The sequence below is a fragment of the Anaerotignum lactatifermentans genome (genome assembly GCF_016902535.1).
Lineage (GTDB): Bacteria > Bacillota > Clostridia > Lachnospirales > Anaerotignaceae > Anaerotignum > Anaerotignum lactatifermentans_A.
On record NZ_JACSNY010000010.1, the window covers coordinates 1 to 57671 of the forward strand.

Here is a 57671-nt window from a genome sequence, read left to right on the forward strand (position 1 = left end):
AGCAGAGAAAACGCCACAAAGCTGGCGCTGCTGGCGGAGGTTATGAAGGAGGGAACGAAAGCCTTGCCCTCGAACCTCCATTTGAACCGACGGGCGGAGGAACTGTATGATGCTGTGTGGGATGTGTCTGTGGTGAAAAAAGGCGGAGAAGCCCTGCTGTCTGTTACGCTGGATGTGCTGAAGCATATTGACGGACGGGAGGCGCTGGATTTTATTCGGGGATTGATTCGGGAACCGCTGTTTTTGCAGGAGGATTTCCCGGAAGAAGTTTTGGAACGGTGCCGCCAGAGGCTGGAACGCCGTCTGCGAGCCCTGAAAGACGATCCTGCCGCCTATGCCAGAAACCGCTGTCTGGAGGAAACGATGAAGGGAGAAGGCGTGGGGGTCTGTGCCGATGGGTATCTGGAGGATCTGCCGGGTCTGCGGCTGGAGGACCTGCGGGAATTTTATCGGGAGCTGCTTTGGCATAGCCGGGTTTATCTGCTGTTCTGCGGAGAGAAGGAGGGCAGGCGGCTGTTAAAGGAATGGAAAAAAGGTCTCGATCTGCGGGGCAAGGGTGACTGGCGGGAAGGAAATTCTTCCGTGGAGGCACGGCCCCAGTGCCGCCGGGAAAAGACGACGGCAAAACAGGCCAGACTGGTCATGGCATTTGTTTCGGAAATCACGCCTAACAGAGGGCTTTACAGCGCTTTGCAGGTCTGGAACGAGGTCTTCGGCGGCAGCGGCAGCTCTCTGCTGTTTCAAAAAATTCGGGAAGAAATGGGACTATGCTATGAGATACGCTCCTTTCTTTACCCCATGACAGGACTGCTGTTTGTAGAAGTGGGGGCAAATGGAGAAGATATCCCTAAAATTACAAAGGAAGTTTGCAGAATATGGGATACGGTGGCGGATTATGGATTAAAAGAAGAGGAAATTGAAAGTGCAGTGGAGAGATTACGGCGAAAATACGCCTCCGCTCAATATGATGCCGGGAAATGGCTGGATCTGACCATAGAGCAGGTGCTGACAGGCAGGGAACGGTGTCTGTTCCAGATCATAAGCGATCTGACGGCGGTGGAGACGGTGGACATCAAACGGGTGCTGTCCCGGACACATCTGCGAAACTGCTTTCTCTTAAGCGATCAGGAGGTGGATTGCCATGAGATATACCGATAAAGTGGTGGGGGAAACCATTCTGCGGGACAGGACGGCGGCGGGTATGGACTGCTACTATTACCCCAAGAAGGGCTGCCGGGAGAAATTTGCCGCTGTGACGGTGGATTTTGGCGCGCAGATGCTTTCTTTCCTGCCGGAAGGGGAGACAAAAGCGGAACATTTTCTGCCGGGAACGGCCCATTTTCTGGAGCACAAGCTGTTCCAGCAGCCTTGGGGTGACGCCTTTTCCCGTCTCCAGCAGAATGGAGCGGAGGCCAACGCTTTTACGGATGGACGGAAAACCGTTTATTATTTTTCCTGCCGGGAACGGTTCTACGAAAATCTGGAGATTTTGCTGGATTTTGTGTCTACGCCCTATTTCCCTGAGGAGGACGTAAAGAAGGAACGTGCCGTCATAAAAAGCGAAATCGCCATGTATGACGACCTGCCGCAGTGGGCGGGATACTATCAAATGCTGGAGATGATGTATGAGCACCATCCGGTAAAATATCCTATTGCCGGAAAAGCCCAGTCTGTGGATCAAATCGACAGCTCCATGCTGTATCGGGCTTATGAGGTGGCTTATACGCCCAGCCGCCTTTCTCTGGTTTGTGCCGGAGGAATTCACCCAAAACAGATTCAGGAAATGGCGGAGGGAATGAAAGGCGGCGGATGCCGGGGCAGTTTCGTCTTTGCGCGGGAGCCGGAGGTGATCTGTGAGCGGTATCGGGAACGGCATATGGACCAGACCGTTCCTTATGTCCATGTGGGATGGAAATGGAAGCCATGGAGTTTTTTGCCGGAGGATCGTCTGGTGATGGAGCTGCTGTTGGACGCCTGGGCGGGGCCGGGCAGTGAATTCTGGCGGAAGGCCGATGCCGGAGGAAAGATGGATATGCCGCCGGGCCGTCTGTGCGAATGGGGAGAAGGCTATGGCTTCTGTGCTTTTTCCGGCGCCTGTCTCCAGCCGGAGGAACTGGCGGAAGGTCTGATGGCGGCATGGAAAAATCTGGCCCACGGCGGACTTTCCGAGGATATGTTCCAGCGCTTGAAAAAGAAGCAGATCGGGCGGATGATCCGCCTCTTTTCCACGGCGGAATCGGCGGCGCTGGCCCAGGTGGACTGGCTGCCCTGGAAGGTGGATCTGGGGCAGGCGCTGCGCATGGCGAAGGGACTGCGTCGGGAACAGGCGGAAAAAATGTTGCAAAATACCATCAGTGAGGATAAAATGGTTCTATCAGTCATTCGATAGAAAGAAGGGATGGTTATGCCCGAAATCTGGTTCCCCAATCTGGGCATCGAGATCGGTCATCTGGACCGGACGGCCTTCAGTATTGCGGGCCATAATATTTACTGGTATGGTATTTTTATTGGCACTGGCGTGATTCTGGGTGTCCTGCTGGCTATGCATGAGGCTAAACGGACAGGACAGAATTCGGATACCTATATTGATTTCATGCTTTACGCGCTGATTATTTCCGTCATTGGCGCAAGGCTGTATTATGTGATCTTTTCCTGGGATTTTTACAGTCAGCACCCGGAAAAGATATTTGCCATACGGGAAGGCGGACTGGCCATTTACGGCGGCATTATCGGCGGCGTACTGACGGGGATTTTCTACTGCCGCTGGAAGAAGCAGAAATTCTGGCTCATGGCGGATACCATTGCGCCCAGTCTTTTGCTGGGGCAGATTCTTGGCCGCTGGGGGAATTTCTTCAACAGAGAAGCCTTTGGAGGATTTACGGATGGCCTGTTTGCCATGCGTTATCAGTTGAGTCAGGTGCGGGCCTCTGATTTGACGGAGGAGCTTCTGTCCCATCTGGTGAATGTGAATGGGGTAGACTATATTCAGGTGCATCCCACCTTTTTGTATGAGTCCCTCTGGAATGTGGGGGTATTTGTGATTTTGATGGTACTGATCCGGCGGAAAAAGTTCGACGGTCAGATTTTCGCCCTGTATCTGTTTGGCTACGGTCTGGGGCGTGTCTGGATCGAGGGCCTGCGGACGGACCAGCTTCTGATTGGCGCGGTGCCTGTGTCTCAGGCGCTGTCGGCGGTATTGATCTTGCTCTCTGTGGGCCTGTTTTTCTGGCTTCGGAGCCGGGCGGCCAAGCAGACGCAGGAAGAAGAAATGAAGTAACGGGGAGTTCCCCCAAAAGGACAGGAGGGTTTCCGGGTCTTAAGGAAAGGGCGGAGACACTCCTGTTTTGCTGGAACAAGGAAATGAAAACGGAAAGAAAAGAGGAACGGCAATGGTATTATTGACGGCGGAAAATATACGAAAAAGCTATGGCACCAGAGTGATCTTTGATGATATCTCCTTTAGCATCCATGAGGGGGATAAAGTGGGCGTTGTCGGTGTCAACGGCACAGGCAAGTCTACCCTTTTGAAGATTGTGGCGGGAGAGGCTCAGGCCGACAGCGGCCAGATTGTGACCATGAACGGCATGCGCATGGGATACCTGCCCCAGTCGCCGGTATTCCAGCCGGGAACCACAGTTTTGGAGCAGGTCTTTTCCGGGGACCATCCGGTGATGGAACTGGTTCGTTCCTATGAGGAGACCATGAAGGCGCTGGAGGAACATCCTCAGGAAGAAAAACTGATGCAGAAGGCGGCGGCGCTTTCGGAAAAAATGGACAAGGCAGAGGCCTGGTCTTTGGAAAGCGAGGCCAAAAACATACTGACCAGACTGGGGATCACGGAGTTTTCCAGAAAGGTAGAGACTTTATCCGGCGGCCAGCGCAAGCGGGTGGCATTGGCGGCGGCGCTGATTACACCGGTGGATCTGCTGATTCTGGACGAGCCTACCAACCATATCGACAATGAAACCGTAGAATGGCTGGAAAAGCATCTGGCGAAATATACCAAGGCCCTTTTGATGGTGACCCATGACCGGTATTTTCTGGATCGGGTGGCCAATCGGATGCTGGAACTGGAAAAAGGGAAAATCTATCCTTATCAGGCCAATTATACCAAGTTTTTGGAAATGAAGGCCCAGCGGGAGGAACAGCTTTTGGCGGAGGAGCGCAAACGGCAGAACTTCCTGCGGACGGAGCTGGAATGGGTCCGCAGAGGAGCGCAGGCCAGAAGCACCAAGCAGAAAGCCAGACTCCAGCGCTTTGAGGAAATTTCTTCTCAGCGGGGGCCGGAGGAAAAGCAGAGTGTGGAACTGTCCTCTCCCGGCAGCCGTCTGGGGAAAAAGACCATTGAGCTGGAGCATATCTGCAAGAGCTTTGGCGGAACGGAATATATTCATGATTTCAGCTATATCATCCTGCGGGGAGACCGGGTGGGCATCACCGGGGAGAACGGCTGCGGCAAGACAACCCTGCTCAAGATTATGACAGGGAAACTGGAGCCGGACAGCGGCAGTGTGACCGTGGGGGAAACCGTAAAGATTGGTGTGTTCGCCCAGGAAAATGAGGAAATGGACGAGTCCCAGCGGGTGCTGGACTACATACGGGATGTGGCGGAGTATGTGCCTACTGCCGACGGCCGGATTTCCGCTTCCCAGATGCTGGAGCGGTTCCTGTTCCCTGTATCCATGCAGCGGGGGCCTATTTCCATGCTTTCCGGCGGGGAGAAACGGCGGCTCTATCTGGCGAAGGTGCTCATGGGCGCCCCCAATATTCTTTTTCTGGACGAGCCTACCAATGATCTGGATATAGAGACCTTGATGATTCTGGAGGAATATCTAGAGCATTTCCAGGGGGCCGTGGTGGCGGTTTCCCATGACCGGTATTTTCTGGACAAAGTGGCGGGCCGGATTTTCGCCTTTCTGGGCAACGGGAAAATTCGCCAGTACGAAGGCGGGTATACGGATTACAGAGAGGCGTGGCTGCGGGAAAGCGGCGGTGAGTCTGCGGAACCGGCGCCTGTGCGCAGGGAGCCTCAGCCGGAGAAGAAGGAGGAACGCCGTCTGACAAAGATGTCCTATAAGGACCAGCGGGAGTATGACGCCATTGGCGGTGAGATCGCCGCTTTAGAAGAGGCTTCGGCGGCACTGGAACAGGAAATGGCACAATGTACTACGGATTATGTAAAGCTTCAGGAAATGACAGAGGAAAAAGAACGTATCGACGCCCAGCTGGAAGAAAAAATGGAGCGCTGGCTGGAGCTGAGCGAGCTGGAAGAGGAAATCCGCAGAAATAAGGAAGAAAGCCGGTAGTATTGTCAAGGATACCTGATTTCTGTTATAATAGTCAGAAGGATGTTTGACAGGGCAGAGCAGATGCCTGAATGATCCTGTGGAAAAAATGTTTTTTTGATTTTAGGAGTGTGATTTTTGTGGATGGTGGCAGTCCCATATTGATTGGTCTGTTGATTTTTCTGATTTGCTGTTCCGGCTTTTTTTCCGCGTCGGAAACGGCGCTGACCTCATTGAGCAAGATTCGTCTGCGGAACATGGTAGAAACGAAAATTAAGAACGCAGAGAAAATACAAAAGCTTTTGGATAACCCCAACAAGCTGCTCAGTACCATACTGGTGGGCAATAACCTGGTGAACAACGGCGCGTCCGCACTGACTACGGCATTGGCTATCCAGATTTTCCATGGAGACGCCGGCAGCGGCGCCGGTGTGGCAACGGCAGTCATTACCATTATTATTTTGATTTTCGGGGAGATTACCCCCAAGACCATCGCCGCCCAGAAGGCGGAAAAGGTGGCTTTGCTGGTAGTAAATATCATTGTCTTTTTTAATATGATTTTTACCCCTGTGGTGGCGATTCTGAATGTGGTGACAGGCACTTTTGCCAAGATTCTGGGGTGTGACCCTCGGGAAAAGGCCCCGCTGATTACAGAGGCGGAATTAAAGACCATTCTGAACGTGAGCCATGAGGAAGGCGTTCTGGAAAAGGAAGAACGCACCATGATCGACAATGTGTTTAACTTCGGGGACTTTAAGGCCAAGGATGTTATGACCCCCAGAATGGATATTGTAGCCGTCAGCGCGGAAGCTACTTATGATGAGTATGTGGAGGTATTCCGTCAGGAGGGTTTCTCCCGTGTGCCGGTTTATGAGGAAGATCTGGATAATATCGTGGGTCTGCTTTATGTGAAGGATGTATTTCTGGTGGAGAAGGAGGACTTTTCTCCGGCAAAATATATGCGTGACCCTTATTTTACCTATGAGAGCAAACCTGTGGCGGAGCTGTTCGCGGAAATGCGTTCCAATCGCCTGGGCATTGCCGTGGTGCTGGATGAATATGGCGGCACCGCCGGTCTGGTGACCATGGAGGACGTAGTAGAGGAAATTGTCGGCGAGATCTCCGACGAGTTTGATGATGAAGAAGAAGAAATTGAAGTAGTCAAGGAAGACGAATTCGTTGTAGACGGCAGTACCCGTCTGGAAGACCTGAACGAAATGGTAGGCTGTCATCTGGAATCGGAGGATGTGGATACCATTGCCGGATATATTCTGGTGATTCTGGGGAACTTCCCCCAGGGCGGCGAAGTGGTGGAAACAGACGGTCTGCGGATCGTAGTGGAGAGTATGGAAAAGAACCGGATCGAAAAGCTGCGGATCTACAAAATGCTGCCGGAGGAAGAACCGGAAGAAGAATAAAAAATGAAGATGCAAAAAAAGCGCCGGTCCCCGTATTGGGGGGCCGGCGCTTTTGTGAGTGTGCGTTTTATTTGCCAATCTGTGTCAGTAGATCTTCGATTGCTGTCATATAGTAGTCAGAGGTCTGTACCTTCTGGATGGTGTCACCGATGATAAAGCCGGTATCGTCTACAAAAATAGTAGTGGGCAGACCCTCCAGATTTTCCAGAATCCAGGAAGCCATGTTCTGGTCCGGGGAGATGCCTTTAAAAGTCACGCCGCTTTCTTCGTACGCTTTTGCGATGACTTCTTCCGCCGCGTCATCGGGGGTGTCGATGATAACCTGGATCATGTTGACGTTGGGGTGCTCTTCCTGAAGTCTGTTATAGAGTTCCTGCAGCTGATCCAGCTCATTGATGTCGGGGTAGGCGTAGGATGCCCAGAAATTTACCATGGTAATATCGTAATCATAGAACATGGTACTGGTTACGGCATTCCCCTCCAGATCTGTGGAGATAAAGTTGAAATAGCCTTCGTCCATGGCTGCGACTTCCTCCTGAGAAGGAAGAGAGCTTTCTGCGGCAGTAGGCACAAAGGTCTGGACGGTTTCCTTGAAGGCGGGGATGCCTTCTTCCATCTCTGTATAAACCAGACCGGCGTCAGGAGACAGCTGTGCGACACCATCGGTGGGCTCCCACAGCAGGAAGAAATGGTATTCCTCCTGAGAGGGGAGTTCTTCACAGGAATGGAACAGCTCTTTTTCCGCCGCAACTTCTTCCGATTCCAGATTTTCTTCTTTTACAACAATGAACTCAAACAGGGGCACCATCAGTTCCTCTACGGGGATATCGGATTCCAGGTCATTCATTTCATCCATATTTTCGTCGGGGATATACTGATAGAGCACCTTGGCATAGATGGGCGCGTCAGCGCTCACATAGGAAGTAGGGAACAGATTTACATTATCCCCTTCCGCCCATTCTTCGGGAATGGTGAAGGAAAGCCCGGCTTCTTCCAATGTAACATTTGTTTCCGCTTTCTGGCCGCAGCCGCTGAGCAGAGAAAGTATCAGCGTCAGGCACAGAAGCAGGGATAGCATTTTCTTCATGTGGTAACCTCCGTTTTTGGGGGACGGTGCCCCCTTATTTTTTCGTTCTCTATTATAGTCAAATTCCAGCCGGAGGGCAACCTTTTCCGGGACAGAATCTGGCCGGAAAGGAGGAAAGAATGTATTTTAATGAAACTTTAATCATGGGACAATAAGGATTTAAGACGGCCCTCCTATAATTTTTCTGGGAAAAAGGCTAAGAGACTGTTATAATGGAACAAAGCCTTTGAAAGCAGGAAAAGGAGGGCGTTTATGGAACGGAAAAAGGTTCTTTTGATTGAAGATGAGGTAAAACTGGCCCGGTTCGTGGAACTGGAGCTGCGTTATGAGGGATATGAGGTGACGGTATGTCATGAGGGCAGAGAAGGCCTGCAGAAGGCCATGGAGGATTCCTATGATATGATTCTGCTGGATCTGATGCTGCCGGGACTTTCCGGTATCGAAATCTGCCGGAGGGTACGAAAGTTTTCTCAGGTGCCGATCATTATGCTGACGGCTAAGGATGAGACCATGGATAAGGTGGCGGGGCTGGACAGCGGCGCCGACGATTATCTGACGAAGCCCTTTGCCATTGAAGAGCTGCTGGCCAGAATGCGTGTGGCCTTCAAACATGCCAGAGCCGAGGACAGCAAAAAAGTGGTTCTGGAGGCCAACGGTCTGGTGATTGATACGGAAAAACGGATGGTTACCGTTGACGGCACCGTGGTGGACCTGACGAAAAAGGAATATGAGCTTCTGGTTTATCTGGTGCAGAACAAGAACATCGTTTTGTCCAGAGAGCAGATCCTCAACGAAGTATGGGGCTACAGCTATATTGGGGAGACCAACGTAGTGGATGTGTATATCCGCTATCTGCGCTCCAAAATAGACGAAGCCTTCCAGCGGAAATACATCCATACCATTCGGGGAGTCGGTTATTATGTCAAAGACGAATAAAAAGACGCTGCGCGGCCGGTTTCAGAACCTGGCCATCACAAAGCGGATTACCATATTGTACGGCGGCATTTTTTCGCTGTCTTTAATGATGATAAGCCTGTTCTTTTTTGTCAATATCACGATTCTGGAACAAAATAACGTAAGAGAGCAGCTGGAAAGCACTATCCGGAATATCGAGGAATATCTGGATCAAGGCGGGACACTGACCAATGAGGTTCTGGAGCAGCTGCTGGACAACAAATATGTGGAAGTCAGCGTATTTTGCATTGACGAGAACAAAGGCTACAACAGCCATGTAGGAGAGATCCCTTCTTTTATCCAGAATCCTGTCGGTATTCTGGAACAGGCGACACAGCCTCCCAACGTAATTGATGCTTTATTAGGCAAAAATGACAGCGGAGAGGGTACTGAGATTTCCGGCGAAAGAAAGGTGCAGGAGGAAAAGGAAGGATCAAAGGATTTTCGCATCCGTTCTATCCGGGAAACAGGAAAGGATTTTCAGGAATTTGTTCTGGATGGCATCAATGGGCAGCAGTTTATGCTCATCAATGCGACCTACAAAGCCGGGGAAGAGGTTTACCGAATTCAGGTATTCAAACAGCTGAATGGGAATGGATATTTTATCCGGAATTTCCTGTTTAAAATGGTGCTGGCCGATCTTCTGGGGATTTTCTGTGCTTTTTTGGCGGGACGGTATGTCAGCCGCCGGGTGCTGAAGCCTGTGGAGCAGATTCGTACTACGGCGGAGCGTATCAGTATTGAGGATTTGAGCCAGAGGATCGATCTGGAAGGCCCAGATGACGAGATGCGGGAGCTTTCCCAGACCTTTAACTCCATGATTGACCGTCTGGAAGTGGCCTTCCAAAAGCAGAATCAGTTTGTTTCTGATGCCTCCCATGAACTGCGTACGCCCATTTCTGTCATTCAGGGCTACGCCAACCTGATTAACCGCTGGGGCAAGAGCAATCCGGAGGTTTTGCAGGAATCCATTGATTCCATCCTGAGCGAGACGGAGCATATGAAGGAACTGATCCAGAATCTGCTGTTTCTGGCAAAAAGCGACCAGAACCGGATGAATACCAAGAAAGAACCCATGTTCCTGAATGATGTGGCGAAGGAAACGGCCAGAGAAATGGAACTTCTGGACAGCAGACGGGAGATCACCTACGAAGAGGAAGGTCTGGCAGAGGTTTATGGCGATGTGGATCTTCTGAAGCAGATGCTTTGGATTTATGCGGAAAATGCCCTGAAATACACGGCGGAGGACGGCAAAATACAGATTCGTGTCTGGAAGGATAAGAAATACGGCTATGTTTCTGTAAAAGACAACGGCGTTGGCATCGCCAAGGAAGAACAGGACAAGATCTTTGACCGGTTCTACCGGGCCGATAAATCCAGAAACAAAGAGATTTCCGGCACAGGACTGGGGCTGGCCATCGCTTTGTGGATTGCCCATAGTCATGACGCCCAGATACAGGTGGAAAGCAGCCCGGGAGAAGGGTCCGCCTTTATTACGAAATTCCGGTTGTATGAAAAACCGGCAGAGCCGAAAAATGGCAAAAAAGAAGAAAAGAAAAAAACGATGAAGCAGGAGGAAGTTCTTGTGGAGGAACAGCATCCTGCGGAAGAGAAATAAAGAAAAGTCCGACATCTTGTGTAAGAAAGATGCCGGATTTTTTTGTGAAGGCATATCCCAACTTTGTTGGCCATATATTGGGTAACAGGAGGGATGAGCAATGACGCAGCGCAGGAAAAGAACGTACCCGCCATACCGGCGGAAGGGAGCAAAACGGAGAACGGAGGCCAGCCGGATGGAAAAGGGACGGGATTTGTTTTTGTTCCGGCTGTATATCGTGATGGTGGTCGGCGGGGCAGTGACACTGCTGTCCTTTTTTCATACGGAGACATCAGAGCAGTTTATCCAACAGGTGAAGGAGACCATCTCCTATCAGATTCCGGCGGAGGAGATTTGGGAAAAGAAGGAGGCGCTGGCGGTATTTTTGGAGGAACGCCAGCTGACGTTGCCCGTCTTGTCGCCCAAAGAGGAGAAAATCTTTGTGCCGGAGGAAGAAGGAACGCCCTAGTCCTGTGCTGGCCGTAAGCTGGATGCCAAAAATGGAGGAATGGATATTGCCGTTGGAGGGGACTGTGACCTCTTCCTGCGGGGAACGGACCAGTCCTATGGTGGGAGAGACGGAGTTCCATGACGGGCTGGATATTGCCGTGGCCGAAGGGACGCCAGTGGCGGCGGTGAAAAGTGGAGAGGTGACCGGCGTAAGGGAATCGGAGACGCTGGGGCTGGCGGTGACCTATCTGACCACAGACGGCTTTGAGATTACTTATGCTCATTTGCAGAAGGCGCTTGTTTCCCCGGGGGAGAGCGTAAAGCAGGGGCAGACCGTGGCGCTGTCCGGCAGCAGCGGCTGGTCCACAGGCCCTCATCTTCATTACCGGGTGAAAAAGGACGGTGTGATTTTGGACCCGATGGTGTTTGTGGATTTGCCTGTGACGGCGGAGGTGGAGGCGGAATATGCGGCAAGAGGAGAAAAAATGCCGTGATTTTTCGTGCAAAAGACCGGATTTTCCTGTATGATGGTATAGGAACGAAGAAGCAAGGGAGGAAAACCGGTGAAACGGGTACTGATGGATATTTCCGGGGAACTTTCCCGTATCGTGCTGATGGAGCAGGGAGAGCCCGCGGAAGTATATTATGAAAGCAAGGCGGAGGCAAGTCTGGTGGGGAATATTTATGCCGGAAGAGTGGAAAATGTAATCCCCACTTTGCAGGCGGCTTTTGTGGATATTGGGGTGGAAAAAAACGCCTATTTGTATTATGGAAAAAAGAGAGCCGCCTCTGACGAGGAAAAAACAAACCGGCCCAAGGCGGGGGAAACAGTGCTGGTGCAGGTGGAAAAGGACGCTGTCGGAGAAAAGGGCGCTGTTTTGACAAGGGAGATTTCCTTTGCCGGGAAGTTTCTGGTGCTGCTGCCGGGAGAGGCGGGGGAGATCGGCATTTCCCGCAAGATTGCCAAAGAGGAGGAACGGCAGAGGATCCGGGGGATTTTGGAACAGATCCTGCCCAAAGAGCATGGCGTGATTGTGCGGACCAACGGAGCGGGACGGGTCGAGCCCGCCTTTCAGGCGGAACTGGGTCAGCTGCTGGAAAAATGGAATTGTCTGAAGCAGGCGGAATATCGGAAACCGCCGGCGCTTTTATGGCGGGAAAATCTGCCGGCGCTGAAGGCGGCCAGAGACTTTTATGCCGCCGATGTGGATTCCTTTGTGGTCAATGACAAAGAGACTTATGAAAAACTGTTGGAAACAGGGGATTTCAATGGGGAAGGCCAACCGAAGCTGGAACTCTATCAGGATAAGATCCCGCTGTTTTCCGCCTTTTATGTGGAAAGCAAGCTGGAAAAGGCACTACAGCAGAGGGTATGGCTGAAAAGCGGCGGTTTCCTGGTCATTGAGGAAACAGAGGCCTGCGTGGTTATGGATGTGAATACAGGCAAGATCAACGGCAAGGGCGATCTGGAAAAGACCATCCGCAAAACCAATCTGGAGGCAGCGGAGGAAGCGGCCAGACAGATGCGTCTGAGGAACTTGTCCGGCATCATCATCATTGATTTTGTGGACATGGTCCATGAGGAGGATCGCCGGCTGGTGACAAAGACTCTGGAGATGGCTGTAGCCAAAGACCGGATCAAAACGGTGGTGGTAGGCTTGACCCAGCTGGGCCTGATGCAGGTGACCAGAAAGAAAACAAGACCCTCTCTGCTGCGTCAGATCAGTACAAAGTGCCGCAGCTGCGAAGGCAGCGGCAGAGTGTTTTCGCCGGAATGGATTGTGGCGAAAATGCGGCGGGAAACGAGGACGATACTTGCCGGCGGAATGTGTCCCGGGCTTTTGGTCCATGGCGACCGGCGGCTGCTGGCGGCTTACGCGGGAAAGGACGGCTGCTTTCTGCGGCAGATGGAAGAGGAGTATCTGGCGTCTGTCACTCTTTGTGAGCAGGAAGGGGCGGCGTATGGTTGGTACGACCTGGAGCGGCAGGAAAAAAGAATCGGCAAAGAATCTTGATTTTTCATGCAATAATGGCAACAAACCCCCGTCTTTGGCGGGGGTTTTTCGTTTTATTTGTATAGAATACACGGCAGGATGCAAGAATTGTTTCTTGACAGGTATGTAAAAAAGCTATAAAATAAAAAAGGTGTATTATGCACTGCTTATGGCGAAGTGAAACAAAAACGTACTTTGAAAACAAAATATAGAGGAGGTGTTTTTCATAGAACCGATAAGTATTATCTGTGCTGTGGTAGGCCTTCTTCTTGGGGTGATTGCAGGTGTTTTTTACAGAAAACGGATTGCGGAAGCAAAGGTTGGCGTGGCGGAAGAGCGTGCCAATAAGATCGTGGAAGAAGCAGTAAAAGATGCGGAGGCAAGAAAAAAAGAAATTCTCCTGGAAGCGAAGGAAGACAGCATCAGAACAAAAAATGAACTGGAAAAAGAAGTTCGTGACAGAAGAAACGAACTGCAAAGAAATGAAAGACGTATGTTCCAGAAGGAAGAAGCGCTGGACAGAAAGACCGAAGCGCTGGAGCGCAAGGAAGAACAGATGTCCAAAAAGCTGGACGAACTGGAAAAACAGAAGGAAGAAGCCAAGGAGCTGCGGGAAAAGCAGCTGCAGGAACTGGAACGCATTTCCGGTCTGACAACGGAAGAAGCGAAGAACTATATCCTGGCTATGGTGGAAACCGACGTCAAACACGAAGCAACGCTGATGATCAAGGAAATCGAAAGTAAGGCCAAAATGGAGGCGGACAAACGTTCCAGAGAGATCGTTGCCAACGCCATCCAGAGATGCGCTGTGGATCATGTGGCGGAAACGACCGTTTCTGTGGTACAGCTGCCCAATGATGAAATGAAGGGCCGTATCATTGGCCGTGAGGGCAGAAATATCCGCGCGCTGGAAACATTGACCGGCATCGACCTGATTATTGACGATACACCGGAGGCAGTGATCCTGTCCGGTTTTGATCCTGTCCGCAGAGAAATTGCCAGAATCGCGCTGGAAAAACTCATTGTGGACGGCCGTGTCCATCCTTCCCGTATTGAGGAAATGGTGGAAAAGGCCAAAAAAGAAGTGGAGACCATCATCAGAGACGAGGGCGAAGCGGCTACCTTCGACACCGGCGTCAATGGGCTTCATCCCGAGCTGGTAAGACTGCTGGGGAAACTGAAATACAGAACAAGCTATGGTCAGAACGTACTGAAACATTCCATCGAAGTGGCCCATCTGGCTGGCCTGATGGCGGCAGAATTGGGTGTAGACGTGAATATGGCCAAGAGAGCTGGTCTGCTTCATGATATCGGCAAGAGCGTCGATCATGAAATGGAAGGTTCTCATGTCAGCATCGGCGTAGGGCTGCTGAAGCGCTACAAGGAATCCCATCTGGTCATCAATGCGGTGGAGGCCCACCACGGAGATGTGGAACCCCAGAGCATTATTGCCGTACTGGTACAGGCTGCGGATGCTATTTCCGCCGCAAGACCCGGGGCAAGACGGGAGACTTTGGAATCTTACATCAAGCGGCTGCAGAAGCTGGAAGAGATCGCCGATAATTTCAAGGGCGTTGAAAAATCTTTCGCAATTCAGGCTGGTCGCGAATTGCGGATCGTCATAATTCCGGAGGATGTCAGCGACGAAGGCATGACGCTTCTTGCGCGGGAGATCGCCAAGAAGATCGAGGAGGAGCTGGAATATCCGGGCCAGATCAAGGTAAACCTGATCCGGGAAACAAGAGCGGTAGATTACGCGAAATAAGAAATCAGAAAATACAGAGAGAATTTCATGGAGATTCTCTCTGTTGTATTTTACGCGGAAAGAGAGGAAGCGCATGAAAGAATGGAAATCCTTTTCCTTTCGGTACGGGCGGAACGATGGGCAGATGGCCTGGTACCGTCTGGATGACGAAAAGGGACTGAATATCGGCATTGACCTCTATGATGGGGAGGAGCACAGTCTGCGCTGTGAACCGGAACAGAGCTGGGCGGAGCGTCTGGCGGCACTGCTGGCGGCGCATCAGGTGGAAAAATGGGACGGCTTTTATGATATTGACACCTGTATGTGCGCCGGGGATTCCTGGGTATTCCATGCCTACGCCAAGGATGGGCAGGAGATCCATGCCATGGGACATTCCCAATATCCGGAGGGCTTCTGGGAAACAAAGGCGGCGCTGGACGAGCTGTTTCTGGCGTTGATGGCGGAATACGAAAAAGGGGAGCAAGGCTGAGCCCCTCCAAAGAAAAAGCATGACACTCTTTGAAATTCAAGGAGCGCCATGCTTTTTTCTGTTTATTCTGTTTTCAGCTGTTCGATAAGTTCTTCTTTTGGTGTGATATAAATGGTTTTATTGGTAAGATAAATGACCATGCCGGGCTTTGCGCCGTTGGGTTTTTTCACGTTTTTGCGCAGGGTATAGTCCACGGGTACCATAGAGCTGTTTTTGGCCTTGCTGTAATAGGCCGCCAGAGAGGCCGCTTCCTCCAGCGTGGGAACGGGTACTTCCCCTGTGCCGTTGGTGCGGATGATGACATGGGAGCCGGGGATCTCTTTGGTGTGCATCCAGATATCCGTAGGTTCCGCCGTCCGCAGGGTCAGTTCGTCGTTTTGCAGATTGCTTTTTCCCACCAGAATTTCAAATCCATCTGAGGAAATGTAGCGCATGGGCTTCGCCTTCTTGGGTTTCTGCTGGCCTTTTTTCAAAGGCTGTCTGCGGATGAAGCCGCTTTCTGCCAGCTCGGTACGGATTTCCGCCAGATCGGCGTCGTCCTTTACGGCATCCAGGGCGTTGAGGACGCTTTCCAGATAGGCCAGTTCCTCGTCATTCTGTTTCTGCTGGATCTCCATGGCCGTCAGCGTACGTTTTGCCTTATTATATTTATTGAAATAAGACTGGGCGTTTTCCGCCGGTGTTTTTTCCGGGTCCAGACGGATCTCGATTTCCTTCATTTCCGGGTCATAGAAATTGATGGCACGGAAGGAGGCTGCTTTGGGAGGGATGGCGTAAATATTGGCCGTAATCAGTTCCCCTTTCAGTTTCCATTTATCTTTTCCCGCCACATCCCGCAGGGTTTTCTGCTGGATGTCTTTTTTCTTGACGCACCGCTCGATATTGGTCATGACCAGACGGCGGGTGTCATGGGATTTCTGGCGGATATGAGCGGCATTGTCCCGCTCGGTGTAAAACACCTCCAGCAGTGCGGAGATGGTGGGGTATTCCTTTTTGGGCAGGCCCGCGAACTGGGTCATTTCCAATACGCCGAAGTCCAATGCCCGTCCGCCTTCCTTCTGATAATAAACGGCGGGAGAGAAATGGTTTTGCCGAACCTCTTCCATGACCTGCCGGAATGCGGAAAAGAGGGCCGTTTCCTGTTCTCCCTTTAACTGCACACAGGCGTCGGAGGCATCCAAACCGGCCCGGTGGCAGATTTCCGCCGCCATAACGGGACTGATGCCGGTATAGGTTTTATAGAGGAATTCCTGCAGCTGCCGTCCCTCCTGTGTATGGAGCAGGGAGCGGAAAGAAGGTTCCTCCAGTTCCAGCGGATTTTTCTTGTCCTGAGAAGGCGGGAAGACATAGGTCTTGCCCGGCAGGACCTCCCGGACGGAGCTTTTTTCGTGGGAGACCCGCTTGATAGAGTCCAGTATTTTGTTATTTTCATCGGTCAGGATCAGGTTGCTGTGTTTGCCCATGATTTCCAGAATCAGGTTTTTCACCGTCAAATCGCCCATTTCGTTGGCGGATTCTATTTTCAGGATCAGGATGCGCTCGAAATCCGGCTGGCAGATATCCAGTATCCTGCCACCGGCAATATGCTTGCGCAGTACCATGCAGAAAAGAGGGGCGGTCATGGGGTTTTCCCGGGCCTGCTCCGTAATATGGATCCGGGGATGGCCGGAATTGGCCGAGGCCAGTACCTTGTAGTTGGCGCCCATGCCCCGTACGGAAAATCGGATCTCATCGGCCAGGGGCTGATGGATTTTGTCGATTCTGCCGCCCACCAGTTTTTCTCTTAATTCCGCCGCAATGGCCGCGGTGGTAATGCCGTCCAGTGCCATGGCTCTTCCTCCTTTTTGTCGTTATTTTTCTTCAGAAAAATAGTATAGCATGGTTTTGGATACGTTAAAAGAAGAAAGATTAAAATTTCATTAAAAATAATGGATACAATCGGCAATTTTCCTTGTCAAAGAGAGTGTGTCTGCGTATAATAGAAATCACGACAGAAGGCGGAAGCTGGATAAAATCCCGCTTCATGAGGAAATGAGGCGAAGATAATATAAAACAGCCCATCGACGATTTTTAGAAAAGGACGGAAAATTATGAGTGGAAATGTTAGAAGCATGACGGGCTATGGCCGGGGCGAGCATATTGCGGAGGACAGAAAGTTTGTTGTGGAGATGAAATCAGTCAATCACCGCTACAACGATATGACCGTAAAACTGCCCAGATCTCTGGCAAGTCTGGAGGATAAGATCAAAAAACGGGTAATGCAGGATGTATTCCGCGGCAAAACCGATATTTACATCAGCTTTGAGACTTTTTCCGCGGAGGATGTGGAGGTCAAGCTCAATGAGGCGCTGGCGGCGGCCTATGCCGAAAAGCTGCGGGCGCTGGAAGTACTCTTTGGGGAATCCTGTTCCGATAAGGTGACTCTGGCGGCAAAATTCCCCGATGTCATCACCGTGGAAAAAACCCAGAAGGAAGAGGAAGTCATCTGGGCGGCGCTGCTGCCCGCGCTGGAAGAGGCTGTGGGAAACTTTGTTTCCATGCGGTCGGCGGAAGGCGAAAACCTGAAAAACGATATTTTAGGCAAGGCCGCGCGGATTGAGCGTCTGGTGGCGGAAGTAAAAGAATACGCGCCGCAGGTAGTGGTGGAATATCAGGAGAAGCTGATGGGACGCCTGAAGGAATTGCTGGATGGCGTAGATGTGGACCCCCAGCGGGTAGCGACGGAAGTGGCTATCTTCGCGGACAGAGGCTGTGTGGATGAGGAAATCACCCGTCTGGAAAGCCATCTGGTACAGCTGCGGGAGATTCTGGAAAAAGGCGGACAGGTAGGCCGGAAACTGGATTTCCTGATCCAGGAGATGAACCGGGAATCCAATACCATTGCCTCCAAGGCTAACGATATCCGTCTGGTGAAGGCAACCATCGAGTTAAAGAGCGAGATCGAAAAAATCCGGGAGCAGATCCAGAATTTGGAGTGATGTTATGGAACGCATCCAGTTTTTAAATATTGGTTATGGAAACGTTGTATCCGCTAACCGGGTCATTGCTATTATCAGCCCTGATTCCGCGCCGGTGAAGCGGATCATGCAGGAAGCGAAAGAAAAAGGAAATCTGATCGACGCCACCTACGGCAGAAAGACAAGATGCGTGATCGTTATGGATAACGGTCATGTGGTGCTTTCACCGAATATGCCGGAAACGGTAGGCGGCAGATTGTCGGCGGAGCAGAAGGGGAATGTGTAATGAAGAAACAGGGATTATTATTGATTATTTCCGGTCCGTCCGGTTCTGGCAAGGGTACTATTGTGGAACAGCTGAAGGCAAAGGATGATTTTTCCCTTTCCATTTCGGCTACCACAAGATCCCCCAGAGAATACGAGGAGGACGGCGTACATTATTTTTTCCGCACCAGGGAAGAATTTGAGCGTATGATCGAAAATCAGGAGCTTCTGGAATGGGCGGAGTTCTGCGGCAACTGCTACGGAACCCCACGGACCTATGTGACCGATCAGATGCAGAAGGGCCAGAATGTGATCCTGGAAATCGAAGTGCAGGGCGCTTTGCAGGTGAAAAAGCTGTATCCTGACGGTGTTCTGATCTTTCTGGTGCCGCCCAATCTGGAGGAATTGGGCAGACGTCTGACCAAGCGGGGGACGGAGGACAAGGAGACCATCAACCGCCGTATCCACAGAGCGCTGGAAGAAATGGAATTTGTACCGCAGTACGATTATGTAGTCGTCAACGATACCATAGAGCAGGCCACGGAGGACATTTTGACCATCGTCCGTGCGGAATCTATGAAATGCAGCAGAAACAAGGAAATCAAAAAGGTATTTAAAGGAGAGATATAATTATGTTAAGACCATCTTATACAGACCTTCTGGATGTTATCACGAAGGATTCCGATGATATTACACTGGGCAGCAGATATACCATCGTGATCGCGGCGGCAAAGAGAGCCAGACAGTTGGTAGACCACGCGGAACCTATGGTCAGCGATACAAAGGTAGATAAACCCGTTTCTATCGCCATCAATGAACTCTATCAGGGCAAGATCAAAGTCCATCAGGGCCGTCCTGCCGCAGAGGAAGAGGCGGAAGAAACAGAAGAGCTGATGGACGCGGTATCCGCAGAAGAAGAAACCGCGGAAGAAGAAACAACAGAAGAAATCTGATCGAAGGAAAAAGGGTGTCATTTGGCACCCTTTCCCCATATACGGAAAGGAGGGGATCGGATGCTGTTTGCACATATCATTGTGGATTCCAGAAATCCGGAGACAGACCGGATGTTTGATTATATCGTACCGGAGCGGTGGCAGGAAAAAATCGCAGTGGGCCAGCGGGTCATGGTCCCCTTCGGCAGGCGTAACGCCGGCACGGAAGGCTACGTGATCTCCCTGGCGGAGGAAAGTCAGGTGCCTGCGGAAAAGCTGAAAGCGCTTACGGAGATTCTGGACGAGGGCAGGCCGGTCTTTACGCCGGCGCTGCTGGAACTGGCCTTCTGGATGAAGGAAACGTATTTCTGTACCCTGAACCAATGTCTCCAGGCTATTATGCCGCCGGGGATACGGACCAAAAGTCAGTGGTTTGTGGAATTGGCCCGGGGCAGTGAGGAGCCTACGGCAAAAGAAGCCCGTTTTCTGGATTTTCTGCGGCAAAAGGGCGGCGTAATGCCCCTGCAGGAGGCGGAAGAAGGCTGGGAAGGCAGACTTCAGCCGATTCTGAAAGGACTGCGGGAAAAAGGCCATGTGGTTCTGCGGCAGAAAATTCGGCGGGGAGAATATAAAAATGAGAAGAAATATTATTGGCCCTGCGAGGATCAGGAACTGTGGCGGGAAGCGAAAGCACAGGCACAAAAGGATCGCCGCCTTGCCGCCCGTCTGCGGGTCATGGAAGCGCTGGAAGAAACATCCCCCCTTTCTCTGGCGGAGCTGAAGGAGCGGGCTATGGCAACAGACAGCCCTATCCGGACGCTGGCGGAAAAGGGCCTTCTGCGGGAGGAACGCCAACAGGAAAAAAGAGATGTGTTTTCTTTGGAGGATTATGAAAAAACCACGGCCTTTGTGCCTATGGGAGAACAGGCGGCGGCCCTCGGGGCGATGCGGGCGGAATTGGCCAGAGAGAAGAAACGGCCCGTACTGCTTCACGGTATTACCGGCAGCGGAAAAACGGAGGTTTATATGCAGATGATCGCGGAGGTCATTGCCCAAGGAAAGCAGGCCATTGTACTGGTACCGGAAATTTCTTTGACGCCCCTTATTATGGAACGGTTCATTTCCCGGCTGGGGAATGCTGTTTCCGTGACTCACAGCCGCCTTTCCACAGGGGAGCGGCTGGATCAGTGGCGAAAGGCCAGAGATGGGGAGATTTCCGTTATGATCGGTCCCCGGTCGGCGCTGTTTACGCCTTTTTCCGATGTGGGCATCATCGTCATGGATGAATGTCACGAAACCAGCTATGATTCCGATATCACCCCCAAGTACCACACGGTAGATGTGGCCGAAAAGCTGGCGGAGCTGACGGGGGCCCTGCTGGTTATGGGCAGCGCTACGCCGGATATTGTGTCTTATCACCGGGCGGCAACAGGGGAGTATCTTCTTTTGGAACTGAAGGAACGGACCAAGGGCAGTCTTTTGCCTGCCGTTACAGTGGCAGATATGCGCCGGGAACTGGAGGAGGGCAACCGTTCTCCCTTCAGCCGGGAACTGGCGGAGGCCATTGGTGAAAACCTGCGGAAAAAAGAGCAGACCATGCTGTTTTTGAACAGGCGAGGCTATGCCACCTTTGTTTCCTGCCGGAAATGCGGGGAGGCCATGGTCTGCCCGGAATGTAATATTACCTATACGTATCACGCCAGAGAACAGGCACTGATGTGCCATTACTGCGGCAGACAGGTGCCCCTGCCTAAGGTATGCCCTTCCTGCGGTTCCTCCTATATCCGGTATTTCGGCACGGGGACCCAGAAGATCGAGGAGGAGGTCTGCCGGATGTTTCCGGAGGCCAGAGTGCTGCGGATGGATCTGGATACGACTATGACAAAAAACAGCCATGCGAAGATTCTGGAACTTTTCGGAAAGGGACAGGCGGATATTCTGGTGGGGACCCAGATGATCGCCAAGGGACATGATTTTCCCAATGTGACGCTGGTGGGGATTCTGGCGGCGGACGCCTCTTTGCGTTCCGGGGAGTATACGGCGGCGGAGAACTGCTTCCAGCTGCTGACCCAGGCGGCGGGCAGAGCCGGACGGGATAGTCTGCCGGGACGGGTCATCATACAGACCTATGAGCCGGAAAACTACGCCGTAACCATGGCGGCGGAACAGGATTACAAAGGATTTTATGAGGAAGAGATCAAAATGCGTCAGGCCATGGAGTATCCGCCCTTTTCCCATCTGTTTTCCGTTCTGGTGACGGGAGAGAAGGAGGAAGAGGTTATCCATGCGGCCAATTATCTGGGGGCCTTGATGCAGCATTACAGCAAAAAGGCGGAGACCACCGTTTTGGGCCCCTCTCCGGCGGCATTGCCCAAATTCCGTGGAGAATACCGCTGGCGGATATTGGCTAAGGGAAAGGACGGAAAACGGCTGGCGGCCTATGGCGCTTACTGCGTGGAGCGAGCCAAAAAGGAAGCGGGACGGCAGATCCATTTTCATATGGCTTTCGATCCCCGGAATATTGTATAGGGTGAAAAAATATGGTACAATTACCATTACTTGCTGAGGACAGAAAACATACGGTTTTTGTGTAAAAAGCGTTTTTAGGAGGTAATCTATATGGCAACAAGACAGATTCGGCTGAGCACAGATGAGGTACTGCGCAAGATCTGCAAGCCGGTAAAAGAGATCAATCAGAATACATTGACACTGCTGGACGATATGGCGGAGACCATGTATGCGGCCAACGGCGTTGGTCTGGCGGCGCCGCAGGTAGGCGTATTGAAACGGATGGTGACCATTGACATCGGCGACGGTCTGGTAGAACTGATTAACCCTGTCATTTTAGAGGCAAAGGGTTCCCAGATCGACTACGAGGGCTGCCTGAGTATTCCCGGCGCCAGCGCCAGAGTGGACCGTCCCGAATATGTGAAAGTAGAGGCTTTGAACCGGAACGGGGAAAAGATCATTGTGGAGGGCGAAGAACTGATGGCGGTGGCTCTGTGCCATGAGCTGGATCATCTGGATGGTGTGCTTTACATCGACAAGGCTCTGCCGGAAGAAGAATAAGGAGGAACATCTATGCGTATCGTATTTATGGGAACGCCGGATTTTGCCGTTCCTTCTCTGGAAGCCCTGCTGACAAAGCACGAAGTGGTGCTGGTGGTGACACAGCCCGACAAGCCCAAGGGCAGAGGAAAAAAGCTGGTGCCTACACCCGTGAAGGCCTGCGCGCTGGAACATGGTATCCCGGTGGTGCAGCCGGAAAAGGTGCGGGAAGAGGCTTTTGTGGAAGAACTGCGCGGCTATGCGCCAGATCTGATCGCTGTCACGGCTTTTGGCCAGATTTTGACAGAGCCGATTTTGAACATGCCCCAATATGGCTGTATCAATGTCCATGGCTCTCTCCTGCCCAAGTACCGTGGGGCGGCGCCTATGCAGTGGTCTATCATTGACGGGGAAACAGTGACCGGTATCACCACCATGTATATGGCAAAAGGACTGGACAGCGGCGATATGCTGCTGAAAAAAGAAGTGGAGATCCTGCCGGAGGATACCTTCCAGGATCTGCACGATAAAATGGCCAAAGCGGGAGCGGAACTGCTGCTGGAAACTCTGGACGCTATGGAGGCAGGTACTCTGACCAGAGAGGAACAGGACCATGACAAAGCTACTTACGCGCCCATGATTACAAAGGAAACAGGACATATCGACTGGTCCAAAGGCGGACAGGAGATCATCAATCTGATTCGGGGACTGAATCCGGCGCCGGCGGCCTATACGGAATATGAAGGGGAAGTGCTGAAGATCTTCCGCGCCGAAAAATGGCAGGAGGATGTGCCGGAGGCAGCCTGCAGTGAGATCCTGGCGGTGACCAAAAAAGGCTTTGCCGTCAAATGCGGCGACGGCGCCCTGATGGTGCTGGAACTGCAGGCCAGAGGCGGCAAACGGATGAGCGCGGACGCTTATCTGCGGGGGCATGAGGTAAAGACGGGCGTCCTTTTACAGTAACAGAATCACTGAAAAAGGAGGAATTCTATGTATATAGATGTTTGGTTTCCCATATTGATTATTGCGTTTTTGCTGGCGGGAGCGGCGCAGATGAAGGTTTCTTCCGCCTATAATAAATATTCCCGGGTGCCCAACCGCAGAGGGATTTCCGGGGAGGAGGTCGCGGCCCAGATGCTGCAGAACGCTGGTATTTTTGATGTGCGGATTGAGCGGATCGCCGGGAATCTGACGGATCATTATGATCCTAGAACAAAGACCCTGCGGCTTTCCGCCGGCGTATACGGCGGCAGGAGTATTGCCGCTTTGGGGATTGCCGCCCATGAGACCGGCCACGCCATCCAGCATGACAGGGGCTATGTGTTCCTGGCGCTACGGAGCATGATGGTGCCGTTGTCTAATCTGGGATCTACACTGGCCTTTCCTCTGATCCTGATTGGTCTGCTGTTCGGAGGACATTCCGCCAGTCTGTGGATTACTTTAGGGATTGCTTTTTATGCGCTGGCAGTGCTGTTTACGCTGATTACGCTGCCGGTGGAATTCAATGCCTCCGCCAGAGCGCTGGATATGCTGGAGGATCAGTATTTTCTGGACAGCGATGAAATGCCTGGTGCCAGAAAAGTTCTTTCCGCCGCTGCCATGACTTATGTGGCCGCTGCCGCTGTGGCGGTACTGCAGCTGCTGCGTCTGATCTCTATATTTGGCAGAAGAAATGATTAAAACGAAAATATTTTTCAGGATATCATACCAATAAAACTAAGATCGCCGAAATCCTTGTCTAACGCAGGGGTTCCGGCGATTTTGCCTTTGAGGCGGAGAATGGCGCTGTTTGTAGGTTTTTACGAGGTTCTTTCTGATGAAAAGAAAAAAATAAATAAAATCTTAAGGATTTTGAAAGGGGAAAATGTGGAAACAGACCATGGAACATGGTATAATCTATGCCATAGAACTTTATCTTTCAGGGTTTTATGTGTAATTTGCGAAAAAAGGAGGAGTATGTATGAGAAGAAAAATTGCGGCGTTTTTGTGTGCGATTCTGTGTCTGGCCGCTTTTACCGGATGTTCCAAGGAAGAACTGGGCTATCTGGCTATGAGCGCCGACGCGGTAAGCACCATGAAACAGAGTGAAACCACAGGCAGCGCTGAGATCTATGTGGATCTGGATGCGTTGAAGTCTGTTGTGGCGGAAGTATCTTTGGCGGCTGGCTCTACGCAGGAAATGACAGACCGTCTTCTGGCGGATATGTCCGCGCTGACAGGCAAAAAGACAGCAACATTGGATTATACCGTGCAGATGGATCTGGAAGAGATGAGCTATATGTTCGATCTGGATCTGACCTATGACAATCAGATTTATTCCTTTGGCAGAATGTATTACGGCTTAAAGGACGGCGTTTATGTTTCTACAGAGGCGCTGTGGAGCGCATATCGTCTGCTGTGTGAATTTACAGAGGACGACGGCAGCTTCCTGTATGACGAGGCCTTTGCCGATGAATGGAAGGCACAGCTGAACGCGGAGAAATATATTTGTGTTCTGGATATGAATGATCTGGGTCTGACCCGGGAAGAACTGGATGCGCTGATGCCGGAAGGCAGCTTTGACGATCTGGCGAAAGCGGCTCTGGATTTGTATCGGAATGGTTTCTCCGGCTTTACCACTGGTATGGTAACAGAGATCCCGGACGGCTACCGTATTGCGGCTACCGGCAAGGAATGTGCGCAGCTGCTGGCAGACCTGCTGCAGTATGTGGCAGACCATCCCGGAGAAATGCTGGATGCCCTGAATGCTTACCTGCAGGCTTCCTTTGCGTATGCCAATGCGGCAGAAAGTGATACCGCAATGGTAACAGACGCACTGGCAGATGTAAAAGAGGACCCTTCGGAAATGACAGCAGCGCTGCTGAGCGCAAAAGCGGCGGTAGAATCTGTTATGGCCGATGAATGTTACAGCATCCTGCTGGACGGCTTCAGTTACAGCGCGGATATGGTAAAACAGGGTGACAGATATGTTTCCCATGAATCTTACAGCTTCAAGGACGGCAATAAGGCAGTCTTTACCATGAACAGCACAAGCACCATGGCGGCAAAACCCAATGGCGTGGTATTCCCTTCTCAGAGCGTATCTCTGGACGAAGTAACAGCAAAAACCACCGCACTGGTAGATAAATATGATCCCGTGACCGGTGTGACAATGACATGGTACCCTGCGGACGCTTCTTCCACAGCTGTCCTGCAGAAAACAAGACAGACCGAGGTAGGCGCTCTGATGGGTTCCGATACGACGCTGGTGGATTATGTGATCCAGGACGGCAGAGCATATCTGCCTCTGCGTGACGTATGTGATGCACTGGGCGTAGAAGTGGTTTGGGACGCCAATACAAGAACGGCCTCCGCAGTGGTAGATGGTACAGCGGTACAGCTGGACAGCCAGCTGTATGACGGCGTATCCTATCTGGCAGTCAGAGGTTTTGACGCCCTTGGTTATACCGTATCCTATGTAAATGAGGACGGCACCCATATGGCAACGCTGGCAAAATAAATAGATTTGAAGAATACTATGAAAAACAGGAAGGCAAAGCCCCCTCAATGGGGGCACGCCTTCCTGTTTTTATTTGTTTTTATTTGTTTTTTTGTGTTTTTTCCCGCAGGGCCTCCCACAGGGAGTAGGGAATGGAAAGATTGCCTTTCCCTCTGCCCAGCTGGATATCCGGTTTATTGTCCCCGTGGAAATCACTGCCGCCGGAAGGCAGCAGATGAAATTCCTCTGCCAGACGCAGGATCTGTTTTGTCTGGGCGGGGGTATAGGTGGAATAAAAGCACTCGATGCCGTCCAGACCAAAGCCGCAGAGCTCCCGGCAAAGTTCCCGCAGACCGTTTTCCTCCAGTCCGTACAGGGTAGGATGGGCCAGCACAGCCACACCTCCTGCGGCGTGGATGGTGTCGATGCACAGCTTTGGCGTAAGGAATTCCCGTGCCACATAACCGGGGCAGCCGGGAGAAAGATAGCGGGAAAAAGCGGCAGCCCGGTCAGGCACCAGATGCTTTTGCAGAAGCACATTGGCAAAATGGGCCCGGGTAATGATTTGTCCGCCGGCGTTTTTCGCCACTTCCTCCAGTGTAACAGGCAGGCCGATGGCGCGCAGCTGGGCCGCCATTTTTTCGTTCCGCCGATCCCGGCTTTCTTTGATTTCCGTCAGTGCCGAGGCGAGAGCGGGGGCATTCGGTGAAAATCCCAGCCCCACAATATGGATCTCCGGCTGGTGGCGATGTTCCCAGAGGGCGGCGAATTCAATGCCGCAAATGGTTTCCATGCCGTGTTTTTCTCCTGCTTCCCGAAACAGCGTCAGTCCATCGGTGGTATCGTGGTCTGTCAGAGCAATGGCGCGAAGCCCCTGCTTTTTTGCCAGGATCACCAGACCCTCCGGAGAAAAGGTGCCGTCGGAGCAGTAGGAATGGGTATGCAGATCAATGGTTTTTTCCAAAATAATCACTTCCTTTGCAGGACCAGTATATCATATCCCGGCCAAAAGGCCCATAAAATAAAGAAAAAAGGTTCGCACGGGGGGATATCATGAAGAAAAAGGACTGCGGGAAAAAGGAAGAACGGGGAGAAAATAAAGTACTGTGCATGATAAAGGCACAGGCGGTGGCTTTTGCCATTACCTGTATCGTTTTTATCGGCTGCGGGATGCTGCTGACCTTTACGGAGCTTTCGGAAAGCAGAGTCCCCGTCATCGCTTTGGTCTGCACAGCCCTGTCCGCGGCAGTGGCGGGCTTTGACTGGGCTTCCTGCCAGAACAAAAGAGGGCTGCTCTGGGGCGTGGCTGCCGGTGCGGTGTACGCGGTGATTCTTTGTTTTGTATTGTCTGCCGCCAGCGGAGATTTTACGCTCCAGCTGTCTTTGGGGATGCACCTTTTGATCGCGGCGGCAGCCGGGGGCGCGGGCGGTATTCTGGCCATGAACAGAAAAAAATGAGCCGGGGCCGCTAAGATTTCTTTGCAATCCATATAAAACTATGCTATACTGTTCGAAGCGGAAAATGAAGGTAGGCTTTTCTTCCAAAAGGAGAAAAGCCGCCTTTCTTTTGCGGAAAAAAGGATTCGCCAAACAGACGAACGGAAAATCAGGAGGAAAAGAACATGAAATCGAAGGGCAGATTGATGCTGTTCCTGATGCTGGTGCTGGCCGTAGGTCTCAGTTTTGTGGCGCTGCGGGGAATCGGCGCCGACGGCAAATGGAGCGCGGCCCAGATCAAGCAGGGGCTGGATCTGAGCGGCGGCGTATACATCGTATACGAAGCAGACAAGGAAAATGTGACCCAGGAGGAAATGAACGCGGCAGTTTCTCTGATCCAAGGGCGTTTGGACTGGAATGGATGGACAGAAGCGGAAGTGGCGCAGGATGGCAGCAACCGCATCCGTGTGGATATCCCCGGCGTGGAAAACGCGGAGGAGGCCATTCGGGAGATTGGGCAGACCGCGCAGCTTGCCTTTAAGGACGAAGCGGGCAACGTGCTTTTGACAGGGGACATGGTAGTCAATGCCACAAAGCAGGTAGGCGCTACCAGCAAAAACGGCCCTTCTGAGCCATATGTGGCGCTGGAATTCAGCGATGAGGGCAAACAGCTTTTCGCGGAAGCCACAAAAGCCAATATCGGCAAGACCATTCAGATCGTAATGGATGACGAGATCATCAGCAGCCCTATGGTATCCACAGAGATTACCGACGGCAATGCCATCATTACGGGCAACTTTACCGGGGAATCCGCGGAAGAACTGGCTTCTTTGATCCGTGCTGGATCTCTGCCCTTTAATCTGAATGTAATCCATATGAAAAATGTAGGCGCAAGACTGGGGGCTGACGCCCTGGACAGCGGTGTAATGGCCGGCATGGTAGGTATCGCTCTGGTACTGCTGTTTATGCTGGTGGTGTACAAGCTGCTGGGACTGGCGGCGGATATTGCCCTGGTGGTATATATCGGTTTGGAAATGGTACTGCTGAGCGCTTTTGGCATCACGCTGACACTGCCGGGGATTGCCGGTATTATTTTGTCCATTGGTATGGCCGTAGACGCCAATGTAGTCATCTTTGAGCGTATCAAAGAGGAACTGGTGGAAGGAAAAACACTGCGGGTTTCCGTAAAGAATGGTTTTTCCAGAGCCCTGCCCGCCATTCTGGACGGCAATATCACAACGCTGATCGCGGCAGTAGTGCTGTTTGTATTTGGTTCCGGCACAGTCAAGGGATTTGCCACAACGCTGATGATGGGCATTATCATTTCCATGTTTACGGCCCTTTGCATTACCCGGATTCTGGTCAACGGTTTTATGTACAGCGGCATATATAACCCCAAGCTTTACGGCTTGCGGACGAAGTAAGGAGGCGGGAAAAATGAAGATCATAGAAAACAGAAGGAAATTTTTCGCCGTTTCCATACTGGTAATCTGTATTGGCATTGCGGCGATGATCGTACAGTCTACGGCAGGCAACGGCGCCTTCCGTTATGACGTGGAATTTACCGGCGGTACCTCCATGGAGATCGACATGGGGCAGGAATGTGACCAGGAAGAACTGCGCCAGATCATTGAGGAGGTTACAGGCCAGAGCAGCCCGCAGATTCAGCAGGTGCTGGGCAGCAACGAGGTGGCTGTAAAAATGCAGTCCATTGACAGCGATACAAGGCAGCAGCTGATGGCGGCGATTCAGGAGGTATATCCCCAGGCACAGGCGGGAGAAATTTCCGACGTAAGCGCTACTGTCAGCAGCGAAATGCAGACAGCGGCCATCAAGGCCACATTGATCGCCGGGATCGCCATGCTGATCTATATTTCCCTGCGGTTTAGGGACGTGCGGGCAGGCGCCAGCGCCATTATCGCTTTGTTCCATGATATTCTGGTGGTATTGACGGCCTATGCTGTCTTTCGTATCCCGGTCAACAATACGTTTATTGTAGTGCTTCTGACCATACTGGGGTATTCCATTAACTCTACTATCGTTATTTTTGACCGAATCCGGGAAAATAAGGATAAATTCCGCAAAAATCAGACGGCGGAAAAGATCGATAAAAGCGTCAGCCAGACATTGGCGCGTTCTATCAATACATCTTTGACAACTTTGTTTACCGTAGGCGCCATTTATGTTCTGGGCGTGCAGTCCATCAAGGAATTTGCCCTGCCCATGATGATCGGCATATTGGCAGGGGCATATTCCTCTGTATGTATTTCCGGCTCCATATGGTACACACTGCTGCCAAAGCAGGAAAAAGAATGACTTTTTCCGGCGGCACCGGCCTTTGAAGCGGGAAAAAGACTCCCCCTTGACGTCCTTGGGACAAGAGGGGGAGATTTTTTTGCTTTTTCCCGGAAAGTATGGATTTTTAACGGCTTGCGCTATTGTATTTCCGTGGACATAATGATAATATAATTTCGATTGAGTTTTTTTGGAAATGAGAACGGCGGCAGGTGCGGCGCACTCTGCGCGCAAGGAGGAAATTATGAAAATAGTAATCGTTGGGGACGGTAAAGTGGGGAGCACCATCGCAAAACAGCTTTCCACGGAAGGACATGACATCATTGTCATCGACAGCAATCCCAGAGCGTTGGCAGGCTCCGGCAATACCATGGACGTTATCTGTCTGGAAGGGAACGGCTGTACCGTAACCATGCAGCAGGAGGCTGGGGTGCCGGATTCGGATCTGCTGATCGCGGCGACCTCTGCTGACGAAGTGAATTTATTATGCTGTCTGCTGGGAAAGAAGCTGGGGGCCAGACATACCATTGCCCGGGTAAGAAATCCGGAGTATTATGCCCAGATGAATCTGCTGAAGGAGGAACTGGGGCTGAGTATGGCGGTTAATCCGGAATCGGCGGCGGCCCAGGAGGTTTCCCGTCTGCTGCGTTTCCCTTCGGCCCTGAAGATCGAGCCCTTTGCCAGAGGGCGGGTAGAACTGGTAGAACTGAAAATCCCGGAGAACAGTGTGCTGGCAGGGATGCCCCTTTGGGCCATTTATAAAGAATTTCAGGTGAAGATTCTGGTCTGCGCCGTGCAGCGGGAGGAGGAAGTGACGATTCCTTCCGGTGATTTTGTACTGCATGCAGGGGACAAGATCAATATTACGGCAGAGCATATCGAAATTGAGAAATTTTTCCGTATTCTGGGGCTGTTCCGCAACAGGGTGCGTTCCGTTATGATTATCGGCGGCGGCAGGCTGGCTTATTATCTGGCGAAGGAGCTGGTTGCCATTCGGGCAAGAGTCAAGATCATAGAGATGGATCTGGAACGCTGCGAATATCTGAGCGAGATGCTGCCGGAGGCCGTCATCATCCATGCCGACGGCACAGACCGGGAGGTGCTGCAGGAGGAAGGTCTGGAAAAGACCGACGCACTGGTTACATTGACGGGCATGGACGAGGAGAATATTGTAGTGGGTCTTTACGCCAAAGCGAAGAAGGTGCCAAAGGTAGTGGCAAAGGTCAATAAGATCTCCTTCCATGAGATTTTCGATCATATGGATATCGACAGCTTTATTTCTCCCAAGACCATCGCCGCGAACAATATTGTGCGGTATGTCCGGGCCATGCAGAACTCTGTCGGCAGCAGCAACGTGGAGACGCTGCACCGCCTTATCAACGATCAGGTGGAGGCTGTGGAATTTAAGGTCTGGGAGCCTTCCGATGTGGTAGGTATTCCGCTGAAGGATCTGAAGATCAAGAAAAATCTGCTTTTGGCGACCATTATCCGTCAGGGGAAGATCATCATTCCCGGCGGTAACGATGTCATTCAGGTAGGGGACCATGTAATCGTCGTTACCAGCGGCAAGCCTTTGGGCGATCTGATGGAAATTTTGAAATAATGTTTTTTCAGAAACAGGGTAGGGTATTGTAATGAATTATAGAATGATGGCCTATATATTAGGCAATATTATGCAGGTGGAAGGCGCGCTGATGGGGATTTCCGCACTGATGGCGGTTTATTTCGCCGAGATCGGGGAACTGAAGGCGTTTTTGCTGACCATCGCGCTGCTGGTGGTGCTGGGCACTTTCATGAAGTGGAAGGTGCCAAAAAACAGGAGAATCTACGGCAGAGAGGGTTTTGTTGTAGTTGCCCTCAGCTGGGTTGTTATGTCCTTTTTTGGGGCGCTGCCCTTTTATTTCAGCGGCGCCATCGAAGGGCTGATGAACTGCTGGTTTGAGACGGTCTCCGGCTTTACTACCACCGGCGCTACCATACTTTCGGAGGTGGAAAGTCTGCCCAGCAGCATTTTGTTCTGGCGCAGTTTTACACACTGGATCGGCGGTATGGGGATTCTGGTCTTTGTCCTTGCCATTATGCCTTTGGCTGACGAGCGTTCCATGCATTTGATGAAGGCGGAGGCGCCGGGGCCTGTGGTCAGCAAGCTGGTGCCAAAGATCAAATCCACGGCGAAAATCCTTTACGGCATCTATATCGCGCTGACGATCATTGAGGCGATTTTCCTTTTCGCGGGCGGGATGCCGCTTTTTGACAGTGTGGCTCATGCCGTATCTACGGCGGGAACCGGCGGCTTTTCCGTGAAAAACAGCAGTATCGCCGCCTATGACAGTCCGTATTTTGAATATGTCATCACGGTCTTTATGCTGCTGTTCAGTATCAACTTCAACTTGTTTTACCTTCTGCTGATTCGGGATTTCAAGGCGGTATTTAAAAATGAGGAACTGCGGTATTATCTGATTATTGTGGGATTTTCCACATTGGTCATCACAGCCAACATTTATCATTTGTATCCGACGCTGGAAAGCGCCTTCCGCCATTCCGTATTCCAGGTGGCTACCGTTACCAGTACCACTGGCTTTATTACGGCCAACTATGAGTACTGGCCGGAGCTTTCCAAGACCATACTGATTGTACTGACGATGCTGGGGGCCTGCGGCGGTTCCACCGGCGGCGGTATTAAAATTTCCCGCTTTATCATTTTGTTAAAATTATGCCTGCGGGAGGTGCGCCATATCGTCCATCCCAGAGCGGTCAATATCATCAAGCTGGAAGGGCAGAAACTGAATGAAGAAACCATACAGGGCACCACAGGATATTTTATCACCTATATCCTGCTGTTGTTTGGCTCCTTTATTCTGGTGTCTTTGGATAACTATGACTTTGTGACGTCGATTACGGCGGTCATTACGGCGCTGGGGAATGTAGGGCCTGGTCTTTCCATGGTCGGTCCGGTAGAGAACTTCGGATTTTTCTCCGGTTTCGCCAAGCTGGTGCTGAGTTTGGACATGCTGTTTGGCCGTCTGGAGATCTTCCCTATGATTATGCTGTTTTCTCCTTCTATCTGGAGACGGGATTAAACAACAAAACCATTCTGAATGAAAAAGAAATCGTCGGTATCCTTGCAATACAAAGGATACCGGCGATTTTTGCTTTTCCCGGCAAAGTGACGGGCTGTCTTTTGCTATGTGACACAGTCACGGAAGGAAGACATAAAAGCATAGTATACTCCTTTACAAGAGAAGAAAAGCGGTGAAGGAGGAAAACATTATGGCGGGAAGAAGAAAAGCGGAAGTAAATCAAAAAAGCTGTGTGGCCTGCGGGGCCTGTGCCAAGGCCTGCCCCATTGGAGCGGTGGCCGTTTGGAAAGGAATCTGGGCAAAGGTAGACGAGGCAAAATGTGTTGGCTGCGGCAGATGTGAAAAGGCCTGTCCGGCTTCTATTATCAGGATGAAAGAGGTGGGCGCATGAAAAAGAAAAAATGGTATGACTATTTATGGATTGTTTCCGCCGCCTATCTGATTTTGGGCTGTTTCAATATTCTTTTCGCGTGGATGGGGCTGCTGTGCTTTTTTATCCCTCTGATTCTGGCTGTGGCCGGAGGGGATAAACTCTACTGCAACCGCTACTGCGGCAGAGGACAGCTCTTTGATCTTCTGGGAAACAGGCTCCGTCTTTCCAGAAAAAAGAATATTCCGGGATTTCTGCGGAGCAAATGGTTCCGGTACGGATTTTTGATTTTCTTTTTCATTATGTTTTTCCAGATGCTGTTCAATACCTATCTGGTGTTTCAGGGAACCAATTCTCTGAAGGAAGTGGTGACACTGCTGTGGACCTTCCGGCTTCCATGGAACTGGGCATACCACGGTATGGCCGTATCGCCCTGGGTGGCGCAGTTCGCCTTTGGATTTTACAGTGTGATGCTAACGTCCACTGTATTGGGACTGGTGACCATGATGTTGTTTAAACCACGTTCCTGGTGCGTATACTGCCCTATGGGCACTATGACCCAGACCATCTGTAAGGCAAAATACAGCTGTGGAAGCTGTATGAAGAAAGAAGAAATACAGGCGTAAGCCTTTGATATAAATGGTATTCCCCCTTTTCATAAAAAAGTATGATGCAGGAAGCGGTTCTTCTGTGGAAACCATGGTTTTCCATGATTTCCGCAGGGGAACCGCGGCTGTTTTCGGAAAAAAACAAGTCTGAACAAAGTATCGCCGGAATTCTTTATGTGATAAGGAGGCCGGCGGATTTTGTTTTCTGAGGGCGGAGGAAGAATCCGGTTTTGTTTTTGTTTGCAGAAGGGGCCGGCTGTGGTATCATAGCAGAAGAATGAATTTTGGGAGGATATTTATGAAAGAAGCGGGTCTTTACATTCATATCCCTTTTTGCAGGCAAAAGTGTTTCTACTGCGATTTTCCCTCTTTTGCCGGGAAAGAGGAATTGTTTGCGGAATATACAGACGCCCTTTGCCGGGAACTGGAGAAAGGCGCGGCGGAGCTGGCGGGATATGGAATCAAAAGTGTATTTGTAGGCGGCGGCACACCGACGGTACTGCCTATGGAGCTGATGGAGCGGATCATGGGTATGGTTTTTGATTGCTATGAGATCCTGCCGGAGGCGGAGATCACCACAGAAGCCAATCCGGGGACTCTGGACGAAGCAGTCTGCCGGCGGCTGAAGCAGATGGGATTTAACCGGCTGAGTATGGGGCTGCAGGCGTGGCAGGACGAGCTGCTGCTGCGGCTGGGCCGGATACATGACCGCGCGCAGTTTCTGGAAAATCTGGACAACGCCAGAAGAGCCGGCTTTGATAATATCAACGCGGACCTGATGTTTGCGCTGCCGGGGCAGACTTTGGCGCAGTGGGAGGAAACGCTGGATGCGGTCATTGGGCTGGGGTTGGAGCATATTTCCGCTTACAGTTTGATTATAGAGGAAGGAACGCCTTTTTATGACTGGTATGAGAAGGGTGTCTATCAGGAAACGGACGAGGAAACGGACCGGGCCATGTATGCCATGACCCAGAAAAAATTGACGGAAGGCGGCTATCACCAGTATGAGATTTCGAATTTTGCCAAAGAGGGCAAGGAAAGCCGTCACAATAAAATTTACTGGCTGGATGAGGAATACCATGGGTTTGGCATGGGCGCACATTCTTACTGGCAGGGCCGCCGGTTCCATAATCCGGGCACCCTGGAGGAATATATAAGGAAGGCGAAACGCGGGGAAGACCTGCGGGAGGAGATGGAGAAAATTCCGCAGGAAGAAGAAATGAGCGAGTTTATGTTTCTGGGCCTGCGGATGACAAAGGGCATTGAGAAAGAGCGGTTTCTGCGGCGGTTCGGAAAGACGGTGGAGGCGGTCTATGGCCCCGCCATTGTCCGGCTGAAGGCGGAAGATCTGCTGGAAGAGGCGGAGGGATGGCTGCGTCTGACACAAAGAGGCGTTGATGTGAGTAATCATGTTTTCGTAGAATTCCTGCCGGAGGAGGGCGGAAGCCGGACTTGAGACAGGAGGCGTTTCCTTCCCGCAAACCCATGAAAAACATCTGAATTTTTTTCAATTAGCACTTGACATTGCCGGTGGCAAGTGCTATCTTATGTATATGAGTTAGCACTCGATTGAAGCGAGTGCTAACAAATCAAAAAGGAGGCGAAGGCTATGTCGTTGAATGACAGAAAAATACAGATTTTGCAGGCGATCATCAATGATTATATCGAAACGGCGGAGCCTGTCGGTTCCAGAACTATCGCAAAGAAATATAACCTGGGCATCAGTTCCGCCACCATCCGCAATGAGATGAGTGATCTGGAGGAAATGGGCTTCATCATTCAGCCCCATGCTTCTTCCGGCCGAATCCCTTCAGATCTGGGCTATCGGCTCTATGTGGACCACCTGATGCAGAAAAAAGAACTTTCCCCGGAAGAGGAACAGTACCTGCAAAACGTCGTGAACCGAAATGTGGGACAGATTGATTATTTGCTGGAGGAAATGGCAAAGGCCCTTTCCCTGCTGACCAATTACACCACCATCATTTCGGAACCGGTGAGCCAGACCACAAGGATTAAGCAGATCCGTCTGCTGCCGTTGGATGAAGGGTCCATACTGCTGGTTATTGCCACAGAGGACAATTTCATCAAGAACCATGTCATCAAAATGGGGTCTGTGCCCAATGAGGAAGTGATTCTGCGGATGGGGATGTATCTGAATCATGTGTTACAGGGATATACCATCGCGGATATCGACGCCAATGTGGTGCGGCGGCTACAAAGAGAACTGGCAGAGTACAGCGGTATCCTGCCCCATATCCTTAAGGCCATTGAAAAGACCATGCGGGCGGCGGAAAAAGTACACCTGCATATGAGCGGCACCAACAATATTCTGGCCTGTCCGGAATTTTCCGATATTCAGAAAGCGAAATCCCTGTTCCAGACGCTGGAGGAAAAGGATGTGCTGGTGACCCTGCTGGAAAGCGGGAAATCAGACGATATGCAGATTCTTATCGGCAGTGAGAACCAGGTACAGAGCATGAAGGATTGTTCCGTGATTACGGCAACCTATAAAATGGGGGACAATACCAGAGGCACCATCGGTATTGTGGGGCCTACCCGAATGGATTATTCCCAGGTGGTTTCCGTATTGAACGGAATGGTGAGCAATATTGAGAAAGTGTTGAAAAACCTTGCCGACGGCAATAAAAAAACTTAGAGAAAAGAGGAGCAGATGTGGAAGAAAAGAATTTGAACGAAGAAACTCTGCAGGAAGAATCCTTGCAGGAGGAAATCCGGCAGGAAGATATGGCAGAAGCTGCGGATGGCGAGGTCGTTGACGAAAAGGAAGCGAAGATCGCGGAATTGGAGCAGCTGGCGGCAGACCATCTGGATAAATACCAGAGATGTCTGGCGGAATTTGATAATTTCAGAAAGAGAACGTCCAAGGAAAAGGCAAGCATGTATGATGACGGTGTCAGAGACACTGTGGAAAAGCTGCTTTCCGTTGTGGACAATCTGGAGCGTGCCGTGGCGGCACAGGAAGGAAAGGACGCGGAGGACGCTTTCTTCAAAGGTGTGCAAATGACTCTGAAGCAGTTCCAAGAAATTCTGCATGGCATGGGCGTAGAGGAGATCAAAGCAGTGGGCGAAAAGTTCGACCCCAATTTCCATGCGGCTGTGGCCCATGAGGATGACGAGGCCTACGGAGAAAACGAAGTGGTCTTGGAAATGCTGAAAGGGTATAAATATAAAGATAAAGTCATCCGTCACAGTATGGTGAAGGTGGCAAACTAAACAGGATGAGAAGATAAATTAGGAGGAAATAGATTATGAGCAAAATTATTGGTATTGACTTAGGTACAACAAACTCTTGTGTAGCAGTAATGGAAGGTGGCCAGCCCGTAGTTATCGTAAACAGCGACGGCGCAAGAACTACTCCTTCCGTAGTTGGCTTTGCCAAAAACGGCGAAAGACTGATCGGTGAGACAGCAAAACGTCAGGCCATCACGAACCCCGACAACACCATCAGCTCCATCAAACGTCATATGGGCGAAAACTATAAAGTAAACATCGAAGGCAAATCCTACTCTCCTCAGGAAATTTCCGCTATGGTACTGCAGAAACTGAAAGCAGACGCGGAAAGCTATCTGGGCGAGACCGTTTCCGAAGCGGTGATCACAGTACCCGCTTACTTCAATGACGCACAGCGTCAGGCAACAAAGGATGCCGGCCGTATCGCTGGTCTGGATGTAAAACGTATCATCAACGAACCCACATCTGCGGCACTGGCATATGGTCTGGACAATGAAGGCGAACAGAAGATCATGGTATACGACCTGGGCGGCGGTACTTTCGACGTATCCATCATTGAAATCGGCGATGGCGTTATCGAAGTTCTGTCCACCAACGGCAATACCCGTCTGGGCGGCGACGACTTCGACCAGAGAGTGATCGACTATCTGGTAGCGGAATTCAAGAAGGCAGAAGGCATGGACCTGTCCAAAGATAAAATGGCAATGCAGAGATTGAAAGAAGCTGCGGAAAAAGCAAAGAAAGAGCTGTCTACCGTAACTTCCACCAATATCAACCTGCCTTTCATTACCATGAATCAGGACGGCCCCAAACATCTGGACATCACACTGACCAGAGCGAAATTTGACGAACTGACCGCAGATCTGGTAGACGCTACCATGGGCCCCGTTCGTCAGGCACTGGCAGACGCTGGTTTGTCCGCAGGCGACATCAACAAAGTACTGCTGGTAGGCGGTTCCACAAGAATCCCCGCTGTACAGGAAGCAGTAAAGAAATATACAGGCAAAGAACCCTTCAAGGGCATCAACCCCGATGAATGTGTAGCTGTCGGCGCAGCGATCCAGGGCGGCAAACTGGCTGGCGACGCAGGTGCGGGCAGTGTTTTGCTGCTGGACGTAACACCTCTGTCTCTGGGGATCGAAACACTGGGCGGCGTAGCAACAAAGCTGATCGACAGAAACACCACGATCCCTACCAACAAGAAACAGATCTTCTCCACAGCGGAAGATAACCAGACAGCTGTAGACATCCACGTAGTACAGGGCGAAAGACCTCTGGCAAGAGACAACAAGACACTGGGTCAGTTCAAACTGGACGGTATTGCTCCCGCAAGACGCGGCGTGCCTCAGATTGAAGTATCCTTTGATATTGACGCTAACGGTATCGTAAACGTATCCGCAAAGGATCTGGGTACCGGCAAGGAACAGCATATCACTATTACAGCAGGCTCCAACCTGTCTGAGGAAGAAATCGACAGAGCGGTAAAAGAAGCGGAACAGTTCGCGGAACAGGATAAGAAGAGAAAAGAAGCCATCGACGCGAAGAACGAAGCTGACTCTCTGATCTTCCAGACAGAAAAGACACTGGGCGAGCTGGAAGGCAAGCTGGGTGCTGACGAAAAAGCGGCAGTAGAAGGCGCGCTGAACACACTGAAAGACACAGTAAAGGATATGCAGCCCGAAACAATGACAGAAGCAGACGTTGCCAATGTAAAATCCGCAACAGAAGCGCTGACACAGGAATTCTATAAGATCTCTGAAAAACTGTATCAGCAGGCACAGGCAGCGCAGGGCGGCGACGCGGCAAACGGCGGCGACCCGAATGTAGTTGACGGCGAAGGCAAAGAACTGTAAAATAGAGAAGTTGGACGAAAGCAAGGCAAGGGCGGGTTTTTACCGCCCCTGCTTTTGCCGTTTGAAATACTTTTCTATGAACGAAGGCGGTGAGGAAGTTGGCTGAAAAAAGAGATTATTATGAGGTTTTGGGCGTAAATAAAAACGCAACGGAGGCGGAACTGAAAAAGGCATACCGTAAAATGGCGGTAAAATACCACCCCGACCAGAACCCGGGAAATAAAGAAGCGGAAGAAAAATTCAAGGAAGTCAACGAAGCCTACGAAGTACTTAGTGACGCCAAAAAACGTGCCCAGTATGACCAGTTTGGTCATGCGGCCTTTGAACAGGGCGGCATGGGCGGCGGCGGATTTTACGGCGGCGGCTTTGAAGGCTTTGATATGGGAGATCTGGGAGATATTTTTGGCAGCATGTTCGGTTTTGGCGGCGGCGGCTCTTCCAGAAGAAACGGCCCCAGACGCGGTCGGGATATTAACGTAAATATCCAGCTGACCTTTGAGGAGGCTGTTTTTGGCTGTACTAAGGAGATTTCCGTGGCGATTCTGGACGAATGTGAGACCTGTCGTGGCACCGGCGCGAAACCTGGCACCCATGCGGAAAGCTGCTCCAAGTGCGGCGGTACCGGTCAGGAGCGTTTTGTACAGCAGTCCATGTTTGGCGCGGTAACGTCCGTGCGTACCTGTTCCGCTTGTCACGGTACAGGCAAGATTGTCAAGGAGCCATGCACCACTTGCAGAGGCACCGGCAGAGTCAAAAAGACAAAGAAATACGAAGTCAATGTGCCTAAGGGCATTGACAACGGTCAGACTATCCGTCTGGCCAATAAAGGCGAGATCGGGGAAAACGGCGGCGGCTACGGCGATTTGCTGGTAACGGTATACGTACAGCCCAACCGTGTTTTTGTCCGCAAGGGTTTTGATATTTACTGTGATGTGCCCATCACCTTTGTACAGGCGGCACTGGGCGGAGAAATCACCATCAAGACCATTGACGGCGAACAGAAATATACCATCAAGCCCGGCACACAGCCCGATACCGTAGTAACTCTGCGGGGCGTGGGTGTGCCTAATCTGAGAAATCCCAAGGTACGGGGCAATCAGATCGTGACGCTGAAGGTAAAGATCCCGACGGATCTGAGCGAGCGTCAAAAAGACCTGCTGCGGCAGTTTTATGGTGATGCCCCGGCGGGGGCGGCCAAGTCCGAGGCCACAGCGGCGTCGGAGGAAGAAAAGAAAAGTTTTGGTGAAAAGGTCAGAGACTTTTTCGATAAGGATAAATAAAAAGACAATCCCAATCAAAACAGAATTGCCGGAATTCCTTGCGTTTTGTAAGGATTCCGGCAATATTGCTTTTTTATGGGAAGGGCGGCTGTTTTATCAGAAAAAAGAAAAAATACCGAAAAAGGTTATGCTTGACAAACCGGGATACTTTACGGTAAAATCATAAAAATAATTTGCACTGCGCATACGGGAGAAGCTCCCGCACATACAGTACAAACTGAGCAGACAGCGGAGCGTTTCTCCGTGTGGTCGGGCATTTATGCAGCGGATGACAAAATGACATCTGTGGGACGGTTTTATTTCGGTTCTGCGGGTGTCTTTTTTTGTATAAAATCACAGAAGATGAAAAAAATAGAGTAGGAGGTTTGTCCTATGGCAAAGGAAAGAGTAGTTTCGGAAAATGAAAAGATCGTCATGCGGGTCTCTACCAACAGCATGATTGTGAATCTGGTGCTGTCGGTGTTTAAGGTAGCGGCGGGATTTCTGGCGGCATCCGGTGCGATGATCTCTGACGGTATCCATTCCGCTTCGGATGTATTCAGCACCATTATCGTTATGGTAGGGTATAAGCTGTCCGCCAAGGATTCGGACGAAAATCATCCCTATGGTCACGAGAGAATCGAGTGCGTGGCGGCGGTGCTGCTGGCCATGGTACTTTGTGTGACCGGTGTTTTTATCGGCTGGAGCGGCATTGAGAAGATTCTGGGCCGGAGCGGAGCAGCGCTGGAGATTCCCGGAAAGCTGGCGCTGATTGCCGCTGTGATCTCTATTGTGGTAAAGGAAGGCATGTACCACTATACAAAACGGGCGGCAAAGAAAGTCAATTCCGGAGCCATGATGGCGGATGCATGGCACCATCGTTCCGACGCTCTGTCTTCCGTAGGCAGTTTGATTGGTATTGGCGGCGCTATGCTGGGATATCCTGTCTGTGACCCCATTGCCAGCGTGATTATCTGTCTGTTCATCATCAAGGCCTCCTACGATATTTTCAAGGATGCCATGGATAAAATGATGGATACGGCCTGTGATACAGAGACCATGGAACGGATGAAAGAGGTAGTCAGCGCGCAGAAAGGCGTTTTGGGCATTGACAGCATCCAGACCAGACAGTTTGGCGCCAAGGCTTATGTGGATGTGGAGATCGCCGCGGACGGGAATCTTTCCCTGACGGCGGCCCATGCCATCGCGGAGGAGGTCCATCACGCCATTGAAACCAATTTCCCGGAGGTAAAGCATTGTATGGTTCACGTGAACCCGGCGGTGACGGCATAAAGCGCGTTTGCGGAGGCAAAAGAAAACAGAATTTTTGAAAGACAGAAAGGACACCTTTTTCAGGAGAAAGCCGGAAAAGGTGTCCTTTTTAAAAGATCAAATGAGAAAATCCTGATTTGCGGTTTCTTTTGTAAAAAGCTTATGCAGGATAGAAAGTCCTTGCTCTAACTGCGCAGGCGTCTCCGGAGAGGAAAGAGATACCCGCAGGAACTGCCGGGGGTCCTCCTGTCCAACGGAAAAGCGTTTGGAATGGCAGATATGGATGCCGTTCTTTATTGCTAACTGCTCGAAATCAATCTTGTAAAAACATTCCGGAAGAGGGACCCAAAAAGAAAATCCCATGTTTTCCACTGGTTCCGCCGGGAAAAAACGATGGCAGATCTCGCGGCGAAGCTTGGCCTCCTCCCGTTTTTGCTTTATGATGCTTTCCGCCGCGCCGCTGAAAATCAGTTCTCCGGCAGTTTCGCTGTTCAGAGAAGGAACTTTGACGTTGATGTTAAAGATCCCTCTTCGAATATGAGAGGAAAAACGCTCCGGATAGGTGATATAGGCAACTCTGAGACCGGAACAAATGGCTTTGGAAAGACTGCTGATATAGCAGGTTTGTTCCGGCGCAAGGGCGGCCATTGGTGTGGCGGGCGTTTCCTGCAAAAAGACGTAAATATCATCCTCGATCACAGTCAGCTGGTGTTTTTGTATTATGGCGGCCAGGTCCTTTCTCCGCTGTTCATCCATACTATGGCCAGTAGGATTGTGGAAAGCGGGTATAACATAAAGCCCGGCTATATGCTGTAATCTGCATTGTGCGTCCAAAGCGTCCGGAAGGATGCCTTTCTCGTCCCCCGCAACCGGAACCAGACGGATCTGAAGCATATTGGCCAGTTCCATAAAATTGGAATAGGTATAAAAATCCGTCGCGATTTTGTCCCCCGCCCGGAACAGGGAAATCAGTACGATGGCCAGGGCGTTCTGCGCGCCGGCGGTAATGGCAATGAGCGAGGAAGGAGGATTCATCGAAAATTGTGAAAGCCATTTTTGGGCGGCGGCCTTCTGGTAAGGCGTTCCCATGGGATAGCTGTAATCCAGAAGATTGGTGCCTTCCCGGTTTAAAACGGTTTTCATGGCTTCTTTTGTGTAGGAATTGAAGTGGTCCAGGGGCTTGATGATGCCCATTTCAATATAGGAGGCTTCTTCCTTTTCGTCTGCCAGCGCCATGGTAGCGGCGGCGTTGGGAGAAACGAAGGTACCTTTCCCGGTAATGCCGTAAAGCAGTCCCTGACTGGTGCAAAGCTGGAAGGCGCGTGTGATGGTGCTGAGATTTAAATCAAGATAATCCGCCAATTCCCGCTGGGGCGGGAGTTTTGTATGGGGCGGCAGGGTACCGGAGAGAATGTCCTCTGTCAAAAGCTGGGCAAGAGAACGATATTTGGGAGAGGTTAAGCGCTCCTTTTCCGGTTTCCAGGACATTGGATAGTCTGCAAAGGAATTGACAGGCATAAAAAACACCGTCCTTTCAAAATTGTATTGCATACAATTATTATATTGCATTGTATTATTTTGCCTAATATAATTACATTATAGGAAAAATTCAAAAGAATCACAAGGCAAAGGAGGTTTTTTCATGAAATATTATGTGGTAGACGCTTTTGCGGAAAAGGTTTTCGGCGGGAATCCTGCTGGTGTTTGTGTGCTGGAGCAGCCGATGGACGCGGACTTGATGCAGCAGATCGCCATTGAGAACAATCTGTCGGAAACGGCCTTTGTATATAAAAGAGAGAAGGGGCAGTATGATCTGAAATGGTTTACGCCCGGCGGCGAGATTGACCTTTGCGGCCATGCTACACTGGGAACCGCCTATGTTGTGGCGAATTTTGTGGATCAGGATGTGGAGAAAATGGAATTTTCCACATTGAGCGGTGTTTTGACCGTAGTGAAAAAAGGGGAACTGTTTGAAATGGATTTTCCCAGCCGGATGCCGGAAAAAATGGAAATCAAAGCGGAAATCACAGAGGCTCTGGGCGGCGCAAAGATTCAGGGCGCGTATCTTTCCAGAGACCTGATCCTGGAACTGGAAAATGAGGAGGCCGTACGGAAGGTAGCCCCTGATTTTGAGAAGGTACTCCATCTGGAGGATGGCCTGGGCTGTGTAGTAACGGCCAAAGGCCAACACTGCGATTTTGTTTCCCGCTGCTTCTTCCCCAAGCTGAAGGTCAATGAAGACCCTGTGACCGGTTCCGCGCACAGCAGTCTGATTCCTTTCTGGGCAGAGCGTCTGGGCAAAACAGAAATGCGTGCGGAGCAGCTGTCCAAACGGGGCGGCGTTCTGTACTGCACCAACGGGACAGACCGTGTTATGATTAGCGGTTCCGCAGTGCTGTACTTACAGGGAGAGATCTTTGTCTAAAGGCTTAGACGGAGAAAGAACATAAAAGAAGAGAAAAAGGAGGAGTTTTTATGAAGGTATTATTGGTAAACGGCGGTCCCCACGCCCATGGCTGTACGGATGCGGCGCTGCAGGAAGTGGCAAAGGCGCTGGAAGAAAACGGTGTGGAAACAGAAATTTTCTGGGTAGGAAATGATCCCGTGGCAGGGTGTCTTGGCTGCGGCGCCTGCAAAAAGACAGGCCGCTGTTTCCGGGATGACTGCGTCAATAAGTTCATGGAAAAGGCGGAGCTGGCAGACGGCTTTGTCTTTGGCGGTCCAGTGCATTTCGCCTCCGCGGCCGGTGCTTTGATTTCCTTTATGGACAGAGTATTCAGCTGCGGTAATTTTGAAGGAAAGGTCGGCGCAGCGGTGGTCAGCTGCCGCCGTGCGGGCTCTACGGCTACCTTTGACGAGATCAATAAGTACTTTGCCATCAAGGGGATGCCGATTGTAACCTCCAATTACTGGAATATGGTGCATGGCAATACGCCGGATGAGGTAAGACAGGATCTGGAAGGGATGCAGACCATGCGGATGCTGGGCAGAAATATGGCCTGGCTTATGAAATGTATCGCTGCCGGAAAAGCGGCCGGCGTGGATCGTCCGCAGTCCGAAGAGAAAATTCGCACTAACTTTATCCGCTAAATACAGAAGTAAGAAAAACAGGCGTGAGTCCTCTCATGGAGAGGATTCACGCCTGAAACTGTTTTCAGGAGAGCTTTTCAGTAAGATGGGCCAGCAGAGCGGTGCAGCCCTCCAGAATATCGTCATAGGTCACATCGAAATTTCCAGTATACCAGGGGTCCGCAATATCCCGGGGATGGCTGGAAAAATCCAGCAGACAGCAGATCTTGCCTTCGGGATCGTTGGGCAGAATACGCCGGATTTCCCGCAGATTCTGCTTTTCCATGCAGATGATGTAGTCATATTGGGCATAATCCTGTTTTGTGACCTGCCGGGCGGTTTTCCCGGCGGTGGAAATATGGTATTCCGCCAGCTTTCGGACGGTGCCCCAATGGACGGGATTGCCGATTTCCTCCGTGGTAGTGGCGGCAGAGGCAATATGGATCTTGTCGGAAAGCCCCGCCTGGGCTACCATGGATTTCATGAGAAATTCGGCCATTGGGGAACGACAAATATTGCCGTGGCAAATAAAAAGCACGTTAATCATACGAGAAATTCCTTTCTTTCTATAAAAATATACGCCTATTGTACCATATCCCGCGCCTGTTTTCAGCAAAAAAGTTCCTGCGGGGAGCAAAGTCTTTTGCGGGAAAATCTTCATTTGCCACAAGAAGTCATTGCTGTTAAGATAAAGGTAACGGCAAGAAAAAGGAGGGACAGCCATGGAGGAAGAAATCTATTACTTTTTTCGAGAGCATATGGACGTGCTGCCCATCTATGAACGGCTGGAGGAGGAGATCCGTGTCAGAGTGCCGGAGGTGCGGATTAAGGTATCCAAAACACAGATCAGCTTTTCCAACCGGCGGGGGTTTGCTGCGGTATCATTTTTGCCGGTGCGCAAGGCGAAGGAGCGTCCGCCGGTCTGGCTGACGGTGACCTTTGGGTTGGCCTGCCGTCTGGCCTCCGACCGAATCGACGCCGTCGTGGAGCCGTATCCCAACCGCTGGACCCATCATGTCATGGTGGGATGTACGGAGGAAATCGACGAGGAGTTATTGAGTTGGATCAAGGAAGCGGCAGATTTTTCCGCCGCTAAAAGATAAGAGAAAAGGAGAGATACAGATGTTGGAAGTTGGAACAAAAGCGCCGGATTTTACATTGTTGGATAAAAACGGGACAGAAGTCCGTCTGTCGGATTTTCTGGGGAAAAAGGTGGTACTGTATTTTTACCCCCGAGACAACACACCGGGGTGCACAAGACAGGCCTGTGCCTTTGCCCGGACCTATCCGGAATTTCAGGAGAAAAATGTGGTGGTCATTGGCATCAGCAAGGATTCCGTGGCTTCTCATCTGAAATTTGCCCAGAAGCATGAACTGCCTTTTGTGCTGCTGTCTGACCCGGAACTGACAGCCATTCAGGCCTATGGCGTATGGCAGGAGAAAAAGCTCTACGGCAAGGTAAGCATGGGGGTAGTGCGGACAACCTATCTCATCAATGAGGAAGGTATCATTGAAAAGGTAATGCCCAAGGTAAAACCGGATACCAATGCGGAGGATATTCTGGCTTATCTGGCGGAAGGCGGTCAGGCATGAGGATTATCATTTCTCCGGCGAAAAAAATGAATGTGGATATGGATTCTTTGCAGTGGAAAGAACTGCCTGCATTTTTGCCCCAAACGGAGCGGATACTGGAGCGGCTGCGGGAAATGGATGGGGCGGCGTTGAAAAAGCTGTGGAAGTGCAGCGATCAGATTGCGGCGCTGAACCGGGAACGTCTGGAACATATGGATCTGCGGCAGGGTCTGACGCCTGCTATACTTTCCTATGAGGGCATACAGTACCAGCACATGGGCCCCGGCGTCTTTACCCAAAGGCAGTTTGACTATGTACAGGAGCATCTGCGGATATTATCCGGGTTTTACGGACTGCTGCGGCCTTTGGACGGCGTGACGCCCTATCGTCTGGAGATGGGCGCCCGGCTGGCATTGGACGGAGCAAAGAATCTCTATGATTTTTGGGGCGCGCGTCTGGCGGAAAAGCTGACGGCCCAAACAGATGAGGTGCTGAATCTGGCGTCTAAGGAGTACAGCCAATGTATTTCCCGGCATTTGCCGGAAGGAAAACGCATGGTGACCTGTGTGTTTGGCGAGGAAAAAGCGGGGCGGATTGTAGAGAAGGGGACGCTGTGCAAAATGGCCCGAGGAGAAATGGTGCGTTTTCTGGCGGAGCAAGAAGCGAAAACGGCAGAGCAGTGTCAGGCCTTTTCCGGACTGGGGTTTCGTTTTGCGCCGGAGCGTTCCGACGAGGAGACCTATGTTTTCCTGAAGGAGCCGGCGGAAAAAGCGGCGTTCCTTTGGTGATTCGGCGCAGGAAAAGGCCTGAAATTCTGTGAAAACTATACAAAGGGACGAAATGAAAAAAACACTTACACAGCCGGGATTTTTCCGTTACAATAATAAATGCGGAAAGCAGCAATGGCGAATGAGATGTACACGAGCAGTGGAGGTCGCAAGGAGGCAGGCGATTTCTACTGCTTTTTTTGCTGCTTGGAATAGGAAAAATGAGAATGTTTAAGGAGGAAAAATTTTATGCCCAAAAACAAAAGAGAGAGTTTGATCTACACAGTACTGATGTGCTTCTGTATGGTGATCTGGATGAGTATGTACCATGCGGTGCTGCACAACGGATGGAACATGGAAGCCCTGCGTTCCGGCTGGATGGGATTTCCACTGGCTTATATCTGCGCTATGTGTCTGGATCTGTTTCTGGTTTCCCGGATCGCCAAAGGAATTACTTTTCGGTATCTGGTAAAGCCGGACAGCAGTGTTTTGAGAAAGGTGATTTCTATTTCCGGCTGCATGGTAGTATTTATGGTACTGTTCATGTCTCTCTATGGGGCATTGGAGGTCTGTGTCAGAACCGGGGCATGGAACAGCCTGTTTTTCCTCTGGCTGAAAAATCTGCCGGTAAACTTTGTCATGGCACTGCCCTTTCAGCTGCTGGTGGCGGGTCCTGTGGTACGCAGAGTATTCCGCATGGCGTTCCCGGAGGGAACTGTTTTGGGCTGAATCCGCAAAAAAGAATATGATTATCCTATAAAATAAGCGAAGGCCCGCCGAATTACATCGGCGGGCCTTTGTATTGGATCAGATTTTAGGCAGTTTATTGAAGTACTGCTGCAATTCTTCGTCAGAAGGGATATAGTCACTCATCTGGCCGTTATGGAATTTTTCATAGGCCACCATGTCAAAGTAGCCGGTGCCGGTCAGACCAAAAACAATGGTTTTTTCCTCGCCGGTTTCTTTGCATTTCAGGGCTTCCTCTATGGCCACATGGATGGCGTGGCTGCTTTCGGGCGCGGGCAGGATGCCTTCTATTCTGGCAAACTGTTCCGCGGACTGGAATACGGTGGTCTGGGGTACGGAAACGGCTTCCATATAGCCATCATGGTACAGCTGGGAAAGAATGGAGCTCATGCCATGGTAGCGCAGACCGCCGGCGTGGTTGGGTGCGGGGATAAAGTCGCTGCCCAGAGTATACATTTTTGCCAGAGGGCAAACCATACCCGTATCGCAGTAGTCGTAAGCAAATACGCCGCGCGTCAGGCTGGGGCAGGAGGCCGGTTCCACGGCGATGATACGGTAATCCGCTTCGCCACGGAGCTTTTCACCCATGAAGGGAGCGATCAGACCGCCCAGATTAGAGCCGCCGCCGGCACAGCCGATGATGATGTCGGGATGGATGTTGTATTTATCCAGAGCGGCCTTTGTTTCCAGACCGATGATGGACTGGTGCAGCATAACCTGATTTAACACACTGCCCAGCACATAACGGTAGCCATCAGAGGAAAGGGCTTTTTCCACGGCCTCGGAGATGGCGCAGCCCAGACTGCCGCCGGTGCCGGGGTGTTCCTCCAGAATCTTTCTGCCTACGGCCGTTTCCGTGGAGGGAGACGGTGTAACAGAAGCGCCATAGGTACGCATGACCTCACGGCGGAAGGGTTTCTGTTCGTAGGATACCTTTACCATGTAGACCTTGCAGTCCAGATCGAAATAGGAGCAGGCCATGGAAAGGGCTGTACCCCACTGGCCGGCGCCGGTTTCTGTGGTAACGCCTTTCAGGCCCTGTTTCTTGGCATAATAGGCCTGTGCGATGGCGGAATTGAGCTTATGGCTGCCGCTGGTGTTGTTTCCTTCGAATTTATAGTAGATTTTCGCGGGAGTCTGGAGCTTTTCCTCCAGACGGTAAGCCCGGATCAGCGGGGAAGGACGGAACATTTTGTAGAAATCCTGAATTTCTTCGGGAATCTCAAAAAAAGCGGTATCGTTGTCCAGTTCCTGATCCACCAGATCTTTACAAAAGACTACGGAAAGCTCTTCCGCCGTCATAGGCTCTTTTGTGGCAGGGTTCAGCAGAGGCGCGGGTTTGTTTTTCATGTCGGCCCGCAGATTGTACCATGCTTTTGGCATCTCGTTTTCTTCCAGATAGATTTTGTAGGGGATGTTTTCTTTTTTCATTATTCTGTCTCCTTTCTTTCTTTGGGACAGGCAATAAAAAAATCCCGTCCCAGATCCATATTGGTATCTTTGCTGGGACAGGATCAATTCTTCTTCCTGCGGTGCCACCCGGCTTGACGTAGTAACATACGCCCACTTTGCGCATACAAACATATGCAGACCTTTTGTTACGAAGGGTCATACTCCGTCTCGCATACTCCGAATCCTTTCGTTTCCGCTTGCCCTCAGAAGTCCATTCGGCAATATATTTTCCACCGCGCTCTCACCATCCGCGGCTCTCTGTGGAAAAAGGGATACAGCCTACTCACTCTTCCTCAACGGTTTTGCCTATCATAGCATACGTCTTTTCCAGTGTCAAATAGTTTTTTTCGGCAAGAAGAGAGATGTCCGCTGTGTGCGGATGAATGTTTCTGATAAAACGATGAAAATTAGACGTTGATTTTGTGAAAAAAGAAAGCGGCAGAAAGCGGAAACAGGAAATGAAAAAGAACGGACTGCCGTTTCTCACAAGAAAAACGGGAAAATCAAGATGTGATTTGTTTTTATTACCGGAAATATGGAGGTGTAACTTTGAAAACGACGAACGGAACGGGAGTTTTTGGATCTGCGCACAGAAAGATTTTGTCAGAACCAATGAAAATGGCGGAAAAGCGGCAGTATGGGAAGGGGCTTGTATTGTGTGACATTGACATTTGCCTCTGAAAGAAGAACAAGTTTTTTTGAGCAGCGTGAAAATGCTGAGAATCCAACAGATACAGCGCAAAAGCAATCAGGAAGGAGATCATGGAAAATATTTCAAAAAAGTTAGCAAAAACTAATTGACAAATTTCCTTCCGTGTATTAAACTCTAAGGGAAGTTAAGCAAAGCTAACTTATGTAAGCATTAGAAAAGCAAAGAAAACAGTATGGGAGAATGAGATGACATTATTAGAAGCGGAAATCGGCGTAGAATATATCATCAAGGACATTGTGACAGAGGATGAGGAAATGAATGCGTTCCTTTTTTCTTTGGGCTGCTACAGCGGGGAACCCATTACGGTGATTTCCCACTTAAAAGGCGGCTGCATTGTTTCCATCAAAGACGCCAGATATAACATGGATACTGAATTAGCGAAGGCTATTTCAATATAAATAGTGATGAAACATCACTATTTTTTAAGGATTTTAGTTAGCTATTGCTAACATAATTATGTTAGGAGGGTATACTATGAGAATCGCGTTAACGGGGAATCCCAACAGCGGAAAAACGACGATGTACAACGCGCTGACAGGCCGGAATGAGCGTGTCGGCAACTGGGCGGGCGTTACGGTAGAACGTAAGGAAAGCCCTATCAAAAAAGGATATTATGACGGGCCGGAGGAATTGATTGCCGTGGACCTGCCCGGGGCATATTCCATGTCTCCTTTTACATCGGAGGAAAGCATCACCAGCGGCTATGTAAAGCATGAAAATCCAGACGCCATCATTAACATTGTGGACGCTACCAATTTGAGCAGAAGTTTATTTTTCACCACACAGCTGCTGGAATTGGGGATTCCTGTGGTGGTAGCCCTGAACAAAAGCGACCTGAATGAAAAGAGAAAGACAGAAATCGACACAGCGGCGCTGTCCCGGAAGCTGGGGTGTCCTGTTATTAAAACGGTTTCCACATCGGCCGGAGATCAGGGACTGAAGGAAGTGGTGAAAACAGCGGCTTCTCTGAAGGGCAAAGGGCAGGAAGCGCCTTATGTCCAGAACGGTGTGGATCTTCATAACAAAGCGGCAGTAGAAGAGGCGGACAGAAAGCGGTTTGCTTTTGTCAATCAGATTGTAAAGGAAGTAGAGAACAGAGTGGTTCTGTCTAAAGAGCAGAATCAGCATGACAGGATTGACGCCATACTGACCAATAAATTTATCGGCATCCCGTTGTTTGCGGCGGTGATGTTTGCTGTGTTCTATATTTCCCAGACAACTGTCGGTACATGGCTGGCAGACTGGCTGGTGGCATGGATCGAAACCTTCCAGGAATGGGTCGGCGGACAGGTGGAAAACGCATCTCCTTTCCTGCAGGCATTGCTGGTAGATGGCATCATCGGCGGTGTAGGCGCCGTAGTGGGCTTCCTGCCTCTGGTTATGGTCATGTACTTCCTCATTGCCTTGCTGGAGGACTGCGGATATATGGCAAGAGCAACCGTAGTTTTGGACCCCATTTTCAAAAGAGTAGGACTTTCCGGGAAATCTGTGATTCCTATGGTCATTGGTACAGGATGTGCCATTCCCGGTATTATGGCAAGCCGTACCATTCGTAACGAGAGAGAACGCAGAGCGACGGCCATGCTGACACCTTTTATGCCCTGCGGCGCAAAGCTGCCTGTCATTGCTTTGTTTGCCGGCGCATTTTTCGCAGATCAGCCGTGGATCGGCACGATGATGTATTTTGTGGGCGTATTCCTGATTTTCCTGGGCGCTTTGCTGGTAAACAAGATCACTGGTCATAAATTCAGAAAATCCTTCTTTATCATTGAACTGCCGGAGTATAAAGTACCCAGCTTAAAAAGAGCGGTGCTTTCCATGCTGTCCCGCGGTAAGGCTTATATCGTAAAAGCCGGCACCATCATTTTGGTGTGCAACACGGTGGTACAGATCATGCAGGCATTTAACTGGCAGTTCCAGGTGGTAGAGGAAGGTATGGAGGGCACCTCTATTCTGGCGTCCATCGCTTCCCCCTTCGCCCTGCTGCTGATCCCTCTGGGCTTTGGCGTATGGCAGCTGGCGGCGGCAGCCATCACAGGCTTTATTGCCAAAGAAAATGTTGTAGGTACTCTGGCTGTGGTTTACGGCATGACGAACCTGATTGATACAGATGAATTGGCTCTGGTAGGCGGCGGAAACGAAGTTGCCATGATCATGGGCCTGACCAAAGTGGCTGCGCTGGCATACCTGATGTTCAATCTGTTTACACCGCCCTGCTTTGCGGCCATTGGCGCCATGAACTCGGAAATGCAGAATAAAAAATGGCTGTTCGGCGGTATCGCTTTGCAGCTGGGAACGGGCTATACGGTGGCGTTTTTGGTATACCAGATTGGTACACTGGCAACAACAGGCGCTTTGGGCACAGGCTTTGTGCCCGGTCTGATCGCGGTAGCGGTGATGGCGGCCATTGTTGTGGGCCTTATCCGCAATACGGATAAAAAGTTCAATGAAAATTATCAGCTGAATGGGATGAAAGCGTGATGTTCTGACATTAGAAAGGAGCATGGGAATGGAAAGTATTATTGTTGCCATGATTGTGCTGGCCATCCTTGGCGCGGCCTGCATCTATATTTATAAAGCCAAAAAAAACGGCGCGAAATGCATTGGCTGCCCTGCCGGCGGAAGCTGTGCTTCTCAGAAAGGCTCGTGTAGCTGCGGCTGCCATGGCGAAAAAAAGAGCCAATGATCCTCGAAGTGCTTGGATCGCTTTCAAAATGGAAATGATTCTCTATGGCAAAGGCCCGGTCTCGGACAGAGACCGGGTTTTTGTGCGCCGGACTGAGGAAATATCTGATTTTTCCGGCATGACCGTGGACGAATGTCTCTCATTTATGGTATACTGGCTCTATATTTTCTCTTCTGGATAAGCGGGGGAGAAAAAATCCAGAAAAAAGGAGGCGTCAGTATGCTGACAAAGGTTGCGGAGAATATTTACAGAAAAGTAGTGCCATTGCCCAATAATCCCCTGCGGGAGATCAATGCCTATTTGATTACAGGGGAGAGGAATCTGCTGATTGATACGGGCTTTAACCGTCCGGAATGCGAGGAGGCTCTGCGAAGTGCCTTTGCAGAGTTGGGGATTTCGGAAACAGACGTGTTTATCACCCATCTGCATTCCGACCACTGCGGGCTGATCCAGCAGTTTTCCACGGAAAACAGCGCTATTTACGCCGGGGAGACAGACGGCGAGCTGATCAATTTCGAGGCGGGGAACCTTTATTGGCGGATGCTGGATGACCTCTTTATTAAATATGGCTTTCCTAAAGCGGATTTCGGCCGGAATACGGATATTCATCCCGGCCGGAAATACTGCCATAAGAAACGGGTGGACTTTACCTATGTGGCGGAAGGAGATGTGCTGGAATACGGCGGCTACCGTCTGCGGGCGGTCTGCACGCCGGGACATACGCCGGGACATATGTGCCTTTATGACGAGGAGAAAAAGATATTGTTCTGCGGGGATCATATTTTAGGTACCATCACACCCAATATCTGCATTGAACTGAGCGCGGAAAACCCTCTGGGAGATTATCTGAACAGTCTGGAAAAGGTGGAGCGGCTGGAGGTGCGTCAGCTGCTGCCTGCTCACGGTACGCCTATCGCAGATATGTACGCCCGCATCCGGGAACTGAAAGAACACCATCGGCAGCGGCTGGAGGAGGTGCTGGGGATACTGGATGACAGTTGGAAAACAGCTTATGTGGTGGCACAGTACATGACATGGGAGATCACCTGCAAGGGCTGGGAGGATTTCCCGGCACCCCAGAAATGGTTTGCCACAGGGGAAGCCATTGCCCATTTGCAGTATCTTTATTTTTCCGGCAGGATACAGAGAGAGGAAAGAAATGGGGTATACTGCTACCGGAAATAAGCAAAGGAGGACGTATGACGGGAAGAGTATTTGTGACAGGAGACAAGCATAGGACCTTTGTGCCCCTTTTTGGGCTGGCGGAGAAGCAGGAACTGCGGGAAACGGATATTTTGGTGATTGCAGGGGACGCGGGCTATGTATGGGATCAGGACTATCCCCATGACGTGGAAAGTCTGGAGCAGGTTTTTCCGGGGACCATCGCCTTTTTGGACGGCAATCATGAGAACCATGCTCTATTGAACAGTCTGCCGGTAGTTCCTTGGATGGGCGGCAGGGTCCATCGGGTAGGAGAACGTGTTTTTCATCTGATGCGGGGAGAGATTTACTCCATTTATGGGAAAAATTATTTCACCTTTGGCGGGGCCCAGTCTGTGGACAAGGACCGCAGGAAGGAGGGCGTCAGCTGGTGGAAGGAGGAAGAGCCTTCTCAGGAAGAACTGGAGTATGGCAGAAAACAGCTGGAGACTTACGGGGAGGAGATCGACTTTATCCTTACCCATGAAACGCCGCTGTTTGCCAGAGGCCATATTTCCCGGCAAAAGCCCGTGGACGAGGATTATGCACTGCCCAGAGTTCTGGAAGAGTGGTACAGGCGCATGGAAGGCGCAGCGAGATTTAAAAAATGGTATTTTGGCCATATGCATGTGGATCAGAAGATCACGCCCAAGCTTATGGGGCTGCATCACCTGATTTTGGAAACGGAGAATGAGACTTCTCTGCGGTGGGTATAAGCGCTCACCATAAACAGAATACAGCCAAAGCAGGCGGCGCTTTTATGAAAAGCGACCGTCTGTTTTTTTTGAAAAATGTCCAGTGGTTTCCTATTGACGAATGTGTTCCCCTGACATAAAATAAAAATAAGAACATTTGTTCTTATTTTTGGAGGTGAACTGCCGTGGAAGAGGAAAAAAGAACCTATGTTGCCATTGACTTGAAATCATATTACGCTTCCGTGGAATGTGTGGAGCGGGGGCTGGACCCTATGACCACAAATCTGGTGGTGGCGGATGAGAGCCGGACGGACAAAACCATTTGTCTGGCGGTGTCTCCCGCTTTGAAAAGCCTTGGCATTTCCGGCAGGCCCCGGCTCTTCGAGGTAAAGCAGAGGGTGCGCCAGATCAACGGATCGCGCCGGGAGCAGGCGCCGGGAAAAAAGCTGACGGGGGCCTCCTGGGACAAAGGCGAACTGGAAAGATCGCCGGAACTGGCGGTGGATTTTATTGTGGCGACACCCCGTATGGGCCATTATATCAGCCAGAGCGCGGGCATCTATCAGATCTATACGAAATACGCGGCGCCGGAGGATATTCATGTCTATTCCATCGACGAGGTATTTCTGGACGCTACCCGGTATCTGGATGCTTTCGGCGGATCTGTCAGGGAATACGTCCGCAGTATTCTGGGGGAGGTAATGGAGAAAACAGGCATTACAGCTACGGCGGGCATCGGTACAAACCTGTATCTGGCCAAAGTGGCCATGGATATTGTGGCAAAGCATATGCCGCCGGATGAAAATGGTGTGCGGATGGCGGAACTGGATGAAATGAGCTACCGCAGAATTTTGTGGGCGCATAAGCCCCTGACGGATTTCTGGAGGGTCGGCAGAGGCTATGCCAAAAAGCTGGCGGCGTATGGCATTTTTACCATGGGGGATATTGCCCGATGTTCTCTGGGAGCGGAAGGCGCTTTCTGGAACGAGGATCTGCTGTATCGCCTGTTCGGGGTGAATGCGGAGCTGCTTATCGATCATGCCTGGGGATGGGAGTCCTGTACCATGGCGGATATTAAGGCATATCGTCCGGAATCCAGCAGTATGGGATCGGGGCAGGTGCTCCAGTCGCCCTATCCGGCGGATCGGGCCAGAGTGGTGCTGCTGGAAATGGCGGATCAGCTGGCGCTGGATTTAATGGAAAAAGGACTGGCGGCGGATCAGCTGACACTGATGATAGGGTACGACAGGGAAAGTCTGGAGGACCCGCAGGTGCGGGCGGCTTACAGAGGAAAGGTCAAAGGGGATGCCTATGGCAGAGTCGTTCCACAGCATGCCCATGGCACCCTTTCCCTGGGAGGATATACTTCCTCCGCCGGAACATTTATGGAGACGGCGGCGGCCCTGTTCGATGGCGTTGTGGACCGCAGACTGCTGGTACGGCGGCTGGCGCTGACGGCCTGTCATGTATGCTGGGAGCGGGAGGCGCCGGGAAAGGGCGCCAAACAGCTGGATCTGTTTACCGATGAGCAAAAACGGCAGGAAGCAGAAAAACGGGAACGAAAAGAGCGGGAAAAGGAACGGCGGCTCCAGCAGGCAGTGCTGGACATCAAGAAGAAATACGGGAAGAACGCTGTGCTGCGGGGCGTCAGTCTGGAGGAAGGCGCCACAGCCAGAGAGCGGAACCAGCAGATCGGAGGGCATAAGGCATGAGCGGAACATATGACGATATGATAAATCTGCCCAGACCCATATCCAAAAAGCACCGGCCCATGGCCCGGGGAAACCGGGCGGCGCAGTTTTCCCCTTTCGCGGCCCTGAGCGGTTTTGACGGAGCCATTCGGGAGACAGATCGTCAGACGGAGGAAAAACGGGAGCTGAGCGGAGACAGAATGGCGGAGCTGGATGGTATCATGGAAGGACTGAGAGGAAAACGAGGAATACAACCATGGATACAGGTGACGTATTTTCAGAAGGACGCCAAAAAGGAGGGCGGCGCTTACCGCAGGACGGCGGGCAGGTTCCGAGGCGTGGATGAGGAAAGAAGGGAACTGCTTCTGGCGGACGGCAGGCGGATTCCGCTGGAAGATGTTTTCTGGCTGGAAGAGGACGACGGAACAATAGGAAAGTATGATTGAAGAAGGAAGCCCCTGTCCGAGAAAAACGCGACAGGGTGAATTTTTTTGTGGAAAGATGACTTTAGATTGCAAGGAGAGGCCTTTTTATGGCATAATCATAATCAGAAATGCCAATGCGCCGCGAAAGTCCGCGGCCTTCTTCATCCGGTGTTTCACGGGGACAGAAGAAAAGAACGGGGCGTGTTTGTTTTCGGGAAAAGGAGCAGACCGGGGGCGAAGAGAACCCAGGAAGATCTGCGGGGAGATCTTCTCCAGAAAGGATAAGGAGGAGATGAAAATGAAAGCATTTCATGGAAAACAATGGACGGCGGTTCTTTTGGTCCTTGCCATGGGCCTGTTTCCGGGCTGCGGCACCGCCAAGGAAGAAACGCCGGAGGAATCCCAGACAGTACAGGAAACACAAGCACAGCAGGAAACCGACGAGGACGCAGTGTCTCAGGAGGAAGGTCTGGCGCAGGTGGATGACGAGGTACTTCTGGAAGAGGCGGAAGAACTGACGGTGGAAGAGGATCTTTCCCAGTATGTCAATGGAGAGGTATTGGTGGGCTACGCCGACGGAAGCTATCAGGTGATGCAGTACGCCGATGAGGAAGCACTGCGGCAGGGACTGGAGGAACTGGCGGCGGATGAGAACGTTATTTTGCTCCAGCCAAATTATGTATATGACAACAGCGCTTTGGCAGTCAGCGATCCGCTGCTGTCACAGCAGTGGGCACTGGAAAATGACGGGACGTTTTACATGGAAGAGGATAAGAACCGGTATCCGGTATATGATATGCCCTTTGAGGAACCCGCCGCCCCGGGACAGTGGGCGCCGCCCCAGTTCTGGGGAATGCCGGGAGGATAGCAGCCCCTTCTTTTCCAGAATCAGTCCGGAAACGGCACCGGTGATACAGAGGTAACGGCAAAAGCCGGCATTGACATCAACGCGGCGGAGGCGTGGGAGGTCTATGACGGCGGCAGCCGGGATGTGATCGTCGCGCTGATTGATACGGGCGTGGATTATGGACACGAAGAACTGGCGGAAAGCATCTGGGTCAACGAGGATGAGATTCCGGGCAACGGCATGGATGATGACGGAAATGGGTATATAGACGATGTCTACGGCTGGAATTTTTACGACAACAGCAGTCAGGTCTATACGGATGTCGAGGACGACAGTCACGGCACCCATGGTGCGGGCACCATTGCGGCCAAGGCGGACAACGGGACCGGCATCGCCGGAATTGTGCAGAGCGATCATGTGAAGATTATGGTGCTAAAGGCGCTGGGCGGTGCGGAAGGCACAGGAACCACTGCCTCTATGATACAGGCCATCCAGTACGCGGAGGCCAACGGGGCGTCCATCTGCAATCTGAGTCTGGCAAGCAGTGTAAACGACAAGGCACTATACCAGACCATGGCCAATTCTTCCATGTTGTTTGTGGCGGCGGCGGGAAATGACGGCATGGATACGGATGTTTCCCCGGTATATCCGGCGGCTTATGATCTGGATAATATCATTTCCGTT

General features: G+C 51.2%; 55 protein-coding genes and 1 riboswitch (1 of these 56 running past the window's edge). Of the genes, 49 read left to right on the forward strand and 6 right to left on the reverse strand.

Features of this window, described 5'->3' with window-relative positions:
• From H9X84_RS08695 to H9X84_RS08715, 5 genes are all read left to right on the forward strand, one after another.
• Positions 1 to 1158: M16 family metallopeptidase (locus H9X84_RS08695; protein ID WP_205133966.1), on the forward strand; the 1158-nt coding region annotated here is incomplete at its 5' end.
• Positions 1142 to 2389: an EF-P 5-aminopentanol modification-associated protein YfmH gene (gene yfmH, locus H9X84_RS08700; protein WP_205133967.1), complete on the forward strand. Its 1248-nt coding sequence runs from the start codon at positions 1142 to 1144 to the stop codon at positions 2387 to 2389. The genes H9X84_RS08695 and yfmH, both read left to right, overlap by 17 nt.
• Positions 2390 to 2404: 15 nt before the next feature.
• Complete coding sequence (lgt, locus tag H9X84_RS08705; RefSeq protein WP_205133968.1) at positions 2405 to 3277, forward strand: prolipoprotein diacylglyceryl transferase; 873 nt, start codon at positions 2405 to 2407, stop codon at positions 3275 to 3277.
• Positions 3278 to 3389: 112 nt separating this feature from the next.
• Complete coding sequence (locus tag H9X84_RS08710; RefSeq protein ID WP_205133969.1) at positions 3390 to 5306, forward strand: ABC-F family ATP-binding cassette domain-containing protein; 1917 nt, start codon at positions 3390 to 3392, stop codon at positions 5304 to 5306.
• A gap of 119 nt (positions 5307 to 5425) precedes the next feature.
• Positions 5426 to 6703, forward strand: coding sequence for a hemolysin family protein (locus tag H9X84_RS08715; RefSeq protein WP_330612319.1), 1278 nt, complete (start codon positions 5426 to 5428; stop codon positions 6701 to 6703).
• 67 nt (positions 6704 to 6770) lie between these two features.
• Here the strand turns inward: H9X84_RS08715 and H9X84_RS08720 are convergent, their stop codons facing one another.
• Positions 6771 to 7790 (reverse strand): TlpA family protein disulfide reductase, encoded by a 1020-nt coding sequence (locus tag H9X84_RS08720; RefSeq protein ID WP_205133971.1) that lies wholly within the window; start codon positions 7788 to 7790, stop codon positions 6771 to 6773.
• A gap of 252 nt (positions 7791 to 8042) precedes the next feature.
• On the opposite strand from H9X84_RS08720, the gene H9X84_RS08725 reads away from it, so the two are divergent.
• The 7 genes from H9X84_RS08725 to H9X84_RS08755 all read left to right on the forward strand — a co-directional run bounded on the left by H9X84_RS08725 (position 8043) and on the right by H9X84_RS08755 (position 15019).
• Positions 8043 to 8726, forward strand: a complete 684-nt coding sequence (locus H9X84_RS08725; RefSeq protein WP_205133972.1) for a response regulator transcription factor — start codon at positions 8043 to 8045, stop codon at positions 8724 to 8726.
• Positions 8710 to 10362, forward strand: a complete 1653-nt coding sequence (locus H9X84_RS08730) for a sensor histidine kinase (RefSeq protein ID WP_205133973.1) — start codon at positions 8710 to 8712, stop codon at positions 10360 to 10362. The genes H9X84_RS08725 and H9X84_RS08730 overlap by 17 nt, the downstream gene beginning before the upstream one ends.
• 175 nt (positions 10363 to 10537) lie before the next feature.
• The gene (locus tag H9X84_RS08735; protein WP_205133974.1) at positions 10538 to 10810 is read left to right on the forward strand and encodes a hypothetical protein; all 273 of its coding nucleotides are present in this window, start codon (positions 10538 to 10540) and stop codon (positions 10808 to 10810) included.
• Positions 10782 to 11285, forward strand: a complete 504-nt coding sequence (locus H9X84_RS08740) for a M23 family metallopeptidase (RefSeq protein ID WP_205133975.1) — start codon at positions 10782 to 10784, stop codon at positions 11283 to 11285. The genes H9X84_RS08735 and H9X84_RS08740 overlap by 29 nt, the downstream gene beginning before the upstream one ends.
• A 69-nt stretch (positions 11286 to 11354) precedes the next feature.
• On the forward strand, positions 11355 to 12806 hold the full coding sequence (locus H9X84_RS08745) for an Rne/Rng family ribonuclease (protein WP_205133976.1): 1452 nt from the start codon (positions 11355 to 11357) through the stop codon (positions 12804 to 12806).
• A gap of 196 nt (positions 12807 to 13002) precedes the next feature.
• Positions 13003 to 14550, forward strand: a complete 1548-nt coding sequence (gene rny / locus H9X84_RS08750) for a ribonuclease Y (RefSeq protein WP_330612320.1) — start codon at positions 13003 to 13005, stop codon at positions 14548 to 14550.
• A gap of 73 nt (positions 14551 to 14623) precedes the next feature.
• The gene (locus H9X84_RS08755) at positions 14624 to 15019 is read left to right on the forward strand and encodes a hypothetical protein (protein ID WP_205133977.1); all 396 of its coding nucleotides are present in this window, start codon (positions 14624 to 14626) and stop codon (positions 15017 to 15019) included.
• A gap of 62 nt (positions 15020 to 15081) precedes the next feature.
• On the opposite strand, the gene H9X84_RS08760 is transcribed toward H9X84_RS08755, so the two are convergent.
• On the reverse strand, positions 15082 to 16848 hold the full coding sequence (locus H9X84_RS08760; RefSeq protein WP_205133978.1) for an Rqc2 family fibronectin-binding protein: 1767 nt from the start codon (positions 16846 to 16848) through the stop codon (positions 15082 to 15084).
• A 261-nt stretch (positions 16849 to 17109) separates the two neighbouring features.
• Between H9X84_RS08760 and H9X84_RS08765 the strand changes: the two genes are divergently transcribed.
• The 9 genes from H9X84_RS08765 to H9X84_RS08805 all read left to right on the forward strand — a co-directional run bounded on the left by H9X84_RS08765 (position 17110) and on the right by H9X84_RS08805 (position 25719).
• Positions 17110 to 17997: a YicC/YloC family endoribonuclease gene (locus H9X84_RS08765; RefSeq protein ID WP_205133979.1), complete on the forward strand. Its 888-nt coding sequence runs from the start codon at positions 17110 to 17112 to the stop codon at positions 17995 to 17997.
• A gap of 4 nt (positions 17998 to 18001) precedes the next feature.
• Positions 18002 to 18262: a DUF370 domain-containing protein gene (locus H9X84_RS08770; RefSeq protein WP_205133980.1), complete on the forward strand. Its 261-nt coding sequence runs from the start codon at positions 18002 to 18004 to the stop codon at positions 18260 to 18262.
• On the forward strand, positions 18262 to 18870 hold the full coding sequence (gene gmk / locus H9X84_RS08775) for a guanylate kinase (RefSeq protein ID WP_205133981.1): 609 nt from the start codon (positions 18262 to 18264) through the stop codon (positions 18868 to 18870). Before H9X84_RS08770 ends, gmk begins: the two co-directional genes overlap by 1 nt.
• A gap of 2 nt (positions 18871 to 18872) precedes the next feature.
• Positions 18873 to 19193: a DNA-directed RNA polymerase subunit omega gene (gene rpoZ, locus H9X84_RS08780; protein ID WP_205133982.1), complete on the forward strand. Its 321-nt coding sequence runs from the start codon at positions 18873 to 18875 to the stop codon at positions 19191 to 19193.
• A gap of 60 nt (positions 19194 to 19253) precedes the next feature.
• The gene (gene priA / locus H9X84_RS08785; RefSeq protein WP_205133983.1) at positions 19254 to 21701 is read left to right on the forward strand and encodes a primosomal protein N'; all 2448 of its coding nucleotides are present in this window, start codon (positions 19254 to 19256) and stop codon (positions 21699 to 21701) included.
• Positions 21702 to 21791: 90 nt separating this feature from the next.
• Complete coding sequence (gene def, locus H9X84_RS08790) at positions 21792 to 22241, forward strand: peptide deformylase (RefSeq protein ID WP_205133984.1); 450 nt, start codon at positions 21792 to 21794, stop codon at positions 22239 to 22241.
• A 12-nt stretch (positions 22242 to 22253) separates the two neighbouring features.
• A complete protein-coding gene (gene fmt, locus H9X84_RS08795) occupies positions 22254 to 23183 on the forward strand; it encodes a methionyl-tRNA formyltransferase (RefSeq protein WP_205133985.1) in 930 nt (309 codons plus the stop codon).
• Between the two features lie 27 nt (positions 23184 to 23210).
• The gene (locus H9X84_RS08800; protein ID WP_205133986.1) at positions 23211 to 23900 is read left to right on the forward strand and encodes a zinc metallopeptidase; all 690 of its coding nucleotides are present in this window, start codon (positions 23211 to 23213) and stop codon (positions 23898 to 23900) included.
• A gap of 280 nt (positions 23901 to 24180) precedes the next feature.
• Positions 24181 to 25719 (forward strand): stalk domain-containing protein, encoded by a 1539-nt coding sequence (locus H9X84_RS08805; RefSeq protein WP_205133987.1) that lies wholly within the window; start codon positions 24181 to 24183, stop codon positions 25717 to 25719.
• 79 nt (positions 25720 to 25798) lie between these two features.
• On the opposite strand, the gene H9X84_RS08810 is transcribed toward H9X84_RS08805, so the two are convergent.
• On the reverse strand, positions 25799 to 26662 hold the full coding sequence (locus tag H9X84_RS08810) for a PHP domain-containing protein (protein ID WP_205133988.1): 864 nt from the start codon (positions 26660 to 26662) through the stop codon (positions 25799 to 25801).
• 89 nt (positions 26663 to 26751) lie between these two features.
• Here H9X84_RS08810 and H9X84_RS08815 point away from each other — a divergent pair, with 89 nt between their 5' ends.
• The 13 genes from H9X84_RS08815 (at position 26752) to H9X84_RS08875 (ending at position 41145) form a co-directional block, all read left to right on the forward strand.
• Complete coding sequence (locus tag H9X84_RS08815; RefSeq protein WP_205133989.1) at positions 26752 to 27156, forward strand: TIGR04086 family membrane protein; 405 nt, start codon at positions 26752 to 26754, stop codon at positions 27154 to 27156.
• 164 nt (positions 27157 to 27320) lie between these two features.
• Positions 27321 to 28559: a protein translocase subunit SecD gene (secD, locus tag H9X84_RS08820; RefSeq protein WP_205133990.1), complete on the forward strand. Its 1239-nt coding sequence runs from the start codon at positions 27321 to 27323 to the stop codon at positions 28557 to 28559.
• 13 nt (positions 28560 to 28572) lie between these two features.
• Positions 28573 to 29451: a protein translocase subunit SecF gene (secF, locus tag H9X84_RS08825; protein WP_205133991.1), complete on the forward strand. Its 879-nt coding sequence runs from the start codon at positions 28573 to 28575 to the stop codon at positions 29449 to 29451.
• Positions 29452 to 29674: 223 nt separating this feature from the next.
• Entirely contained in the window at positions 29675 to 31033 is a 1359-nt protein-coding gene (trkA, locus tag H9X84_RS08830; protein WP_205133992.1) for a Trk system potassium transporter TrkA, read from the forward strand.
• A gap of 31 nt (positions 31034 to 31064) precedes the next feature.
• Positions 31065 to 32510 (forward strand): TrkH family potassium uptake protein, encoded by a 1446-nt coding sequence (locus tag H9X84_RS08835; protein ID WP_205133993.1) that lies wholly within the window; start codon positions 31065 to 31067, stop codon positions 32508 to 32510.
• Between the two features lie 172 nt (positions 32511 to 32682).
• Positions 32683 to 32901 carry a 4Fe-4S binding protein gene (locus H9X84_RS08840; protein ID WP_420314293.1) on the forward strand — a complete coding sequence of 73 codons (219 nt, stop codon included), beginning with the start codon at positions 32683 to 32685 and terminating at the stop codon, positions 32899 to 32901.
• A complete protein-coding gene (locus tag H9X84_RS08845; protein WP_205133995.1) occupies positions 32898 to 33506 on the forward strand; it encodes a 4Fe-4S binding protein in 609 nt (202 codons plus the stop codon). Before H9X84_RS08840 ends, H9X84_RS08845 begins: the two co-directional genes overlap by 4 nt.
• A 280-nt stretch (positions 33507 to 33786) precedes the next feature.
• Positions 33787 to 34944: a radical SAM family heme chaperone HemW gene (hemW, locus tag H9X84_RS08850; RefSeq protein ID WP_205133996.1), complete on the forward strand. Its 1158-nt coding sequence runs from the start codon at positions 33787 to 33789 to the stop codon at positions 34942 to 34944.
• Between the two features lie 153 nt (positions 34945 to 35097).
• Positions 35098 to 36144, forward strand: a complete 1047-nt coding sequence (hrcA, locus tag H9X84_RS08855; protein ID WP_205133997.1) for a heat-inducible transcriptional repressor HrcA — start codon at positions 35098 to 35100, stop codon at positions 36142 to 36144.
• Positions 36145 to 36161: 17 nt separating this feature from the next.
• Positions 36162 to 36722 carry a nucleotide exchange factor GrpE gene (gene grpE, locus H9X84_RS08860; RefSeq protein WP_205133998.1) on the forward strand — a complete coding sequence of 187 codons (561 nt, stop codon included), beginning with the start codon at positions 36162 to 36164 and terminating at the stop codon, positions 36720 to 36722.
• Between the two features lie 35 nt (positions 36723 to 36757).
• Positions 36758 to 38593, forward strand: a complete 1836-nt coding sequence (dnaK, locus tag H9X84_RS08865) for a molecular chaperone DnaK (RefSeq protein ID WP_205133999.1) — start codon at positions 36758 to 36760, stop codon at positions 38591 to 38593.
• A gap of 98 nt (positions 38594 to 38691) precedes the next feature.
• Positions 38692 to 39873 (forward strand): molecular chaperone DnaJ, encoded by a 1182-nt coding sequence (gene dnaJ / locus H9X84_RS08870; protein WP_205134000.1) that lies wholly within the window; start codon positions 38692 to 38694, stop codon positions 39871 to 39873.
• 207 nt (positions 39874 to 40080) lie between these two features.
• Positions 40081 to 40169: riboswitch (NiCo riboswitch) on the forward strand.
• A 76-nt stretch (positions 40170 to 40245) separates the two neighbouring features.
• Positions 40246 to 41145 carry a cation diffusion facilitator family transporter gene (locus H9X84_RS08875; protein WP_207750554.1) on the forward strand — a complete coding sequence of 300 codons (900 nt, stop codon included), beginning with the start codon at positions 40246 to 40248 and terminating at the stop codon, positions 41143 to 41145.
• Between the two features lie 96 nt (positions 41146 to 41241).
• On the opposite strand, the gene H9X84_RS08880 is transcribed toward H9X84_RS08875, so the two are convergent.
• The gene (locus H9X84_RS08880; RefSeq protein WP_243423692.1) at positions 41242 to 42612 is read right to left on the reverse strand and encodes a PLP-dependent aminotransferase family protein; all 1371 of its coding nucleotides are present in this window, start codon (positions 42610 to 42612) and stop codon (positions 41242 to 41244) included.
• A gap of 154 nt (positions 42613 to 42766) precedes the next feature.
• On the opposite strand from H9X84_RS08880, the gene H9X84_RS08885 reads away from it, so the two are divergent.
• Both H9X84_RS08885 and H9X84_RS08890 read left to right on the forward strand, forming a co-directional pair.
• Positions 42767 to 43549, forward strand: a complete 783-nt coding sequence (locus H9X84_RS08885; protein ID WP_205134002.1) for a PhzF family phenazine biosynthesis protein — start codon at positions 42767 to 42769, stop codon at positions 43547 to 43549.
• Positions 43550 to 43599: 50 nt separating this feature from the next.
• Positions 43600 to 44214, forward strand: coding sequence for a flavodoxin family protein (locus tag H9X84_RS08890; RefSeq protein ID WP_205134003.1), 615 nt, complete (start codon positions 43600 to 43602; stop codon positions 44212 to 44214).
• 64 nt (positions 44215 to 44278) lie between these two features.
• On the opposite strand, the gene H9X84_RS08895 is transcribed toward H9X84_RS08890, so the two are convergent.
• A complete protein-coding gene (locus tag H9X84_RS08895) occupies positions 44279 to 44740 on the reverse strand; it encodes a low molecular weight protein-tyrosine-phosphatase (RefSeq protein ID WP_205134004.1) in 462 nt (153 codons plus the stop codon).
• 175 nt (positions 44741 to 44915) lie between these two features.
• On the opposite strand from H9X84_RS08895, the gene H9X84_RS08900 reads away from it, so the two are divergent.
• The 4 genes from H9X84_RS08900 (at position 44916) to H9X84_RS08915 (ending at position 47261) form a co-directional block, all read left to right on the forward strand.
• Positions 44916 to 45296, forward strand: coding sequence for a DUF5655 domain-containing protein (locus H9X84_RS08900; protein WP_205134005.1), 381 nt, complete (start codon positions 44916 to 44918; stop codon positions 45294 to 45296).
• A 19-nt stretch (positions 45297 to 45315) separates the two neighbouring features.
• A complete protein-coding gene (gene bcp / locus H9X84_RS08905; RefSeq protein WP_205134006.1) occupies positions 45316 to 45786 on the forward strand; it encodes a thioredoxin-dependent thiol peroxidase in 471 nt (156 codons plus the stop codon).
• Positions 45783 to 46553 (forward strand): peroxide stress protein YaaA, encoded by a 771-nt coding sequence (yaaA, locus tag H9X84_RS08910; RefSeq protein ID WP_205134007.1) that lies wholly within the window; start codon positions 45783 to 45785, stop codon positions 46551 to 46553. Before bcp ends, yaaA begins: the two co-directional genes overlap by 4 nt.
• Positions 46554 to 46781: 228 nt before the next feature.
• A complete protein-coding gene (locus H9X84_RS08915) occupies positions 46782 to 47261 on the forward strand; it encodes a DUF2798 domain-containing protein (RefSeq protein ID WP_205134008.1) in 480 nt (159 codons plus the stop codon).
• A gap of 78 nt (positions 47262 to 47339) precedes the next feature.
• Here the strand turns inward: H9X84_RS08915 and H9X84_RS08920 are convergent, their stop codons facing one another.
• Positions 47340 to 48710 carry a TrpB-like pyridoxal phosphate-dependent enzyme gene (locus H9X84_RS08920; RefSeq protein ID WP_205134009.1) on the reverse strand — a complete coding sequence of 457 codons (1371 nt, stop codon included), beginning with the start codon at positions 48708 to 48710 and terminating at the stop codon, positions 47340 to 47342.
• 918 nt (positions 48711 to 49628) lie between these two features.
• Here H9X84_RS08920 and H9X84_RS08925 point away from each other — a divergent pair.
• From H9X84_RS08925 to H9X84_RS08965, 9 genes are all read left to right on the forward strand, one after another.
• Positions 49629 to 49841, forward strand: coding sequence for a FeoA family protein (locus tag H9X84_RS08925; RefSeq protein WP_205134010.1), 213 nt, complete (start codon positions 49629 to 49631; stop codon positions 49839 to 49841).
• Between the two features lie 76 nt (positions 49842 to 49917).
• Complete coding sequence (gene feoB, locus H9X84_RS08930; protein WP_205134011.1) at positions 49918 to 51924, forward strand: ferrous iron transporter B; 2007 nt, start codon at positions 49918 to 49920, stop codon at positions 51922 to 51924.
• A gap of 28 nt (positions 51925 to 51952) precedes the next feature.
• A complete protein-coding gene (locus H9X84_RS08935) occupies positions 51953 to 52129 on the forward strand; it encodes a FeoB-associated Cys-rich membrane protein (protein ID WP_205134012.1) in 177 nt (58 codons plus the stop codon).
• Between the two features lie 219 nt (positions 52130 to 52348).
• Complete coding sequence (locus H9X84_RS08940) at positions 52349 to 53314, forward strand: MBL fold metallo-hydrolase (RefSeq protein ID WP_205134013.1); 966 nt, start codon at positions 52349 to 52351, stop codon at positions 53312 to 53314.
• A gap of 14 nt (positions 53315 to 53328) precedes the next feature.
• Entirely contained in the window at positions 53329 to 54045 is a 717-nt protein-coding gene (locus H9X84_RS08945) for a hypothetical protein (protein WP_205134014.1), read from the forward strand.
• A 164-nt stretch (positions 54046 to 54209) separates the two neighbouring features.
• The gene (locus H9X84_RS08950) at positions 54210 to 55736 is read left to right on the forward strand and encodes a DNA methylase (RefSeq protein ID WP_205134015.1); all 1527 of its coding nucleotides are present in this window, start codon (positions 54210 to 54212) and stop codon (positions 55734 to 55736) included.
• A complete protein-coding gene (locus tag H9X84_RS08955; protein ID WP_205134016.1) occupies positions 55733 to 56161 on the forward strand; it encodes a hypothetical protein in 429 nt (142 codons plus the stop codon). The genes H9X84_RS08950 and H9X84_RS08955 overlap by 4 nt, the downstream gene beginning before the upstream one ends.
• A 277-nt stretch (positions 56162 to 56438) precedes the next feature.
• Positions 56439 to 57008: a hypothetical protein gene (locus tag H9X84_RS08960; RefSeq protein WP_205134017.1), complete on the forward strand. Its 570-nt coding sequence runs from the start codon at positions 56439 to 56441 to the stop codon at positions 57006 to 57008.
• Positions 57009 to 57131: 123 nt separating this feature from the next.
• Positions 57132 to 57671 carry the beginning of a S8 family peptidase gene (locus H9X84_RS08965; RefSeq protein ID WP_330612322.1) on the forward strand. 669 nt of this gene lie beyond the right edge of the window, so 540 of the gene's 1209 nt are visible here — the first part of the coding sequence; it begins with the start codon at positions 57132 to 57134; its stop codon lies beyond the right edge, outside the window.

Coding starts and splice junctions, on each gene's coding strand:
- H9X84_RS08915 (WP_205134008.1), top strand. CDS start 46,782: ATGCCCAAAAACAAAAGAGAGAGTTTGATCTACACAGTACTGATGTGC.
- H9X84_RS08935 (WP_205134012.1), top strand. CDS start 51,953: ATGGAAAGTATTATTGTTGCCATGATTGTGCTGGCCATCCTTGGCGCG.
- H9X84_RS08800 (WP_205133986.1), top strand. CDS start 23,211: ATGTATATAGATGTTTGGTTTCCCATATTGATTATTGCGTTTTTGCTG.
- rpoZ (WP_205133982.1), top strand. CDS start 18,873: ATGTTAAGACCATCTTATACAGACCTTCTGGATGTTATCACGAAGGAT.
- hemW (WP_205133996.1), top strand. CDS start 33,787: ATGAAAGAAGCGGGTCTTTACATTCATATCCCTTTTTGCAGGCAAAAG.
- trkA (WP_205133992.1), top strand. CDS start 29,675: ATGAAAATAGTAATCGTTGGGGACGGTAAAGTGGGGAGCACCATCGCA.
- def (WP_205133984.1), top strand. CDS start 21,792: ATGGCAACAAGACAGATTCGGCTGAGCACAGATGAGGTACTGCGCAAG.
- H9X84_RS08940 (WP_205134013.1), top strand. CDS start 52,349: ATGCTGACAAAGGTTGCGGAGAATATTTACAGAAAAGTAGTGCCATTG.
- H9X84_RS08805 (WP_205133987.1), top strand. CDS start 24,181: ATGAGAAGAAAAATTGCGGCGTTTTTGTGTGCGATTCTGTGTCTGGCC.
- hrcA (WP_205133997.1), top strand. CDS start 35,098: ATGTCGTTGAATGACAGAAAAATACAGATTTTGCAGGCGATCATCAAT.
- H9X84_RS08925 (WP_205134010.1), top strand. CDS start 49,629: ATGACATTATTAGAAGCGGAAATCGGCGTAGAATATATCATCAAGGAC.
- H9X84_RS08895 (WP_205134004.1), bottom strand. CDS start 44,740: ATGATTAACGTGCTTTTTATTTGCCACGGCAATATTTGTCGTTCCCCA.
- H9X84_RS08875 (WP_207750554.1), top strand. CDS start 40,246: ATGGCAAAGGAAAGAGTAGTTTCGGAAAATGAAAAGATCGTCATGCGG.
- H9X84_RS08960 (WP_205134017.1), top strand. CDS start 56,439: ATGAAAGCATTTCATGGAAAACAATGGACGGCGGTTCTTTTGGTCCTT.
- H9X84_RS08765 (WP_205133979.1), top strand. CDS start 17,110: ATGAGTGGAAATGTTAGAAGCATGACGGGCTATGGCCGGGGCGAGCAT.
- gmk (WP_205133981.1), top strand. CDS start 18,262: ATGAAGAAACAGGGATTATTATTGATTATTTCCGGTCCGTCCGGTTCT.
- H9X84_RS08885 (WP_205134002.1), top strand. CDS start 42,767: ATGAAATATTATGTGGTAGACGCTTTTGCGGAAAAGGTTTTCGGCGGG.
- bcp (WP_205134006.1), top strand. CDS start 45,316: ATGTTGGAAGTTGGAACAAAAGCGCCGGATTTTACATTGTTGGATAAA.
- secD (WP_205133990.1), top strand. CDS start 27,321: ATGAAATCGAAGGGCAGATTGATGCTGTTCCTGATGCTGGTGCTGGCC.
- H9X84_RS08710 (WP_205133969.1), top strand. CDS start 3,390: ATGGTATTATTGACGGCGGAAAATATACGAAAAAGCTATGGCACCAGA.
- H9X84_RS08845 (WP_205133995.1), top strand. CDS start 32,898: ATGAAAAAGAAAAAATGGTATGACTATTTATGGATTGTTTCCGCCGCC.
- H9X84_RS08735 (WP_205133974.1), top strand. CDS start 10,538: ATGGAAAAGGGACGGGATTTGTTTTTGTTCCGGCTGTATATCGTGATG.
- H9X84_RS08770 (WP_205133980.1), top strand. CDS start 18,002: ATGGAACGCATCCAGTTTTTAAATATTGGTTATGGAAACGTTGTATCC.
- H9X84_RS08955 (WP_205134016.1), top strand. CDS start 55,733: ATGAGCGGAACATATGACGATATGATAAATCTGCCCAGACCCATATCC.
- H9X84_RS08890 (WP_205134003.1), top strand. CDS start 43,600: ATGAAGGTATTATTGGTAAACGGCGGTCCCCACGCCCATGGCTGTACG.
- H9X84_RS08835 (WP_205133993.1), top strand. CDS start 31,065: ATGAATTATAGAATGATGGCCTATATATTAGGCAATATTATGCAGGTG.
- H9X84_RS08880 (WP_243423692.1), bottom strand. CDS start 42,612: ATGTCCTGGAAACCGGAAAAGGAGCGCTTAACCTCTCCCAAATATCGT.
- H9X84_RS08725 (WP_205133972.1), top strand. CDS start 8,043: ATGGAACGGAAAAAGGTTCTTTTGATTGAAGATGAGGTAAAACTGGCC.
- H9X84_RS08755 (WP_205133977.1), top strand. CDS start 14,624: ATGAAAGAATGGAAATCCTTTTCCTTTCGGTACGGGCGGAACGATGGG.
- yaaA (WP_205134007.1), top strand. CDS start 45,783: ATGAGGATTATCATTTCTCCGGCGAAAAAAATGAATGTGGATATGGAT.
- H9X84_RS08720 (WP_205133971.1), bottom strand. CDS start 7,790: ATGAAGAAAATGCTATCCCTGCTTCTGTGCCTGACGCTGATACTTTCT.
- H9X84_RS08900 (WP_205134005.1), top strand. CDS start 44,916: ATGGAGGAAGAAATCTATTACTTTTTTCGAGAGCATATGGACGTGCTG.
- H9X84_RS08920 (WP_205134009.1), bottom strand. CDS start 48,710: ATGAAAAAAGAAAACATCCCCTACAAAATCTATCTGGAAGAAAACGAG.
- H9X84_RS08760 (WP_205133978.1), bottom strand. CDS start 16,848: ATGGCACTGGACGGCATTACCACCGCGGCCATTGCGGCGGAATTAAGA.
- H9X84_RS08945 (WP_205134014.1), top strand. CDS start 53,329: ATGACGGGAAGAGTATTTGTGACAGGAGACAAGCATAGGACCTTTGTG.
- yfmH (WP_205133967.1), top strand. CDS start 1,142: ATGAGATATACCGATAAAGTGGTGGGGGAAACCATTCTGCGGGACAGG.
- H9X84_RS08815 (WP_205133989.1), top strand. CDS start 26,752: ATGAAGAAAAAGGACTGCGGGAAAAAGGAAGAACGGGGAGAAAATAAA.
- lgt (WP_205133968.1), top strand. CDS start 2,405: ATGCCCGAAATCTGGTTCCCCAATCTGGGCATCGAGATCGGTCATCTG.
- secF (WP_205133991.1), top strand. CDS start 28,573: ATGAAGATCATAGAAAACAGAAGGAAATTTTTCGCCGTTTCCATACTG.
- dnaK (WP_205133999.1), top strand. CDS start 36,758: ATGAGCAAAATTATTGGTATTGACTTAGGTACAACAAACTCTTGTGTA.
- priA (WP_205133983.1), top strand. CDS start 19,254: ATGCTGTTTGCACATATCATTGTGGATTCCAGAAATCCGGAGACAGAC.
- fmt (WP_205133985.1), top strand. CDS start 22,254: ATGCGTATCGTATTTATGGGAACGCCGGATTTTGCCGTTCCTTCTCTG.
- feoB (WP_205134011.1), top strand. CDS start 49,918: ATGAGAATCGCGTTAACGGGGAATCCCAACAGCGGAAAAACGACGATG.
- H9X84_RS08730 (WP_205133973.1), top strand. CDS start 8,710: ATGTCAAAGACGAATAAAAAGACGCTGCGCGGCCGGTTTCAGAACCTG.